A 55,495-nucleotide genomic window follows, 5' to 3' on the forward strand; every position below is an offset into this window, starting at 1 on the left:
TTTTGCAAGCCAGATAAAGGAGTTCTCCGGGTCGAGGCTGATCGCTGAGTTGAGTGTTTCGAGTGCCTCGGGATACTTCTGGATTTCCATACACGAGCGCCCGCGGTAATACAGGATGGCCGAAGTGGCCGGGCCATGGGCAAGTGCCTGGTCGAAGAAGACGATAGCATCGGTAAACTGTCCCAGCATGAAGAGGGAAAGGGCCTTCCTGAATGCATAGTCCTGCACATCCGGCCTGATCTCCAGCGCCCGCTCAAAGCATGGCAGGGCATCGCCATAGTGTTCCTGATCAAAGAGCACGAGCCCTTTCTGGTACCATGCTACGGCGCACAGTTCGTCTGCGGCAAGTGCCTGGTCGAACGATTCCAGCGCTTCGCCGTGCAGGCCCATGCGGGTATAGGCAAGCCCCTTGTAATACCAGGCTGCGGCATTTTTACTGTCGAGTCCGATCAGCTTGTCGAATGCCGCGATCCCCTCTTCCCAGGCCTCGTTGTGCAGGAGGGACTTGCCCCGGTAGAGGAGGGTGAACGGGTCTTTTCCCTGGCGTTTCTGGGCCTTGCCGAAAGACTCCGCAGCCTCCTTAAAACGGCCGAGCCGGTAGAGGGCATATCCTTTGCAGGCAAAACTTTTCCCGTTGTTGCCGTCGAATTCGAGAGCCCGGTCGAGGGCTATGATAGCGTCTTCGAACCGGGAGAGTTTCGTTAAGGCAGAACCTCTCGTGAAATGCGCAACCGCATTCTCCGGATCGAGCGCGGTCACCCGGTCGAAGAGTTCGACAGCCTCGTCGTACTTCCCGAGCTCGTACAGTGCCTGGCCTTTTTTCACGAGCGCGCCGGTATGGCTGCTGTCGATCCCCACGGCACTGTCAAGGGCAGCTATTGCCTCTTCGAACTTCCCTAAGGCAAAGAACGCACATCCCTTCTCATAGTAAATCCGTGCAGTGGCCCTGCCTTTGGCTATGCACTGGTCGAAGATCCCGAGGGCCTCGTCGTATTTCCCCAGCCGGGCAAGGGCAAAACCCGCCTGTTCCAGGGCATCGGTATTTTCGGGAGCGAGTTTTACGGTCTTTGCAAATGCGCCGAGGGCTTTTTCGTCTTTGTTCAGTTCGACATAGGCAAGACCGAGCTCGTAGAAGTTATCCGCTGCCTTGGGATCCGCCTTGCAGGCAGCTTCGAATGCCGCTGCAGCTTCCTTGAACCGCTTCAGTGCGGCAAGTGCCCGGGCCCGTGCTGAAAGTGCCGCGATATCGTTTGGCGTGATTGCCAGTGCCTGGTCGAATGTCGCGACCGCTTCCTCGTTCTTCCCCATCAGGGCGAGTGCCCGCCCTTTGTTGAAGTACGCGGGCGGGTAATCGGCAAGCTGGGAGAGGACATGGTCGAACGATTCAACAGCGTCCTCGTAGTGTGCGAGTTCGATCTGGCCAAACCCGCGGTCGAAATATGCATGGGCATTGGTGGGATCCAGTTCGAGCGACCGGGTAAATGCAGGTACCGCCTCGGCGAACCGGCCCAGTGCCGAGAGCGATATTCCCTTGTAGTACCATGCTTCGGCAAACTCGGGCCGGATCTCAAGAGCCTTCTCGGCTGCTTTTACCGCCTCGTCGTCCTGCCCGAGACTGTGCAGCGAGATTGCTTTATTCAGGGCCGACTCTGCACTCTTCGGGTCGCACTCCAGGGCACGCTCGTAGGCGTCGATGGAATCCTGGTACAGGCCCTGTGCAGCGAGAGCCACTCCCTTGAGGTGGTGGGCCGGGGCATATTTGGGGGTTAAGGCCAGCGCCTGGTCAAAGGAGAGGATCGCCTCGCGGTACCGCTCCAGTTTCAGAAGGGCGGCGCCACGGTGGTACAGCGCTCCGTCGAGGTGCGGGTCCCCTTTGAGCGCCTGATCGAACGAGGCGATCGCTTCTTCGAACCGGCCCAGCTCGTAGAGAGCAAGCCCTTTATGGGAATGGGCCTCGGGGTACGCCGAATCGATGTCCAGCGCATGGTCGTAAGATTCGATGGCATCGGCATAGCTGCCCAGGTCAAAGAGCGCCCTGCCCTTCTGATACCAGGCATGGAAGTTGTGGGAGTTTTCAGAGAGGGTCCGGTTGAAATCCTTGAGGGCTTCGCTGAACTTGCCCATATTGTAGAGCGAGATGCCCTTACGCATCCGGGCCTCGCTGTATTTCGGTTTCAAGGAGAGCGTCTTTTCAAAGGCGGTCACGGCCTCCTGATAGCGGTTGAGCCCGTCGAACGCCCGGCCTTTCTGGAAATAGACAAGGGCATTCTCCGGATCATAAACCAGCGCCCGGTCGAAGGCTTCGAGCGCATCCTGATACCGCCCGAGTTTTGAGAGTGCTATCCCTTTGAAATAATAACCCGGGGAGTTGCTCGTATCTTTTTCCAGGTTCTTTTCGAACGCCTCGATTGCTTCCTGGTACCTGCCGATCTTCTGGAGGGCAAAACCCTTGTAGTAGAATACCTCGGTGTACCCGGGTTCCAGTTCGAGCGCCTTGTCAAATGCCACAAGAGCGTCCTGGTACTTACTGAGATCGAGGAGCATCTTTCCCTTGTTGTACCAGGCAGGTGCGTAATTTTCCCGGATCCGGATTGCAGCCTCAAAGGAAGCGAGGGCCTCTTTTTGCCGGCCGGAGTTTGCCAGGACAAGGCCCATGTGGTACTGGCCCTCGCTGTTATTCGCATCGATCTCAAGGAGAACCTCGAAGACCTGGATGGCTTCCTCCACGCGGCTGAGTTTTTCCAGGGAAAGCCCCTTGTACAGGAACGCCTCCGTGCTGCGCTGGTTGATGGTAATGGCATTGTCGAATGCCTCGATCGCGTCCTCGTACCGTCCGAGATCGAAGAGCGTCCTGCCTTCCTTGATCCAGCCGGTCTCCTGTTCGGGGTTCAGTTTGAGCGACTGGGCATAGGCATGGGCGGCCTCTTCGCTCCTTCCTAACGTGTTGAGGGCGTCCCCTTTTCGCATCCAGATATTCCCGAGGGCTGGGTTGATCTCGAGGGCCTTGTTGAACGCTGCGACCGCGTCGGCGATCTTCCCGAGATCAGTCTGGATAACCCCTTTCTTGATCCAGGCCTCGGGATTCTCCGGGTTGATCTCGAGCACTTTTGTGTACGCGGCAAGGGCATCCTGTTTCTTTGACAGTTTGTCCAGCGCCATCCCTTTCTGCATCCAGGTATCCACAAGGTTCGGGTTGAGCGAGAGGATCCGGTCGAAGGTCTCTGCCGCCTCCGCGTAGCGCTGGAGGATCATAAGGGAAGAGCCGCGGCAGACAAGGGCCTCCATCTGCGAGGGGTTGGCGGCCAGGCTGCGGTTGAGCGCTGCCACTGCCTCCTCGTGCCGCTTGAGCCGTGCAAGGGCAATCCCTTGGTAGGTGTAGGCCTCGGTAAGCGCCGCGTTCATCGAGACCGCGGTGGCAAGGACTGCTAAAGCATCCTCGTATTTCCCGGCATGGACATAGGAGACCCCGAGGTAGTAATACGTAGCAGCATTGGATTTGTCGCGTTCGAGAGCACCAAGGAACGCCCTGATTGCATCGTCGTACCGCTCGCGCTGGAGCAGGGAGATCCCCAGGTAATGGAGGGTGAGGGGGTTTGCGAGGTCGAGTTCGAGTGAGTGTTCGAATACGCGGACGGCATCCTCGTATCGTTCCTTTCCTGCATAGGCGATACCGAGATAATAGAGCGCCTGCGCATTATCGGGTTCGAATATGAGCATCCGTTCGAAGGTCTTGATCGCATCGTCGTACCGCTCGCGCTGGGCAAGAGCGATACCCTTCTGGTACAGGGCCTTCGGGTTGTCGGGCTCGATCTCCAGCGCCTGGTCGTACGAGATGACCGCTTCGAGCTGTTTTCCAAGACGGGAAAGGGCATTGCCTTTCTCGTAGAATGCCCGGGCGCACCGGCGGTTGAGTTCGAGAACCTTCTCAAACGACCTGACCGCTTCCTCGAACCGCGAGAGCTCGGAGAGCGAGACCCCCTTATAGAACCATGCCCAGACATCCTTCGGGGCATCTTCGAGCGCCCGGTTAAATGCGGCAATGGCATCCTCGTACCTCCCGAGCGACACGAGCGCCATTCCTTTCCTTACGAGCGCCTCGGTACTCTTGGGATTGATGCCCAGCACTTTGTCAAACGATGCGACTGCCTCTTCGAAATTCCCGATCCGGGTGTAGCAGATGCCGTTATACAGCCAGGCATCGGCAAACCCGGGGTTCTGCGTTACGGCCTCGCCGAATGCAGCAGTGGCCTCCTTGAACCGCCCGAGCCGGGAGAGCGAGATCCCTTTCTCAAAAAGGGCCGAGGTGTTCTGGGGCGAAAGTGCAAGCGCCGCATCGTAAGCAGCGACCGCATCGGCATACTGTTCCTGTTTGTACAGGACAAAACCCCGGTGGTACAGGGCGAGCGCGTGGGAGGGGTCGAGAGCAACGGCCTGTTCGAAAGCATGGAGCGCACTGTTGAGTTCCCCGGTCTTTTCAAGCGCAATGCCCTTGCTGTAATAGGCGGCAACGTAATCCGGGTAGATCCCGATAGCCTGTTCGAACGCCTCGATTGCCGGCTGGTACCGGTCTTCCTTTAACAGCACGGATCCCTTGTCGTAATACACCTGCGCGTTGTCGGGCTTGAGCGCGATACTCTTGCTGAACGCTTCGAGCGCCTCGTCGTAGCGGGATACCTTTGCAAGGAGCTGGCCTTTCTGGTGGTAGGCCTGTGCGTTCCCCGGGTTCTCGCTGAGCGTCCGGTCGAATTCCTGGATCGCATCCTCGTTCTTTCCCAGTTTTGCCAGGGCAAAACCCTTCTGGTACACGGCATCGGCATAGTCCGGCCGGATATGGAGCGCCCGGTCGAATGCGGACACGGCATCGTTGAACCTGCCGAGGCTCGCACAGGAAAGCCCGATCTGGTATGCAGCCGAAGCACAGCCGGGGTCGATCTCCAGCGTCTGTAAAAATGCCTCGATCGCCTCTTCCTGCCGCCCGAGCCGGGACAATGCAATACCTTTGTAATACGTGGCTCCTGCGTGGCTGTCATCCCCGGCAAGGATCCGGTCGAAGGCTTCGAGCGCGTCTTCGTACCGGCTTAAGGATATACTGGAGACTGCACGCCCGTACAGCGCATCGGTATTTTCCGGTTCGGCTGCGATCACCCGGTTGAAATCCGCTGCCGCTTCCCGGAACCGTTCCTGGTGCTGGTAGGCTTTTCCCCGGATAAAATAGACCCGGATATTCGAGGGGTCGATCTCGGCAGCCTTGTCAAGGGCATATGCCGCATCTTCGTACCGTTCCAGCTCGAAGAGCGAGAATCCCTTGTACTGCCATGCGTCTGCCGCAAGGGGGTTTAAGGCAATGGCCCGGTCGAGCGAGGTTACGGCATCGGCAAAGTTCCCGTCCCGGTACTGGGCGATGCCTTTTATGACCCAGATATCGGCATGGTCCGGCTCTGCGTCGAGGAAATGCTGTGCGGCATCGGCGGCTTCGGGATATCGCTCAAGTTTTGCCAAAATAAAGGTCCGGTAATACCAGATCCATGCATCCGAGGGGTCGAGGGAATATGCCTTTTCAAATGCGCCGAGGGCATCGTCGTACCTGCCGAGCTCGTAGAGGGAGATCCCCATGTTATAGTAGGCTTTCGAATAATCGGGGACAAGCTCGACTGCCGTATCATAGGCCCGGATGGCATCCTCGTGGCGGCCGAGGTCCGCAAAGGCGATTCCCTTGTTATAGTAGACCTTTGCATGGGAGGGATCGATGGCGAGCGCATGATCGTAAGCCGAGATGGCGTCCTGGAACCTCCCCAGTTCGTAGAAGGATATCCCCTTGAGGATCCAGGCTTCGGCATTGTCGTACTTGAGCGCAATCAGCCGGTCGCAGGTCTCAAGGGCTTCCTTGTTCTTTCCCATCTGGGCGAGGGTTGCGGCCTTGTTGTACCATGCATTGATATCGGTGGGGTCGAGCGCCAGGGCATTGTCGTAGGACTCAACGGCAGCCTCGTACTTGCCGAGATCGTACTGGGCGATACCCTTGAAGTAATGCGCTTTGGGCAGTCTCGGGAAAAGGGTGAGTGCCCGGTCGAACATGACCACGGCTTCCTGGTACCTGCCGAGATCGTAGAGTTCGATGCCCTGCCGCATCAGCGCTTCAGCATCACTCCTGCTCATGGATAGTTATCGCTCCCTCGTTATCATGAATTTTCATCCGGCCCCTGACGACAATGTATATGCGTTTTGAAAACGCGGCATATACTCTTTCCGGTATATATATGTACACCACTATTTATGAATGCTATTTTTATGGACCGGTAGTTTGGCAGTAGATCGAAAATATATGTGTCGGATTATCCTGCAGTTTGCGGAGTTCTTTTCTTTTGCCTGCCCGTTTTCCGGGCCTTCAGGTTTTCTGCCCGGTAGGGTCACGGCCCGGTCCGCCCGGCTTTTTGATCGGATCCTGCGAAAACCGGTTGTCAGTTGTACATCTGATAATCAGATGTACATTTGATAATCAATTGTTCATCTGACAAAAGTTCACCAGCTCACGCCGGACGATCTCAGGGGAGGGGGTGGGGGTACCCCCGTAAAAAAAAGCCGGCCCACCAGTTTTTTTTCATGGGGGGAGGGTGCCCCCCACCCCCCCAGCTCGTTTTTCTTGTGCGGGTCCAGGTGCACCGGAACCTGCGGGTTATGCCCGGTTCGCATTGCTGCGGGCCGGCTTATTTTTTGATCCAGCCCAGTTTTTCCATAATGTACCGGGTCTCCTCCTGCGCCTCGCACCCGGGCAGGCGCGGCTGGATTACAATGGTCACGGCGTCCTTAAGGGCGATACCCGGCCTGCCTTTCCGGCCCTTGCACAGGATATAATCGCCATTGAAACGGCCAAGCGCCTTGACAAAGGCATTGACAATCTTCTCCCGGTTACGGAGATCGCTTTTTTTCAGTTTCATAAGGTGTTCAAAGAGCGAGAGATCGATGAGTGTCGAGGCCATCCACCCGATCTCGCAGGTGTACCCGAAGATCCACGCAATCCGGGAATTTTTGGTAGTTGAGATGAAATCCCCGATATTATTCCCGATGCTGCACGAGCCGATGACCACCCCTTCGATATTGGAGTAGTTTGCCGCGGTCCGCACGGCCTTGAACATCGCGGGGATCTTCATGCCGGTCTTTGCCTTGAGCCCGCCGATCCGTTTGCCGGTCCCGTGCGCGGCGACATAGAGGAACAGCCGATCCTCGCGGGTGTTGGTGAGGTCGTCGGAGAGCGCCCGCTTAAAGCCGTTCTTTTCATAGAAGTTCGTATAGTAGATATTGAAGTCGCCCCGGTAACTCTCAAGCCCTTCCAGAAACGAGAGTACCGAGGGGCGCTTGGGTTTCTGTTCGGGTGTCCACCACAATCCTTCAATTACCAGCAATGCGGTACTGCTCAACGCTATCTCCTCCACGGTTTGTCAGGATTTCCGGTGCTGTCCCGGCAACCTGCATCTTGTATGATTGCGGGGATATTGTCTTGAACATACTTCAAGCCTGCCATAAGTCCATTCCCGTAAACCCCTGCCACGCCGTTGTTCGTTAACGACAGGAGCAGCATTTTATTATCCAAAAAACGAGGCTTTATGGGAACACAACCGTGGGGGACAATCGCTATGGCAGAAGATAATTTGCCGCCGGATGCCGGTGCGTCACCGGATTCGTTGTGCAATCCTGCGGAAGAACCGCCAATCCGCCCGGGAGAATCAGGGAGTACCTGCACAGAACCCGATCCTTTCAGGCTGACCCTGGAGCAGGTCGTAGAGATGACCGGAGAGTTCGAGCATCTCAACGAGCTGGTGCTCCTCCGGCTGGAACGATCCGGCGGTTTTACCGGTACAGAGGCCTATTTTAAGACCGTACACCCGCTCCTCGATATGCTGGAGATCGAGATCCGGGTAAAATGCACCTGTGACACGACCGCCGGACAGATGAAGGGTATCGTCAGGGAATGGATCGATCGTGAAATTTCCGAACTAAAATAACGAATCAGGCCCGTAGTGTGCAAAAATTCCGATCCGGCAGAGTTTCACCTTTTCGCCGGATAGGAAAAAAGGCTTTTTTGGTTATATCAGGCCGGTTGCCCAGACCCACATGTTGTGGACACCGGTCGAGATTACAACCACCGGGTCGATATGGAGCAGCGGGAAGACGAAGATGAAGTACAGGACCGTCCCGAGCAGGCTCCCGAGGTTGGCAAGGGCTGCCACGAGTACCACCTTGAAGAGCGGGATGCGTGCCATCTCGCCGATCGATTCTGCTTCGTAGATCTTCCGGAAATCCGAGACCGGCGGTTTTCTTACCCGGGCTTCCACATATGCCGCTATCCAGCCTGCATGGAGCATGGGGTTTAACGCGGTCATCCATGAGACCCCGAAACAGGTCAGGGCCGAGTACGGGTGGCCTCCCGCGATCAACGTAACCGTTGCGGAAAGCACCCCGTGGATCAGGATCCAGAAGAGGAGGGCATAGAGGAGCACGGTCCAGCCGACACCAGAGAATGCTATTGCTGCAAACAGGAATGCAAAGAGCCCGGTGACCGCAAACCCGAAGACCTTCCCCCACGGGAACGATTTTGGCTCGCGGTTGAGGGTGTCGAACGGCGGGAGAGTTGTCGGGTTCTCCACATATCCGGTAATTCCCTGGCGGTGACCCGCGCCGACAACCGCAAGGATCCGGCTCTCGGGGCGCTGGACTTTTAAGAGAATGAGCTGGTGGGCGATAAAAGCGTCCCGCTCGTCGATTAAGGCCCGTGCGCCGTTAGGGGAGAACTTGCGGAACTCTTCCATAACCGCATCGATCACGTTCTGTTCCTTGAGGGACTCGATGTCGAGCTCTTCGCCTTTGCTCACCTCTGCAATGGAAAAGACGAGGGCAAAGACCATCTTGATCTTCTCGATGATGCCCATCGCTTTCCAGAACCGCAGGAGCGTAAGCCGGATGTCGCGGTCAACGAGGGCTATGGGGATGTTGCGGCTCTCGGCTTCGGCAATCGCCGCTTTCATCTCTGCGCCGGGTTCGACACCCACATCGATGCCGATCTTGCGCTGGAGATAGGAAAGGAGCCACTGGACAAGAAGCGAGTTGAAGTTCTTTACTTCAAGCACATCGTCGACGGTCGGGTCGCGGCCCTGTTTTTTTAACGCGGAAAACCGCCCGGGATCGAGTTCTATGGCAACGACATCGGGTTTGAACTCCTCGATTGCCGCTTTGACCTCATCGACACTCTTCTGGGAGACGTGCGCAGTACCGACGATCTTTAGCTCAGCCATCTGTCACCGTGTTTCATCAGTACTGGGTTCTTATCCTGTTTAATGGGTATGGTGGCCGGATACGGGGATCTTTCCTTAAAAAAAAAGGACCGGGCTGGCCGATTTTAGTTCTGTCCTTTCCCTGACTCTTCCGGTACAAGACCCGAAAATCCCGGCTCGCTGCACTGGTGGGTCCAGCCTTCGACCGGCAGCTCCTTTTTGAACCGGGGCCAGAACCGTGCGGCAAGGGCGGTGAGGATGAAGAGCCCGATGGTAACCAGGACGATTGCTCCCCCGGAGGCAATGTTGTACGAGAACGAGAGCTGGAGTCCCACGATAACCGAGACCACGGCAAAGGCAAGCGCGGCAAGGATGGTCTTTTTAAATGGCAGCCTGAGCTGGAGTGCGGCAATCGCGGGGATCACCATGAGGCTGGAGACGAGAAGCACTCCCACAAGCCGTGTCGCCACAACTACCGTGAGGCCGACAAGGACGGTAAAGAGAATCTCGAGGGCAGTGACCGGCATCCCGGCAACGCGGGCAAAATCCGGATCGAGCGTGATCCCGATCCACTCCTTCCAGAGCAGGACGAGGATTGCAAGGACAAGGATGCCCAGGCCCGCGGCAAGGTAGACATCGGTATCGGTGATCCCGAGGATCGTCCCGAACAGGTAGGAGAGCAGGTCGGCCGGGGCTGACTGCGCCATGCTGATGAGGACGACCCCGATGGCAAGCCCTGCGGAGAAGAGGACGGCAATTGCAGCATCCGATGCCACCCGGAGCCGTTCGAGGATATGGATCCCAAACGATCCGGCAATAACCGATGCGACCGCAGTATACAGGGGGTAAATCCCGGTCCAGAACCCGAGCGCGATGCCGCCGAAGGCAACGTGGCCGAGGCCGTCCGAGATGAGCGAGAGCCGGCGCAGTACGATAAAGACGCCGAGGCTCGCGCAGGTAACGGCAACGATAAGTCCTCCGATAAATGCCCTCATGCCGAATTTGAACATCAGGAATTCCAATACCATGATCTCACTCCTTCCCGGCCTGTACCATCAGGTCCCAGAGCCCCTGTGCACCCAGTGCCCGCGCCGGCCCGTCGTACAGGATCCGGTGGTGCAAAAAGACGATCCTTTCCATCATCTGCGAGAGCTCGGTGAGATCGTGGAGGATGACGAGGATCGTGATCCGGTGGGTCGAATGGAGGTGGGAAAGCAGGGCATAGAACTCCTGTTTGCTCTTTGCATCGACACCGTTTGTGGGTTCGTCAAGGGCAAGGATGTGGGGGTTTCCCACCAGGGCCCGGGCAATGAGTACCCGCTGCTGCTGGCCTCCTGAGAGATCGGAGAAAAGTTCCCCGGCGATTTTTGTGAGGCCGGCCTCCACGATTGCCTTTTCCACGGCGTTATGTTCTTTCTGGCCCGGCCAGGAAAAAATGCCGTTCTGGCCATAGGTTCCCATTTCAATGACCTCGCGAACCGTGACCGGGAACTGCTGCTGACGGAGCACTGGCTGCTGCGGGACATACCCGATGCACGGCCGGCAGGGCGATCTTCCCTGGCATTCCCCCATATGGCAGGAGAACCGCACGCTTCCTGTTGCCGGGGGAAGCAGGCCCACGAGGATCTTCAAAAGCGTGGTCTTGCCGGAGCCGTTTGGCCCGGCTATCCCGACGAACTCTTCCTGGCGGATATCGAGCGAGATATCCTCAAGGACGGGATCCGCACCGTATGAGAAACCGACCTTTTTTACGGTCAGGCACACCGGCCGGTCGTTTTGGGTAGCTACTTGCATTGAAGGGTCTGCCTCATCTGCTGGAGGTTGTTTTCCATTATGGCTACATAATCGTTGTCGTTATCGGAGAGCTGTCCCTGAGGCAGCACTTCCAGAGTGGTATAGGGGTAGAGGGGGAGGTTAAGTTCCGATGCAACGGACTGGCTCAGCGCCTCGACTTCATCGGTCTCGGCAATGACACCTTTTACGTTATCCGCCTTTGCCGTGCCAAGGATAGCTGCCATCTGCTGGACCGAGGGTTCGGCATCGGGGCTTAAGCCGGTGATGGAGAGGGCGGTCAGGTTATAGGCGGCTGCCTGGTAGTTGAGGAAGGCATGCGATGTGAGGAACGTCCGTGTCGTACAGTCCGAAAGCCCGGTCTTGTAATCGGAGTCCAGTTTTTTCAGGCGCTCCTCATAGGCTGCCGCATTTGCCCGGTACGCGGATGCGTTTGCCGGGTCTGCTGCCGAGAGTTTGTCTGCGATATCCTCCACGTAATATTTGGCGAGCTGCGGGGAGAGCCAGATGTGCGGATCCTGTTCCGGATCCGGGAATGACGGGTTATTGGCTTTCATCTGCGCAAACACCGAAGAGGGGACAGCATCGAAAAACGATGCCCGGACGATCCCCGGGTTTGCTGCCGTGGCAAGGCGGTCCGCCCACGGCTCCATAAAGGGCCCGTCGTAGAAGAGGATCTTTGCATTCTGGAGGGCGATTGCATCGTTTGGGGTTGGTTCGTATTCGTGGGGTTCGGCGCCCGCAGGAAGGATCTGGGTCACGACTGCATGGTCTCCGGCAACCGGTCTGACCAGGAGCGTGATGGGACGAAACGAGGTGACGACCTGAAGCCTGCCATCGTTGTTTCCGGATGCCGATGAGGATCCGGCGGGATGGCTGAGTGCAACATAAGCGATCGCGGCAATGACGATCACGACAAGAACCGCAATGGCAAAAATGGCAATGTTTCGTTTATTGTGCGTTTTTTCAGGAATTTGATCGGGAGATGGCTGCATTGTTTTTCCTCAGGTTTTCTCGGGAGGGATTTCTTTAATTAAATCCGCGATGCAGTATCGCAGGGGAATCCTATAAGGATTATTGAAAAGTTGGGCATACTCCAAAAACCGATTTTGCGATCTTCATAAAAACAGGTTTTTTCCCGGTATTCCTCTCTTAAAGAAAATACGGGATGCCAGGAAGATACCGCTCAATTATAAAAAACGATCAAACGGCCGGCTCCTGGTCAAGACACCCGTCGTCATGTGTTATCTCGCCGCATACGCCGATACCCGGGTGTCCCATGGCAGCGCAGATCCGGTCCACGGCTTCTTTTGACACATAACTTTCGAACCGTTTTGCCTCTTCGCATGCCTGTTCGTGGGAGAAACCGTAATGCGTGAGCATGAGGCTGAGGATCCGGTGCCTTTTTACCAGGTATCTTGCATACCGCTGGCCTTCCCCGGTCAGGCAGATGCCATGGTACGGCTCATGGGAGAGGAGCCCGGTCTTTGCGAGTTCCGCAACCGTTTTTGTGATCGTTGACGGATCAACGCCGAGCTCCCTGGCAAGATCCGTTGTCCTTACCCGGCCCCCTTTTTCCGCTATGTATTTGAGATACCTGACCTTCTGTGCCGATAGTTCCCGGCCGTCATTAATCTCCATGATCGTATTCTTGTCCTGATCGGAAAATAAGGTTTGGTATGATGCCAAATTTTTCCTTCTGCGTTTCCACCAACATTTCCCGGTCATAACCAACCCTGTTGGTATTACCGTCGAATGAATACAGATTGGCCTTTGAACAAAAGTAAGTTATATTTACTTTAAACAAGTAAATTTGTGTGACAAATCATGCATATTATGGAAGGATTCCTGCCATGGCAATGGTGCCTCGTATGGTGGATTATCGCCATCCCGTTCATTGTCATGGGTATACTCGAATTAAGGAAACTGCTAAAACAGGACCGGGAATATCTCCCACTGCTCGGGGTCTGCGGTGCGTTTATCTTTATTCTCTCTGCGCTCAAGCTGCCCTCGGTCACCGGCAGCTGTTCCCACCCGACCGGTACCGGTCTCTCGGTGATGTGTTTTAAGCCATATATCACTGCGGTGATAGGATTTGTCGTCCTGCTTTTCCAGGCGCTCCTCCTAGCGCATGGCGGCCTGTCAACCCTCGGGGCAAACATGGTCTCGATGGCGATTGGCGGCCCCATTGTCGGTTACCTGGTATACAAACTGCTTAAGAACACGTCGGTCAATATATTTGTCACGGTCTTCTGCGTTGCAGCCGTGGCGGATATTGTAACCTATGTCATCACCTCGTTCGAGCTGGCAGTCGCTTACCCGGCGGCAGTCGGAGGCATTGCAGCATCGTTTGCCGCGTTCTTTGCAATCTTTGCAATCACCCAGGTGCCGCTGTCCATTCTTGAAGGCCTTGTCCTTGCGCTGGTCTTCAAGTACATCCTCGAACTCAAACCGGAGCTCTTGGAGAAACTGGGTGTGTTTTCAAAGGAACAGGTAGAAAAGGCGCTCGGTACATCCGATGGAGCCCCGGAAAAGGTGTGAATTATGTTCGAACACAGGAAACTGGAGATACTCACGCTCATTGGCGTGATCGTATTCGTCGTCCTTTTCATGTACGTCAGCAGCCAGTCGGGACACGAGTTTTCCGGATCGGACGATGTCGGATCCGAGAAGATTGCAGAACTGACCGGTAAGCCGGTCGATTCGTTTACACCCTTGATCCCGCAGTACGAACCGCCAAGCGGCGAGATAGAATCCACCCTCTTTGCCCTCCAGGCAACCTTCGGGGGAGTTATTGTCGGGCTCGTGATCGGGTACTGGCTGGGCCAGAAAAAACGTCCGGAGCGTGCCTGAAACCCGATGTTTGAAACACTGCTGGACGATGCCGCACAGAACAATGCGTTCCGGCACATCCACCCGGGAACCAAGATCCTCCTCGGACTTGGTTCCCTTTGTATTTGTCTGGTATCTCCGACACCGGTTGTCCCGGTGCTGTCGGGTCTCATACTCAGTATTGTCCTTTTACTCCCTGCCCGCATCCCTGCGAGAATTTATGGAGAGCTTCTCCTTGCACCGGTCGTATTTTCCGTTTTCAGCATCGTTGTCCTGTTATTCATGCTCGGCGGCGGGGACGTGGTATGGGAGTTTTCACCGGTGTCGTGGATACACTTGACGATAACAACGAATGCAGTACACCAGTCCGTACTGATCCTTTCCCGGGTCTTCGGGTGCATGGTATCCCTGTTCTTTATCGCACTGACAACTCCCTTGACTGATCTCTTCAACATGATGAAACGCTGCCGGGTCCCGGTCGAACTCATCGACTTAATGATGATCATGTACCGGTATATCTTCATCTTCTATGATCAGGCAAAGGAGATCTGGCAGGCGCAGGTGATGCGGCTGGGATACCAGCGGCCAAAGGAATCTATCCATTCGTTTTCCATGCTCTGCGGGATGCTCTTTATCTCCAGCTGGATTGTGGGGGAGGATCTGGTCCGCGCGATGGACTGCCGGTGTTATAACGGGATCATGCCCTCGCTTGACCCGATGGAGCCGGTACGGATGCAGTCTTTTATTCCGGTTGTCCTGTACCTTTCCGGGCTGGGCGGGATTATGGTGGCAATACTAACAGGGATCGTGGTTTTTTCATGAAGATCATACTGGAAGCACGGGATGTGAGTTACCATTACCCGGGAGACCGCGAGGCCATCAAGGGCATCAGTTTCCATGTAAAAAAAGGCGAAAAAGTAGCCCTCGTTGGCCCGAACGGCGCCGGGAAATCCACGCTGCTGCAGATGTTTAACGGAATGATCCGGCCGGGGAAAGGTACGATCCTCTTCGACACCGAGCCGATCCGGTACGATGCATCCTCCCTGCGCCAGCTCAGGAAACGGGTGGGCTATGTGATGCAGAACGCAGACCGCCAGATCATCGCCCCTACCGTTTACCAGGATGTTGCGTTCGGGCCGGCAAACCTCGGGTACGATGAAAATGCCATCCGCGAAGCAGTTGCACTGGCACTTCGCCAGGTCGGCATGGCCGGGTTCGAACGGCGCCCGCCCCATCATCTCTCGGGCGGCGAAAAGAAGAAGGTGGCCATTGCAGGTGTTCTCGCAATGGACCCGGATATTCTCGTATTCGACGAACCGACAAGCGGGCTGGACCCTTCTGGTTCTGAAGAGCTCATGGAGCTGCTCGACGAGCTCAACCATGAGGGGAAGACCATCTTTATCTCGACCCACGATGTCGAGCTTGCGTACCCGTGGGCGGATCGGGTTATCCTCCTTCTTGACGGGAAGATCCTTGAAGAGAATGTCCCGGCCGTAGCATTCGGGGATCCCGAGCTTGTCCTCAAGGCCCACCTGTCTGTGCCGATCCTTCTCGAACTGTCGCAGGAACTCGGGCGCCGCGGGTTTGCCCAGCCGGAACAAAAGCCCCGCAGCGTTCTGGACATGATCCATGTTATCGAGAACCTGCTCCACGGGACCTGTTGTCACGCAACTCCGGGAGCGATTCATGTGTATAATATGGATACCGGGGATATTGCATCCGTTTTGGCATTGATTAGAGACCGGCCCGACCTCTGTGTCGGGGCGATGGGTACCCGGGCAAAGATGTGCGCAGCAAAAGAGAGCATCTCCCTGTCTTTCACCTACGGGGTGATCGACAAATGCATCCTCCGTTCCCTGCGGGGGCAGGACTCTTTGATCCTGACAACGAATGCCATGGTAGGCCGCGTGGGAACCCGGGTGGACGCGTACTGCACAGAGAGCGGAACAATAATCCGTGTCATTCCCGTTGCAACGGGGGGCGGGACCGGCTCTCCGGCATAGAGCCGGCCGTTGCCGTTCCCTGTAGTTTGCGTAGATCCGTAAGGATGGTCAGATACTATTCCGTCTGAAGAGACTTCTTTTTATAAATAAATGTTTTAAACTTATTTAAAAATAAATGGGTTCATACCCGGTTTTCGGTTTTACATAAAATACGTGCAAATCACGGATATTTTTCCATAAATCCCAAGAATTTTGGGTATTTTTTGGAACAAACATTTTATACTATCCTTGAAAGTATCAACTATGCAACCATCAGGGACGGTCCGGGCGGGAGCCAGAAATCTCCCGGCACATAGGGGGTATGGTGAACTGACCCTGTTGCAGGTCCTCATCTTTACCTGCGTCCTTGCATTCCTCTTCCTGCTGGATATCACCACAACAGAGGCCATCCTTGGTATGGGTGGGGTTGAACTCAATCCACTTATGGCGGGTGTGGTTACCGTTCCGCTCCTTCATGCAATAATAAAATGCGGGATTTTACTGCTGGTGATTCCCATAGCGCTGATAGCAGAATCGAAAGTCCGGGGATCCGGCGTGGCACTCTATGCAATCCTGATCGTTATGTATGCCGCGGTCACGCTCAACAATGTCACCGTACTGCTTCCTCATATTATGAGGGCGTTTACCGGATAATCGCATAATAGTCTTTTTTTAGCAGGAATATTGTGCCATGGAAACCGGGAACCGGAGTCCTGGCGGTCGTGAGGGTAATGACAAACTCCCTGCCACAAAGTGGCGGACTTCGGGTTAACCGTGCAGGAAAGAAAAAAGAGAATGATCAGGCTTTCTTTTCAGCCAGCTCGACCTCGATACCACCGATTTTGCTGGCAAAGATGTTGTACAGGAATGCCATGATGGCCCCGCAGATGAATGCCATGATCCCAAAGATGATCGGGAAGACGATGATTGAAAGCAGGCCAAGGGTTGTCGCGCCCGGCATATTATAGGCTGCGCCGATGGCAGAACCGAGAATGGCAAACAGTATGCCGTAGACAAGACCGAAGATGATCCCAAACAATGCATGGATCTTTGCCCATGACATGATTTCAATGTTCTTGATTTCCATCATGTAACTTACACCTTGTGAACTGGTGGGCGGGTATGGGTAAAAAGTCTTTTGAAGTTTCATCAGAACAATTTTGGAGGATAGGGGATACCGGGGCATGACAATCGCCAAAACCTGTTACGTATTTATTCCCATTTTTTCAATATATACTATCAAAAGCAGGTAAAAGCCCGTGATCTCATGGCAGGGAAAACAACAACTCTTCGACAGGAAACAGCATCGGTCTTACCACAGGAATATGCATTCGCCCAAAGGATGCAGAAGACACCCAAGTCATTTATCCGTGAGATCCTAAAAGTAACGGAAAATCCCGATATTATCTCATTTGCCGGGGGACTGCCCAACCCCGAACTGATCGATGTCGACGGTATTGCCCGGGCGGCAAAAGAGGTGTTTGAAAAAGACGGCCGCGTGGCGCTCCAGTACTCGACAACCGAAGGCTACCTGCCCCTGCGCCGGTTTATTGCAGATCGGTACAAAAAACGCCTCGGAATGGATATCTCTCCCGACGAGATCCTGATCACGAACGGATCCCAGCAGTGTCTCGATCTTATCGGGAAGATTCTCATCAATCCCGGTGACCGGGTTGCCATAGAGCGTCCCGGATACCTTGGTGCCATTCAGGTCTTCTCCCTGTACGAGCCGGTCTTTGTCCCGATCGATCTCAAGGAAGACGGCCCGGATCCGGAGGCATTTAAGGCTGCAATCTGTCAGGAGTCTCCCAGATTATTCTATTGCATTCCCAACTCACAGAACCCCTCGGGGATCACCTACTCCATAAAACAACGGCAGGCATGTGCAGAGATCTTAAAAGAACGCCGGACCTTGGTTGTTGAAGACGATGCCTATGGGGAACTCCAGTTCTCGGGAACGGCAAACCCCCCGTTCAAAAAACTGCTGCCGGATCAGACGATCCTCACCGGCTCGTTCTCCAAAATCTTCTCTCCCGGGATGCGTATGGGCTGGGTCTGTGCCCCAAAAAAGATCATGGAGCAGCTGGTGATCGCCAAGCAGGCATCGGATCTCCATTCGAATTATCTTTCGCAGCGGATAGCCTCGCAGTATCTGGAGAATAACGATATCGATGCGCATATCCGAAAGATCCGGGATGCGTACAGCAGCCAGCGTGACTGTATGGTCGATGCACTAAAGGAAGAGATGCCCGCGGGCATTACGTGGACTTGTCCGGAAGGCGGGATGTTTGTCTGGGTCACGCTCCCTGCCGGGTTATCAGCCATGGATGTTTTTTCTGCCGCATTAAAGGAACAGGTTGCCGTACTCCCGGGCATCCCGTTCTATGTCGATGGAGGCGGGACCGATACGCTCCGGCTTAACTTTTCCAATTCGAATCCGGAGCGCATCCGTGAAGGAGTCCGGCGGCTTGGAAAGGTGATCCGGTCGTTCCGGTAATCTTTCCGGATCTCACTGCCGTTCTTTGAGCCGCGCAGTACATCCCTGTGCGGCGCAATAACCGGTAGAAAACGCTGCCTGGAGGTTGTATCCCCCGGTATCGCCATCGATATCGAGTACTTCACCGGCAAAGAACAGTCCCGGGACGATGCGCGATTCCATGGTCTTTGAGTGTACCTCTTTGAGGGCAACCCCGCCCCGTGTCACCATGGCAACAGAGAAGTTCCCGAGCGCTTTCACGGTGAGCGGGCACCCTGCCAGCAGGTCTGACAATTTTTTCCGCAATGCTGCAGGGAGATGTGCACCTGTACAGTCCATGGGAACACCGGCAAGATGGACCAGGGATTCTGCAAGGCGCTCGGGGACTCCTGTATGAGTGACAAGGGTTTTTACCAGCCGTGTCGGGTTCGTCTGCACCAGATCGAGGAATGTTCTTTCGACCGTTTCCCGCTGTGCCTTCCCGGCAAATGCGAGCCGGATCACGTCCCCCGCCCGGATATCCCGGGAACAGTCAAGGATTCCGGGTCCCGAGAGGCCGGCATGCGTCAGCAGTACGTCGCCATTTCGATCGAAGATCTTGCGTGAATCCCGCCAGACAGAAAATGGCAGGCCGGGAAATGAAATCCCGGCAAGGGATGAAAACGGGTAATCGTCGATGATCAGCGGGGTTAATGCCGGCCCGGGTTCGGTTATCGTGTGGCCGAGTGCGCCGGCGAACCGGTACCCGTCCCCGGTTGATCCCGTTTTCGGGTACGACATGCCCCCGGTGGCGATAACCAGCATCTTTGCGGAGTAATCCCTGTCATTTGCAGAGATGGAAAAACTGTGGGCAGCCCTCTGTATTCCGGTTATCGGTTCACCGCATTTCAGATCGACACCCCTTGTACGGCACTCTTCGGTAAGAATTCGTAAGATGGCAGGAGCGCTGCGGTTTGCCGGGAATACTTTCCCCCCGTCGGTCACTTCCATGGCGATCCCCCGATCCCCGAAAAACCGTATAAGATCCTCGTTTGTGTGTCCCAGAAGGGCCGGCCTGAGGAACTTCCCGTTTGCGCCATACCGTAAAAAAAAGTCACGGATATCGCCGCTGTGGGTGATATTGCACTGGCCCGTGCCCGAGATACAGAGTTTCTCCCCGGGTTCCGGGTTTTTTTCGAATATGATAACCGTTGCCCCGGATGCCGCAGCGTGGATGGCACAGAAGAGACCGGCCGGGCCAGCCCCGGTTATTGCGATATCATACGCTGGTGTGTGCGCCTGCATGCCCTGCTCCCGGACTGCCGGCTACATCATGAAGATAGTCGACAGAGAGTAGTTCCGGTCTACTTTGCACGATAAAGGTAAATATCCGGTATATCCCGCCCTGTCGGTTAACGGCATCTGGTCCGGAACCATTCTGCGTAATGATGGCGCAGTTCTTCGGATTCCTCCGGGGAAAAATCCTTCTTTTTATGCGCAAAGAGGTGTTTTTCCATCTGTTTTATGATATGCTCCGCATCCCGGTAATCTTCTACCTCCAGATATGCCGGGACTTTTGCTACTTCGTAGGCATGTCCGCATACCGGGCAGAGTTTCCATTTCTGAAAACGGTCTACATACGTAAACGTTCTGCACCCCGGGCACCGGAGGATGTGGTACATAAACAAGTGGTGATGCGTGTATCCATTATAAAAATATATGTATGTATCGTGAAATCCGGGATTTCCCCCGGTAAATACAGGGATCGCCAAACGAAATCCCTATATCGGGCGATTGCCTCATAGAACCGGTACTATGGAAAATATTATTGTTACCGGCATACGGGGCCTGCCGCTTATAAAAAAGGGAGACGACATTGCTGCGATGATCTGCGATAAGGTAAGTGTTGAAGACGGCGATATCCTCTCCCTTGCATCAACGGTATATTCTAAAGCGCAGGGGCACACCCGGGCCCTTTCTGAGATCAAACCCGCGGAACGAGCGATACGGCTCGGGAAACTCAATGGGGAAGATCCCCGGTTTGTCCAGGCCGTGCTCGATGCATCAAAGGAGATTATTCTGGAGCACCCGTTTATCATGTCCGAACTTCCCTGGGGCCATATCGGGGTCCGGGCCGGTGTTGACCAGAGCAATATCGATGACGGCATGGTTATCTTCCTTCCTCCGGACCCCATGAAGGCGGCAGAAGAGGTGCGGAACAGGATAGAGAAGATCACCGGGAAAAAGATCGGCGTAATTATTACTGACACCTGCGGGAGGTCGTTTAGGCGCGGGCAGACCGGCCACGCCATTGGGTGGAGCGGATTTACTGCGATCAGGGACTTCAGAGGGGATACCGATCTCTTCGGTCATGAACTCAAGATCACTGAAGAAGCGGTGGTTGACGAGCTTGCCGGGTTTGCAAATTTTGTGATGGGCGAGAGTAACAATGGCGTCCCGGCAGTGCTTTTCAGGAACTGCCCGGTATGGACCGGTCATAATAACCTGTACTTCTCACCTGCCGAAGATATCACCCGGCGTCTGCTCAAAGAGCAGCACCCGAAGTAGATAAAAAAAAAGATGTTGATTTATCTTACGCATGAACAGAATAGAGAATGTTGAAGACGAGGGTAATGATGCCGATGATTGCGGCAATTGCCATGACCGTGATGGGGCTGATATGAACTGCACGCCGGTCTTCGCTCTCGTAATAGTTGACGAGACCCGCTGAGGAAAGTAATCTTCCACCTTGTTTCTTTGCCATGCAAATATATTTCATTTTTCGATATATAAAGGAGAGTCACAACCGGTCATGAAAGCCCCGCTGATTATATCAGGACATGCCCTGCTGGGCGAGGATCTCGAAGCGCAGCCGGTCGATATCGTGATCGAACAGGGCCGGATAACGGCAATCGAGGATAATCCCCGCGCCCCCAATATCTGGATATGCCCCGCGTTTTTCAATGCCCATACCCATCTTGCGGATACCCTAGCCATGGACTGCGGGAGCACGGGGGATCTTGCAAGCCTTGTGACTCCCCCGAACGGCCTCAAGCACCGGCTTCTGGCGCAGGCATCTCATCAGGATCTTATCCGTGCCATGCGCAGATCCATGGAGGGTATGATACATGCAGGCACTGCAGGCTGTGCGGATTTCCGCGAGGGGGGAGAGCCGGGTGTCAGGGCACTTAATGAGGCCTCGGAAGGGCTGAAGTTTGACCCGGTGATCCTTGGCCGTGATGGGGGAGATGCGGTTGCCAATGGCTTGGGCATCAGCAGTACCCGGGATATTCCGAATGTGGAAGAGCAGGTTGCTGCGGCAAAACGTGCAGGACGGCTCGTTGCATTCCATGCCGGGGAACAGGACAGCGAGGATGTGGATGCCGCCCTTGCATTCGATCCCGACCTGATCGTCCACATGACCCATGCAACCACAAAACAGATCCGGGAATGTGCCGACCGGCAGATTCCCATTGCGGTCTGCCCCCGTTCTAACTGGATCCTTGGCGTCACAGCATCTTCCCGCCAGCCCCCGGTTTCCCGAATGCTCCGGCTCGGGTGCAGGGTGCTGCTTGGTACGGACAACGTGATGTTCGTTCCCCCGGATCTGTTCTCTGAAATGGCCTTTACCGCGACCGTGTACCGTCTCGATCCCCTCACCGTGCTCCGGTCTGCCATTGCGGGCTCAGCATTCACCGGGAATAGTTTTTTCATCCGTAAAGGTGGGCGCGCAACCCTTTTTACGCTCGATCCATCGCAATCTGCGCTTGATTTCAGCCGCGATCCGGTAGCGTCCATTGTAAAACGGGCGCCGGTCGGCCAAATCAGGAACAACGTTTTTAATTTGTAAATTCAATAAAATTGGCATGTTTGTTTTGGGTGATGGCAGTGTTTACTAACATTCTTGTTGCTATCGATGGTTCAGAAGCAAGCGATCTGGCGCTGAAGCGGGCTGTCGACGAGGCAAAGGTGTGGAATGCAAAGCTCCATGCCATTTATGTGGTAGAGACCGGCCTTTTCACATCTCTCCCGGCGGACAACACGGTCGAAATCATGTACCGTGTGCTCGAAACCGAGGGAAATGCAGTCCTTGAGAAGGCAAAGAAAGCTGCTGCAACCAGCGGGGTCGCACTTATCACCCATATGAAGCAGGGCCACGCAGGAACGGAAATAATTGGTCTTGCAGAACTGGAGAAGGCAGACCTGATCGTTGCCGGTTCCCATGGGAAAAGCCAGACCGACAAGCTGTTGATCGGAAGTGTCAGTACATACGTCACCGCCCACAGCCCGGTGACGACCATGGTGGTGAGATCATAACCGACATGCTTGTTAAGGATTACATGACCGTGGACGTTGTCCACGTCGATATCCCCGGTAACCGCGATGATGTCCTCAAGATCCTCAAGAGGACGGGCATTTCGGGAGTACCCGTACTGAAAAACAAGAAGCTTGTCGGTATTATTACCCGGAAAGACCTTTTGAGGAAACCCGAAGAGACCCAGCTGGGCCTCCTGATGACCTCAAAACCTGTCACGATCGGGCCCGATGAGGATATCCGGACCGCGGCAAAGCTTCTGGTCTCCCATCATATCCGGAGGCTGCCGGTTGTCGAAGATGGCAAGCTTATCGGCCTGCTCTCTGTTGCCGACCTCATCCATGCGATTGCCCAGCTGAAGATCAAGGAAGAGATCAAGGATGTCTATACCAGCAATACCTTTGCTCTCTGGGAAGAGACCCCCCTCCCGCTGGTGGGACGCGTCATGGAGATCTCCGGTGTGGATGCCATTCCTATCCTGAACGCAGACAGCGTCCTTCTGGGTATCATCTCTGAACGCGACCTGATCCGGAATTCGAGTATCGAGGATTCCGTCGGGGTAAGCGATTTCTCGAACGGTACCGATGACGACGAGTGGACCTGGGAGAGCATCCGGGACAACCACACGATCAGCTTCGGGATCTCCCGGGTCCAGCTGCCCAACCGGCAGGTAAAACTCGCCATGGTCAAAAACGTAGTTGCCGTTCCGAAAAATGCCGAAGTCAGCGAATGTGCATTAAAGATGCGCAGATCCCGTGTTGATCAACTGCCAGTGGTAAACGGCGACAAGCGCCTGGTCGCAATGCTGTACGACCGGGAACTCATTCGTGTTCTTTGCAAAGAAGACACCGAATGATAACCTTTAAATTTCCTGATATCCCCTAATACCATAAACGCTTTTAACATAATTTTTGGCGTTCATTTGTTTTTGAGGTGTAATATGCCTGAACAATACCCGGAGTCCATGAAAGGGACGACCACAGTTGGCCTGGTTTTTGCCGACGGGGTAATCCTCGCGACAGAAAAACGTGCAACCATGGGATACCTGATTGCAAGCAAGCGTGCAAAAAAGGTATACCAGATCGCCGACCGCATTGGCATGACCATTGCGGGAGGTGTGGGTGATGCCCAGCAGCTGGCCCGGATCATCACGGTCGAATGCAACCTGTACCAGATCCGCAGGTCCCGTGCGATCACCGTAGGTGCATCGTCTACCCTGCTCTCGAATTACCTAAACCAGAACCGGTATATGCCCTATTACGTCCAGCTCCTGGTGGGCGGAGTCGACGAGCACGGGCCGAGTGTCTATTCCGTCGATGCCCTTGGCGGGGCAACAAAAGAGAGCGATATTGTTTCCACGGGTTCAGGCTCCCCCATGGCATATGGTGTCCTTGAAGACCGGTACCATGCGGACATGACCGAGGACGAAGCAATCGAACTGGCGATCCGGGCTCTCAAGTCCGCCATGAAACGGGATGCAGGATCCGGCGAAGGCGTACATGTCGTCGTTATAACAAAAGACAAGTTCCAGGAACTTGGCGAGGACGACCTTAAAAAATATCTCCCAAAAATTTCTGCATAATCTTTTTTTAGGACGTTTGGAACATGTTAATCGAAGACCGGCTAAAAGAGCTTAAGGACAAGATCAACGAGAAGGTGCCCGCAGGCATTACCGTACAGCAGGTGGAATTCGAAGGCCCGGAACTGGTTATCTACACCGATGACCCAAAGAAGTTTGCCGATGAAGCAGACCTGATCCGGGTTCTTGCGCGTGACCTGAGGAAAAGGATCGTTGTCCGCCCGACCATTCTCGAAGATCCCGAAAAGGCTGCCGTTGAGATACGGGCGGTTGTTCCTGAATCTTCCGGTATTACCGATATCTTTTTCGATGCAGATACCGGGGAAGTCCTCATTGAAGCGGAGAAACCCGGTGTTGTTATTGGCAAGAACGGTACTACGCTTCGCGATATCACCCGCCATATCGGCTGGACACCCAAGGTCGTCCGTACTCCCCCCATAGAGAGCAGCACGGTCAAGCAGGTCCGGCAGTACCTTCGTTCAGTCAACGAGGACCGCAAGCAGTTCCTGCGTACCATCGGCAGGAGGATCCACCGCGATATCGTTGCGCGTGACGAGACCGGCAATGCCCTCAAGAAGGATCAGTGGGTTCGTGTCACTACGCTCGGCTGCTGCCGGGAAGTAGGGCGTGCAGCATTTCTCCTTACCACCCCGGACAGCCGGGTCCTCATCGATTGCGGGGAGAAACCGGACAATGCCGGGGGAACCCCCTACCTGTACGTACCGGAGATTCACCCCCTTGCCCAGCTCGATGCTGTTGTCCTTACCCATGCCCACCTCGACCACTGTGCCCTCATCCCGCTCCTTTACAAGTACGGGTACGAAGGCCCGGTCTATTCCACCCCGCCCACCCGGGACCTTTCCGCAATGCTCCAGCTGGACTATCTCGATGTCATCAACAAAGAAGGCCGGAAGATCCCCTACAGCTCAAACGAGGTCAAGACCTATATCCGGCATTCCATAACCCTCAATTACGGCAGCGTAACCGATATTGCCCCGGATATCAAGCTCACCTTCCATAATGCCGGCCATATCCTCGGCTCTGCCATTGCCCATTTCCATGTTGGCGACGGCCTGTACAACATCGCCTTTACCGGCGATTTCAACTACAGCAAGAGCCGTCTTTTTAACCCGGCAATCAACCAGTTCCCCCGGCTCGAAACGCTCTTCATGGAGAGCACGTACGGCGGCTCGAACGATTTCCAGCCAGCCCGGTCCGATGCGGAAGAAAAACTCTACGAGACCATCAACGCGGTGCTCTCGCGGGGCGGCAAGGTGATCATTCCGGCATTTGCAGTCGGCCGGTCGCAGGAAGTTATGCTCGCTCTGGAAGAGGGGATGCGCCTTGGCAAGATCCCGCAGGTCAAGATCTACATCGACGGCATGATCCGGGAAGCTACCGCGATCCACACGACCTACCCGGAGTACCTCAATACCGACCTGCGCAACCTCATATTCCGGGAAGGGCACAACCCGTTCCTTGCCGAATGCTTCCAGCAGGTCGATTCGTCCGAAGTCCGGGAAAAAGTAGTCAACGGCGACCCCTGCGTAATCATCTCGACAAGCGGGATGCTCAACGGCGGCCCGATCATGGAATACCTCTTAAGCCTCGCGGAAGACGAGAAGAACGCCCTTGTCTTTGTCGGATACCAGGCAGACGGCACGCTTGGCCGGCGCATCCAGAAAGGATGGCGCGAGGTGCCGATGGGACGCAAAGGTACGATCACCATCAACCTCGAGATCGTGACCGTTGACGGTTTCTCGGGTCACTCGGACCGCCGCCAGCTGATGAATTACATAGGCCAGATCCAGCCGCGGCCGGAAAAAATATTCTGCATCCACGGCGACGAGAACAATACCATCGATCTTGCCAGTTCCATCTACAAGCGGTACCATATCCAGACCCATTCCCCGATGAACCTGGAAACCTACCGCATGTGCTGATCCCATGGCAGAATCACCGGTGCAGATCGCAATCGTGTGCCTTGGCATCTTTGCCACCATGGCGCTCTCGAATGCGATCGTCCCGGTGCTGCCGGCATTTGCCGGTACCTCCGCATGGCAGGGCGCAGTCTATGCTGCATATTTTTTTGGTGCCTTTGTCTCCACGCTTCCGGGAGGTCTTCTCACCGACCGTTACGGGACTCTGCCGGTCATGCGCACGGGACTGGTCCTGACCTTACTCTCCGGTGCGTTTCTTTTTCTTGCCTCTTCTCCGGTCCTTGTTGTTGTCTGCCGGGCAGGTGAAGGAATTGGCACCGGTCTTTTTGTCGCATCTGCCCTTGCCTATGTCAATTCCCGGCCGGATCATGTCCGCATGAGCGGGTACTACATGGCGATGCTCAACCTCGGGCTGGTTCTTGGTCTTCTTCTCTCCGGCTGGCTTGCGGTGTATTTTTCATCACCGGTCGTTGGGATAGGTTTCTTTACCGTATGTACCGCCGTTGCGTTACTGGGGACCGCGGCTGCCGGCAGATCCGGGGATGTGCCGCGAAAAGAGCGGGATGCTGCCAGCGTCTTTTCGTTTATCCGCGGTAATCTCTGGCTCTGGTATTCGGCCGTTGTCCTTGTCGGGATCACCGGTGTTGCATCGTCCCTGTATCCGGACTACTCTAAAATTTCCCCGGACCTTGTTGGATTCTGGATCGCCGCCATGAGCGTCGCCACCATTGTTACGGTCCTTGTGGCATCCCGGATCCGGCGTTTCAGCGGGAGGATTATCCTCGGGTCATCCCTCCTTATGGCAGGTGCGGTTCTGTTTATACCAGTTTCCCCGGTTGCCTTTGTCATCCTCGGTGCCCTTGCCGGCGTTGTTATGATCGCCCAGATGGCATTCCTGGCACAGGTTCCCGGCCGTCAGGGCCTTCTTATGGGCCTGTTCTCTACGGCCAGTTACCTCGGGATGGCCATCCTTCCCTTCCTTGCCGGAATCATCGCAGATTCTGCGGGATTTTTAATGGCATTTGCTTTTGCTGCAATCCTCGGACTGACCGTGGCAGTGGCCACGATCGGCGTGATGTCGTCATCATCCCCCTCGTCGGAATAATCTGACGGGCTAAAAAAACAATACATTCATCTGCGATAAAAGAGAATTTCCGGGTATGCAGAAGAGCGCAAAGGTCGGTTTCCTCCTCATAATTATCCTTATTCTCGTACCTGCGGTAGCAGCAGAAGATCCCCTTGACTGGTATACGAAAGGCACGAATGCTGCCGCAGCGGGAAATTATGCGGATGCAGTTACGTATTACAACCATGCGCTCTCGCTTGACCCCTCCTATGCACTGGCCCTGTCGGGTAAAGCCGTGGCCCTGAATGCGCTGGGACAGTACTCGAATGCACTCGATGCGGCAAACGCTGCCCTCGCAATCCGGACGAGCTCCGATTCCCTCAATGCCCGGGCCTATGCGCTGTACAAACTCGGACGATACAATGAGGCAATTGCAGCGTATCTTAATGTGACCGCTCAGGGAACCCCGAACTCCAAAACCTATTGTATCCTTGCCGATTCGTATGCGAAGACCGGGAGCCCGGATGCAGCGATCAAAGCGTATGCCCAGTGTACAACCATCGACCCCCATAATGCGGATACCTGGAACCAGATTGGCCTCATCTACATGTCGCAGCAGCAGTACAGCAATGCACTCGATGCATTCAACAAAGCTACCAAAGAGACAACTACAAATGCCGAGATCTGGAACAACAAGGGGAAGGCATATGCTGCGCTCGAACAGTACGATGACGCCGCCAATTGTTTCAAAGCGGCACTGTCACTCAGCCCGAATTATGCCGATGCACAGAGCAATCTGAATTCTGTACGAGGGAAAGGGCAGGTCTACCAGTATAATGTTACACCAACCGCTACGGAAGCCCCGTGGGTTCTTGGCGGGGTAAAGACCACGCCCCCGGTCACAATGGTATCTGTGGTCCAGACAACAGCAACGGTCCCGGAAACAACGTCTTCCGGTGCCGCTACCGCCACAGAAACACCGGTTGCAACCGCGACCACGTTTACTCCGCTCTCGCCGTTTTGTGCCCTTGCTGCATTTGTTGTGGCAGGTATTGCCTGTGCCGGTGCAAAGCGCTGGAGAAAATAATTTTTTCACATGCCAACGACATTTTTTATTGTCCGACCCGGGAATATCCCCCCACCCCCTCGGTCCAGGGATGGTTATGAAGTACTGTTTTTCGAACTGTAAGCCTCCAGGATGCCCCGGTAAATCCTGACGGCTTTTTCGAGGGATGTCACGGAGACTCGCTCATCGATCCCGTGCAGGGTCGAGATCTCCCCGGGGCCGTACTCTATGACATTGAACCCGGCCCGCCTCAGGTGGCGTGCATCGCTTGCCGCCCACTGGAGGATGGGAAATACCGCCCCGCCCCATACCTTCTCCACTTCACGGGAAACAATGGCGGTAAAATCTCCCTCCGGATCGGTGAGGGTGGGATCGCTTGTGGTATCGACGTTCACCGTCCCGCTCGGTACATGCCCGTGGATTTCCCTGACAAGTTCCGGGATGCTGCATCCCCAGGGAATCCGCATCTCGAGGCCAAGTGAGCAGTGCCGGGCAATGATGTTGACCTTTTCGCCCCCGGCAATTACCCCGGGATTGAAGGTGATTCGTTCGAGAATCCTGTTTCCGTCCGGTATATGGAACTCATCGGAAAACGCACCCGCGGATGCCGTGATGAGGTTTTGGAGGTTCCCGTCAAGGGGATACCTGCGATCAGAGAGACTTTTTACAAAGGTAAGAAATCCCATCGCTTCCATGATCGCATTGACTCCCACGACCGGGTAGAGCGAACCGTGTCCCGGCGTCCCGGTAAAATCGACCGTAATGCGGCAGAGCCCCTTCTGGCCGATGCAGGGATGGCGTGCCGGCGTGGGTTCGGCAATAAGACAATCGCAGGGGAAAAGCAGGTTCTCCCGGAGCAGGTGCCGGATCCCGTGGTCTCCCCCTGCCTCCTCGTCGCAGACAAACGCGAGATCGGCGGGTAGTTCCCGGCCTTCCTCTACCATGGAATCGCAGGCGGCAAGCATGGCCGCACACCCGCCCTTCATATCGGTCGCTCCCCTGCCCCAGACCGAGCCGTCTTCGATAACGCCCGCATAGGGAGGGTGTGTCCATCCATCCCCGGCCGGCACCACATCGACATGCCCGCAGAAAAGGAGCTTCTTTTTTGGATTTCTGGTGACCAGGTTAGAGCGGCCGCTGCCGGTATCAATGACCAGTGCCGGGATACCCCGGGCGTCTAAAAAGTCCCTGATATACTCGATGACGTCCGCAGTATCCCCCGGGGGGTTCTCGCTTTTTATCGCAACGAGTGCTGCACAGAGCCGGCTGACATCCATGGTACTTCAGGCTTTACAACCGGCAAGGAACGTTGTAAAAAGCCTTGACAGGGATGCGCCCTCGTACAGGCTCTTTAAGAATTCCTGCTCGAAAAATTCGTCAATGATGGCAGTAAGGACGTCCGGTGGGATCTGCTGGCGGCTGTCCGGGTCGAGAACGATCCGGAAACTGCGGTATTCCGCAGGATCCTCAGGGTCATACACCATCTGCCAGAGCGAGGGCAGCCGGGCAAACTTCTCCGGGTGTTTCTCCTTGAGCCAGACGATAAACGCGGGAAACTGCGCACGATCGCCTTTTTTCTCCTCATCAATCCGCCAGCGCATGTATTCGCCCCCGAGGATGTTTTTCGGGGACTGGTAGTTGAACGCATAGATGCTGCAGGTATAATCGATGTGGGCAATGGAATCGAGGAAATAAAAATACAGGGTCTTGTTAAAAAGCGAGGTATCGTGCAGGATCAGGGACTTTTCCCAGAGGTGCCTGAGGGTGGAGAGGTATTCGTTGTCCGTTGTCATACGGTTCTAGTGGATGCCGGAATTGTAAATATATTGTCATGTTCCCCAGAGGGGGTGCGAAAAAAAGGAAACGTGCCTTATTTAAAGAACGGTTCGCGCCGTGCAACGGCTTCCCGGAACAGGGCTTCGAGTTCCGCTCCTTTTTTCCCCCGAATTGCAACATGGTTGTCGGTTCGGAGGAGGCAGGGTTTGAGTTTCCCGTCCGATGTTACCCGGAGCCGGTTGCAGTAGGCACAGAATTCGGTATTGTGCAGCGGCCGTACGATCTCCACCTCGGCACCGTCAAGGCAGTATTTCTTGCGGTGGTGCATACGGCGCGTCAGGATCTGCTCGGAGCGTGCTGCAAGACGGTGCTCCAGGGGATTGAGATCTCCATGATACTCGCAGTCGTTGAAGTGCATCAGTTCGATGAGCTGGAGGACGAGGTTGTGGTTGTTCCGGACATAGGCCAGGAAATCGTCGATCTCGTTGTCGTTGATACCTTCGAGAACCACCATGTTGATCTTGACTGGTGTCAGGCCGACGTTTAAGGCAGCATCGATCCCGGCGAGCACTTCGCCAAGCCGGTCGCTGCCGGTGATCTTTTTGTAGGTTACAGGGTTGAGACTGTCGAGGCTGACGTTTACCCGGCGGAGCCCGGCCGCTTTTAAGTCTGCGGCCATATCGGCAAGAAGGATGCCGTTTGTGGTGATCGATGCCTCGATTCCTTTCGGGACTGCCCGGATGATCTGCAAAATATCCGGCCGGATCAGCGGTTCCCCCCCGGTGAATTTTATATTGCGGATCCCAAACTTTGCGGCAGTCTGCATGATGGCAATGATCTCGTCAGCGCTCATCTCGCTCTCGGGATTCTTTTCTCCTTCGGCGTGGCAGTAGATGCAGGAAAGATTGCAGCGCGAGGTCAGGCTGATCCGCAGGTTCGTTACCGGTCGTCCACAGGGATCCTTGAGCGTCTCTGTCATGGGAAGCGTTCAACCCTTGAAATTCTTTGCAACAATATAAATTTCCGTGCTTCCCTTCCTCGTAGCCTTGGTGTTATAGGTCTTTACGGCAAAGAAATACTCGCGGATCATGCCGAGAAGTTCGGGGAAGTCCTCGCCCTGGAATGATTTTATAATAAAGTTCCCGCCGGGCTTGAGCACATGGCAGGCAAACGTCAGCGCTTCCTCCCCGAGTGCAATGGCCCGGGCCTGGTCGTAGCTCTTGTGGCCCGAGAGTTTGGGGGCTGCATCGCAGACAACAATGCTCACCGTACCGAGCATCTCCTGTGCCTGGCGCTGGATCAGGGGATCTGTCAGATCCCCTTCGATGGTCTCTATTCCTTCAATCGCTGCGATCGGGTTGAGATCGATCCCGAGTACTCGCCCGTCGGTCAGGGTCCGCAGGACCTGGAGCCAGCTGCCCGGGGCTGCCCCGAGATCGATGATGTTATCGTCTCTCCTGATGACCTCGAATTTATTCTGGATCTCGATTAATTTGTACGATGCCCGGGACCGGAATCCCTCGTGTTTTGCCCGTAAATAGACCTTATCCCGCGACCACTGTGACCCCATGAATGTTCTCCCGGATAAAAAAATCCCTGAATCGAACCCAAAACGCTATAATTAAAGTATGACGATATACTGTATAAGACAGTTGTTAAGGGGAACGCGATGTTAAAAGCAACCATTGACGCAGACGTATTCCGGGAGGCCATCGAAGCGATCTCGGCACTTGTTCCTGAGTGCCGGCTGCATACCGCAGAGGACAGCATCTCCACCCGGGCAGTGGATACCGCCAATGTCGCGATGATCGCCCTCACGCTCAAGAAAGAGGCCTTCGACACATTCAAGGCGACAGCGAGCGAACTCGGGGTCGACATCTCAAAGATGAAGAATATTTTTAATATGGGCGGGAAAGGCGATCTCATCAGCCTCGAACTTGCAGACAATGCCCAGAAGATGGCAGTCAGCGTCCACGGCTACCACTATTCCATCACCCTGCTCGACACAAACACCATACGAAAAGATCCCAACTCCCCGACAATCAATCTGCCCGGCAAGATTGTCATATCGGGAGAAGACCTCAACAATGCAATCAAGGCCGCAGCGGTAATCTCCGATAAGATCGCGATGGGGATCAATGCGAAAGACCAGACCTTTTTCATGGTTGCAGAAGGCGACACCGACCATATCCAGCGCGAGTTTGGCAAGGACGAGCTCAAGTCGCTCGTTCCCGCAGACGTGCGGTCGCTCTTCTCCCTTGACTATCTCCGGGACATGGGGAAAGTGATGTCAAAGGCGGCAGAAGTCGAGGTCTGCCTTGGCGTCGACCACCCGGTCCGGTTCTCCTTTGATATTGCGGGCGGCAATGGTCACGTCGAGTACCTGCTCGCCCCCCGGATTGAGGCTGACTGAATGGTCTTTGTGCCCTCCGGCAAGGAACTCTCCCATTTTCCGTTTTTGAAAAAAGCCCAGGAGCCCATCAGGGCCCGGTTTGCATCGCTCGGTTCCCTTCTTTCAACACCAAAAGGACAGGCTCTTGTCGATCTGGCAGTTGCCCGGATTAAGGAAGCCTCGGTCCCGAGGAAAAACCATGTTCCTGCGGTTTGCGATACTCCTGAAGATGAGATCGCGGCCTATGCACTTGCACGGATCGTTGCATCCTGCGTGAACGACCGGCAGCTCATCGACCGTCTCACCCGGTACGAGTCCGAGCGGGCTTATTATTTCCTCGTCGACGAAGAGGAATGGAACAGCGGGTATATGCAGGAAGACGGGGAGTACTCCCGGCTCTGGATGGCTATAGCCGATGAACTGGGCATCAGGATAGAAAAAGACCGGATGCCGGTGCCCGATTATGTGGAGCTTGTCGCTCCGCTGCACGATGACCGGTTCCGGCTCATTAACCGGCGTGTGGAGCAGGGTTTTGTTACGGTGAACAAGAACGAACGGTACGAACTTTTGCGGGAGCGTGTCCGGGTGATGCTGCGCCGTGACCTCCCCCACCGGGTACCAAAAGAGATCTGCGAGCAGCTTGCCCCGCGGGCCGCGGAGATCAAGGCCGCGTACCAGGAACAGATGCTGCGGCAGTTTGGCAAGGTCGAGGAAGGCGCGTTTCCTCCCTGCATACAGGCACTTATCACCGCGCTGGCCGCAGGAGTCAATCTCACGCATCCTGGCCGTTTCTCGCTTACGGCATTCCTCCACAATATCGGGATGGACACGTCCGGCATTGCCGCGCTCTACGCCCGTTCGCCCGATTTCGATATCGAAAAGACCATGTACCAGGTCGAGCACATCACCGGTCGTGGCGGCACCTCGACCGAATATACAACGCCGGCCTGCGCCGCTATGCAGACCACGGGGCTCTGCGTCCACCGCGACCATATCTGCGAGAAGGTCAGTCACCCCTTAAGTTATTACAAAGTAAAAAAGTCCCTTCCCCACAAACCCGCACCGGCAAAACCGCAGGCCCCCAAAAAAGAAGCGGAATGACCGGGTCCCGGCCGGTCTCGCGGTTTTCTTTTTTGTAAATTATCAGAATCGTTCCGGAATGTCAGGACTCCCGGATTTTTCCAGTACTTAACCTTACAGTTCAGCTGTAACTTTACAGATTGTCTGTAAAGTTACAGACAATGTCCGTCGGAAGAGGTGGGAAAATTATGAGAAAAACCGGATCGGTTGGTGGACTTTTTTTTCAAACCGGATCTTCCGCAGGTTTTGCGATCCGGCAGATGTGCGATCCAGCGGGCTGATGTCCAGCTTTTAGGGATCTGATTAAAAAAGACAAAAAGGTATATTTCCCGTTCAGGCAATCTGCTCGTTTACCTTATAGCCTGCAATGGCAAGGAACAGGATAAAGACGACAATTGCGATCAGGTATGCTGCCCCGACAGCTTCCTTCATGACCAGCGGAAGTACTGCCAATAAGACGGTCAGGATAATGAACCCGGCAACGCCGATAATAACATCCAGCAGACGTGCGTCCATCCCGTTCATATTTGCGCTGTTCTCATATATGCATATCTTCGCGACCGTCATACTGATGAGGAAAACCGGCATATAACCCAGTATGGAACGTTCCGCTGCATGTGCCCTCCTCTCCCGGTATGTCCGTGAACCGGGTCTTACCAGACACTGCCTTGCAACCGGTGCCGTCATGAAAGCGCTTGCCGTCCATCTTGGCAGCGATCCGGAAACGTGGGAGACAATCGGCATTCTTCATGATATCGACTTCGAGCTTATCGGAGGCGACATGGAGCAGCATGGGATAAAAGGGGAAATGATCCTTCTTGCGGAAGGGATCGATCCGACGATTGCCTCCGTGGTAAAAAGGCACAACCATCATCTCTTTGCCGGGACCTATACGGAACCTGTCGATATCGCATTGCAGGCCGCAGACAGCGCATCGGGCCTGATTACGGCATGTGCGCTCGTCAAAGGCGGGAGGTTGTCGGACGTGACCGTAAAGACCGTGACAAAAAAGGCAAAAGAGAAGTCGTTTGCCGCGGGGTGCGACCGGACGCGCATCGCCCCCATCGAATCGCTCCTGCCCATTCCGGAGTTCTATGCAACCGCCCTCGGGGGGCTTCTGGAGATCCGCGGCGAGCTGGATCTCTCCTGATTTTTTTTGTGAAAGGACATAAGTACCCTGTGGACAACAGAGGTACCTGACAGTTATGATCAGCCCGGAACAGCAGAGGGCAGACGTGCTCTCCCGGCTCTCGCAGGCAGTAAATCTTCTGGAAGAATCGATGGATTTTCGGCTTGCAGCCGGCGCTCCTGCAAACATCGGCTATGCAATCCGCGGTGCACGCGACAACACCGGCGTTGCATCGGTATCCGGCGGACTTCTTGTACAGGATACCAGGGTGCGTGCCGCAGGATCCTGCGGGTTTAGTGCCGACGGGGAGATGGCGAGAGTGGTCCTCTCCGCAATGAAGTTCGACCCGGAGATGCGCTGTGCGGCAACGATCCGGTATGCGGCCCGGATCCAGGATGTGCTTGAGGATATGTTCCTTGAATGCTGCACGGTGGATCGGAACAGGCAGGCCCCGGGCGTCAGCACCATGGACTGGGGTATTGCATCCTGCTGCAGGGATGGCGTTCCGGAAGCTGTCATCGATCCGGGTGCCGCTCCAGAAAAAGCGGCAATCCACCTGTTTGGGGAAACCCCCGGGGATGTTGCGGGGAATATTATTATGTTGTCGAACCGCATTATACGTATAGAACTTTAGAGGAATATTCCATGGGAATAAAGCCGTCATATATTAAGACCATCGGGACCACCCTCCTTGCCAAGCAGCGGGAGAACTTTTCGAACAGCTTTGACGCAAACAAACAGCAGCTCGGTTCCTCCGCGTCCATCCAGAGCAAACGCGTACGAAATCGTGTCGCCGGGTATATAACAAGAAAAATTAATACAAAGAGACATGCATAACCGTAGGTTATGTTCAATGGTGTCCTACCCGCAATTATAACCCCTTTTAAACGTAATTCCGCGACGGACCTTGACATCCAGGGTCTTGAACGAAATATCCGTTACCTGCTTTCCTGCGGTATCCACGGCATTGTACCGTGCGGTTCGACCGGGGAATCGGCAACGCTCTCCATTAAGGAACACGAGAGGGTTGTCAGTGCCACGATCGATACCGTTAACGGGAAGATTCCGGTTCTCGCAGGAACGGGTTCGAACAACACAGCGGAAGCAGTCATCCTCACCAAGGCGGCCAAGGACACCGGCGCGGATGGCGTGCTCGTCATCAGCCCGTATTACAACAAGCCCAACCGCGCAGGGCTTATCAGGCACTACACAAAACTTGCGGACCTCGATATCCCGCTCGTCATCTACAACGTGCCCGGCCGCACGGGGCAGAATCTCGAACCGGACCTGATCGCAGAGCTCGCGCAGCACCCGAACATTGTCGGGATAAAGGAAGCGAGCGGCAATATCGGCCAGGTGTCAAGAATCATCGAGATGACGCAGGACGAGGACTTTGCCGTGATCTCCGGTGACGACAACCTCACGCTCCCGATCATGGCGCTCGGAGGTACTGGCGTGATCTCGGTTGCGGCAAATGTCGATCCCCGGCGCATGGTCGCGATGTGCGAGGCTGTGGAAAAAGGCGACTGGAAAAAGGCGCTCTCCCTGCACTATGCCCTCTCACCGCTCTTCCGTTCGATGTTCATCGATACGAACCCCATACCGGTCAAAAAGGCCGTGGAGCTGGTGGGCATGGCCGGCGGCCCGGTCAGACTTCCGCTTGCCGACCTTGATGGGAAGAAGACTGCCGAACTCAAAAAAGTGCTCGCCACTATCCCGACAGGAAAGAAAACGGGATCGGCCGGCCCGGTAAAACCCGCAAAAAAGCCGGCAGTAAAGAAGAGCCGGCGGTGACCCGGTCATGGTAAAAGTTGTTGTCTGCGGCGCATCAGGCCGCATGGGCCAGACCATCGGAAGGATGGTCCATGAGTCCAAAGACCTCGAACTGGTCGGGGGTATCGATCTCCGCCCGGGAACCTTTTTCGGGGCGGAGATCGTGGCATCGCAGGATATCGGCGATCTGCTTGCCCGCAAAAAACCCGATGTCCTGATCGACTTTACGATTGCCCAGGCCGCTGTGGGAAACGTTAAGGCCGCGGCAAAGCACAATGTCGCCGTTGTCGTGGGAACGACCGGCTTTACCCCCGAACAGCGCAGGGAGATGGCCGCTGCAATTGAGGGCAATATCCCGGCGGTAATTTCGAGCAATTTCTCGGTAGGGGTCAATATCTTCTGGCAGCTGGTGCGGGAGGCGGGAAAACTGCTCGCTGACTACGATATCGAGGTGATCGAGGCGCACCACCGGAACAAGAAGGATGCACCGAGCGGCACGGCAAAGACGATCCTCCAGATCCTTGACGAGGAAGTGGGGGAACGCAGGAAGCTCTACGGGCGGGAGGGCATGATGGAACGCGGCAACGAGATCGGCGTCCATGTGATCCGGGGCGGCGATATCGTGGGCGATCATTCGGTCATGTTCTCGAAGAACTTCGAGACAATCGAGCTCTCCCACCGGGCGTACGACCGCTCGGTCTTTGCAAGCGGGGCACTACGGGCGGCATGCTGGGTCGCCGGGAAGGAACCGGGCATCTATGGCATGAACGATGTCCTCGGTCTTGTCCCGAAAAATCCGAAAGCCTGATGCCGTTTGTACAAATCGAAACCTATTTTTTGTCTTTGGCCGCATAATAACGATGGAGTGAATAGTTTGGTTGCCGTTATTGATACGACAAAATGTACCGGTTGCGAAACCTGTGTAAGCGAATGCCCGGCCTCTGCGATATCCATGGATAACGAGAAGGCCAAGGTAGACAAGGACATGTGTGTGGACTGCGAGACCTGCGTGGATGCCTGCCCGTCAGAAGCTATCCACATGGAATAATCTTTTCACGTACCGTCCGTTTTACCAGCCTTTTTTCTTGTTGATCCCGCAGAATCTGCGGCAATGTCAATTGTTTTTGGCTCTTACGTGTTTTAGCTTGGCCTTTTTTTGCAAACCGTAATGGTTATTATAGGGATATTTTAGGGAAACCCCGGTTTTATGGAATCCTTATCTGCAATTTATTCAGGGCGTTTTAATAAACGGTACGCATCGGAAAACAATGTTTTTATCATCACAGGTGAAATGGGATTTTACAACCCGCCATTATCTGGAATAACGGGAAAGACAAAACTACACAAAAACAGGACCTGTCACTTATGATCAATGTAGGAGTGCTCGGAGCTACGGGCGCGGTTGGTCAGCGATTTGTCGAACTTCTGGCGGATCACCCATGGTTCAACCTGACAACACTCGCGGCCTCGGAACGCAGTGCGGGAAAACCCTACGGGGACGTGGTAAACTGGCGCCTTGAAACGCCGTTCCCGGAAAAAATTGCCAAGATCAAGATAAAAAATATTACTCCGTCGGCGATGAAGGACGTGGATCTTGTTTTCTCGGCTCTCCCGGCGGAGATAGCCCTGGACGTTGAGAACAAGTTTGCCGATGCGGGCATTGCCGTCTGCAGCAACGCGAGTTCCCACCGTATGGAGCCAACCATCCCCCTCGTAGTGCCTGAAGTCAACCCGGAGCACCTGGGCCTGATCGATGTCCAGCGGGATGCCGGCAGGGACGGTTTTATCGTGACCAATCCGAACTGCTCCACGATCATGATGGTCACCGCTCTTGCACCGCTGCGGAAGTTCAAATTCACCGATATCCGCGTTGCTACAATGCAGGCGATCTCGGGAGCAGGTTTTGCCGGTGTTGCTGCAATGGCGATCTACGATAATGTCATCCCGTACATCAGCAAGGAAGAGGAGAAGATGGAGTCCGAGACCCTCAAGATCATGGGAACCCTGAAAGGGAAAAAAGTGGCAAACGCTCCTTTCCGGGTGAGCGCGAGCTGCCACCGGGTTCCGGTTATCGACGGACACACGATGGCGGTCTGGGTGGATATCAAGGAATCCCTCGATAAAGTTGAGAAAGCCTACCGGGATTACAAACCTCCCATCAAGGGCCTCCCTACCCAGCCAAAGGAGTCCGTCCACCTCTTCGCAGACGAACCGGACCGTCCCCAGCCGCGTCTCGACCGGATGCGGGGCAATGGTATGACGGTCTCTGTCGGACGCCTGCGCCCCGGCCTCCGCTTTATCGCGATGGGCCACAACACGATCCGCGGTGCAGCGGGTGCAAGTGTGCTGAATGCAGAACTCATAACAAAGAAGAAGTACCTGTGATCGTTTATGGAACCGACAGTACAACCGACAAAGGAAAACACCGTGTTTGTGGGGAACAAGCCGGTGATGAACTACGTGCTTGCGGTAGTTACGCAGTTCAATAACGGGGCCAGCGAGGTGGCAATCAAGGCGCGGGGAAAAGCAATCTCCCGCGCTGTGGATACGGCAGAGATCTCCCTGAACCGGTTCCTTGAGGGGGTAACAAAGAAAGATATTGTTATCTCTACCGAGATCATCGATACGGATTCCGGCAAGACCAATGTGTCGAGTATCGAGATCACCCTGGCCTCCCACAAATAATTTTTTTCTTTCTTTTTAAAAAAACCGTAAACCATTTAACTGGTTCCTTCGAACTTATACTGCCATGAGACGATGTGCTGTCGCACTGCTCTGCCTGATCCTTGCAGGTCTTTTTATGGTACCTGTTACTGCGGCAAACGACGAGCGGTACGGGTACATCACGGTTGAGTCGGTGCAGGTGCAGCTCCAGAACGATACGGCACTGGTCGATGTGCACTATTCCGTGGACGAAGGGACGCGGATTATCTTCTTTTTACTGGGAAAGCAGGATCTGAAAAACAAACTGCTCAAGATCCTTAATTACGATGATGCAGAGATCCGCCACCTTGATCTCTCCAGCGCTGAAATGGTAGTCCCGGAAGCATCCTACTCATATGGGAATGGAATCTACTGGTATCCCTCCCACCGGTTCAATGTGGTGATCCCGAAGCTTACGGTTGTATCTCCGCAGGTCGTGAGAAACTATACCAATACCAACGTCTTCCCGGAGGGTGTTGGGTATTTTGAGAACCGGCCTCCTGCCGGGCAGCCGGGTTCTCCTGACTTTCCTGATGGGGACACCGCTCCTGAAAACAGTACCTAAAATAGGTTTCACGCGGATTTTGAATCTCTCGCTATAAGGTAATTATCGGAATTCCCAGGTGCAGGATTGTTTTACCGTACCTTTTGTTCGGTTCTGCCGTTTGTTTCTTGGGAACAAGGTGTCAGTAACAGGTACACCCAGGTTCTGTGACCGTTCGGGCGGGTGCCGGTGCGCACAAAAGACCCTCGCAGGGGAACACCGCGGCAAGATTTGGCGGAGAAAAAAGTGACGAAGGCTGAAGGAAAAATCCTTCAGATTGTCTCGATGATAGCTTCTTTTTCCTGTGCGGCCTGCCGCTTTGCCAGGATATACTGGATGATAACGCCCGCGATCGCGCATCCCAGACCTGCCAGCGTCGAATACGTAATGTACGCCCCGCCAGCCCCGGCTTTAATGGGAAAGTCCGGGACACTGTTCACGGCAAGGATATACGCGCTCGCCCCGTACAGGATGAGCCCGATCGCGGTCACAAAGAAGGGGAAGACAACCACTTTTGGCAGGTTCTCCCGCTCGTTGAAATAGACATCAATGATAACCCCGATGGAAGTCACCAGGCCTGCAACGATCAGCCACATGATCGCACCGTACAGGAAACTCATTACATACAGGAGGACTCCCATACTGTCGTCCGATGCGTAATATTTAAGGACTGTGAGAAAACCGATGGTAAACCCGATGACCACGAGGACAATGGTGGTCGAGTACGTAACAAAGGAAAACTTTCCCCGGGACATCGAGGCACGGAGTGCGTTTATAATCCCGTGGATGAACTCGTCCAGCCCGAACCCTTTGTAGAGCAGGTACATCCCGATGACACCGATAACGATGATGGTTGCCGTGCCCGGGTAGCCGAGGATAAATGCGCTTGCATACAGAAGCATTGCAAGGCCCAGCGGCACAAAGACGACCCGCGAGATTTTGGGATCGTCGAGGAGTTTTTTAAGGATATAATACGTGCCTTCGAGGTTGGGCATCTGGTTGACGATCACGCGCCTGATACTTGCCACGGGTAACCGTGACTGGATGATCGGAACAACATATTCGTCTTCCGCCCCATCGGACACAAGAATACAGCTGGTGGGCTGCGTCTCCTTGACGACATCATCAAGGGTCGCTGCGATCTTCCGGTCGCCTTCTATCATGTGGAGGTGGTTGCCCGCGATCACGGCAACAACGGCGTCCTCTCCTTTTGCGATAAGCTCGTCATAGATTTTTACCGCAGAAAAGATCGCGTTGACATCGGAGTCTTCAGGATCGGCCAAAGCAAGCGTATCTGCAGCATTCAGGCACGCCTGCCTTCCGACGACCGGGCTCTCGATCTTGGCTTTCCACCCGATGTCGTCATCCCGGTCAACACTCAAAACGAGCGTCCGCCCTTCTGTCATTGGTACAATAAAATCGCCGTAAATCTATTAAATAATAACCCGGGCAGGCATTCGAATAGTTTCAGAAACGTGTGCCGCGGTCTGTTTTTTTAAAAATAAAAAAAACGTATTGGGAAAAATCAGATAAGTTTTGAACGCTGGAGTAGCAGGAGATCGTCCGTTGTCAGTTTTTCGCCTGCACGGAAGTTCTTGAAGAGGTTCTCGGCTTCCTGCCGGACCGCCTTCTGCTCCTTGGTTACCTTGACCTTTTTCGTCTTCTTGCGCAGGCCGGAGATGACCTTGTCATAGTCGCGCAGTTCTTTCTGGCAGGCAATAAACGCCTTGTGCTCGGCATCTGCAGATTCCTGTGCCTCGACAAAACTCTTGTGGGCTGCATCTGCCGCTTCGCGCGACTTGTCAGCCTTGCGGTAGGACTCTACCATCAGGTCGTGGTGTTTCTGGGCGAGTTCGGCAAGCTCGGTTACTTTCGCGTGGAGATCGGATGCCTGTTTGCGGAAATCACGGGCTGATGTGATCTTCGTGCGCATCTCCTTGTTCTGCTCCAGCTCGGCTTCCTGCTCCTTGACCTGGCCCTTCATCTGCTTGATCTTTTCGATCAGCTCGCGTTCCTTATCGGTGGTAAAAACCTCTGTCTGCTGGCGGTACTCCATGTACTCGATCTGCTTCTGGAGTTCCTTGATCCCGCGATTTTTGAGGTTCCCGTGTTCTTTCTTGAAGGCCTCGATATCTTCGAACAGGACATTTGCCTGGCTGTTGAGCTCGTTACGCTCTCCCTTGAGGGTGATGACTTCCTGGTTGTATTTGTCCCTCAGGTCCTTGTTTTTCTGGGCCTCTTCCACGAACTCCCGGGTCTGGTTGTTGAGTGAGTTGCGCTCCCTCGCGGACTTGCTTGCCGTTGCGTTGAGCTCGTTTCTCTTATTCTTATGCTGTTCGGAATCGGTGAGAACTTTCTTTCTCTTTTCCATGATGTCATTCAACATGCGTTACCACTCCTCCATCGAATTTCCTGTAAGGGATCTGCATGGGCCCGTTATTCTGCCGGTGGCAGGAACGGACGTGTGCACGGTAAAGTGCACTACGGGTATATGCCCTCTCTGCATGCAGGATGCAGGATGAAAAACATCAGAAAAGGATCGTTGCGTGGAAGGATTGCAAGACTTCGCATCGAAGTCCTTGTTCGACACACGGTTCATGATGTTCAACTCCCTATACCGGAACCCCGCCATCGCGCCTGGCGGCATTCCCCATTCTCCCTTCAGGCGATCGGTCGAATGTACTATATGTTAAAGGAAGAGTGCACTATTAAGTGTTTCGCCGGAGTTATGATGTAAATCTGAAAAGAGGCGTGTTTTACCAGATGGGAAAAATGTTTTCCGGGATATGGCATGACACGGCCGTATTTCCCGGAAATGTGTATGGGTTTATTGTTTTATTCTGTGTTTAACCGACCCATTCAAGGACGCCGCCGCCGCTGGTCTGGTCCCGGGGGGCAACTTTCCTTGCCTGGGGCATCTCGACCTGCTTGGGGCTGGATCTCTTGGCGTCGATCTCCTGGACCATAGTCTTGTAGGACTGGCGGGTCCCGAGGATCTGGGCGCTCTTGACACCGGTCATGATGGCCAGGACACGGATCTTACCTTCCATGTCGGGCCGGACACGGGCTCCCCAGATGACATCTGCGTGGGGGTCGAGTTCGTACGTGAGCGAGGTGGCGACCTCTTCTGCATCCTGCAGGGTAAGGTCGGTACCGCCGGTGATGTGGATTAAGGACCCGGTTGCGCCGCGATAGTCGATATCGAGCATCGGGTTGCTTAAGCACTCGCGGACAACACTCTCTGCCTTGTTCTGCTGCTTGCTTTCCCCGACGAGCATGGATGCGACACCGCCCTTGGACATGATCGCCCGGACATCGGCATAGTCGATGTTGATGAGCGAGGGCTCGGTGATGGTCTCGGAGATGCCCTTGACCGTCTCACCAATGAGCTGGTCCATGACGGAGAATGCCTGGCCCAGCGGGAGGTTCGGAACGAAGTTCTTGAGTCGGTTGTTATCGAGAACGATAACCGAGTCTGCGGATGCCGCAAGGGCCTCAAGTCCTTCCTCTGCACGGATCAGGCGGGCCTTTTCTACCTGGAATGGGTAGCTGACCATGCCGACCACGATTGCGCCCTGCTCTTTTGCAACCTGGGCAACAACCGGGGCGGAACCGGTACCGGTACCCCCTCCCATACCTGCTGTGATGAATACAAGGTCTGCGGATTCCAGCAGTGCCTCGAGTGTCGGGCGTGCCATCTCGGCAGCGCGCTTACCGACATCGGGGTAACCGCCGGCACCAAGCCCGCGGGTTAAGGATTTCCCGATAAGTACGCGCTTGTCGGCCTGGATCATGTCCAGGTGCTGCTTATCAGTGTTGATGGCAATCGTCTCGGCACCGGATACACCCATATGGTGAATACGGTTGACCGTGTTGTTACCGCCGCCACCGCAGCCGATAATTACAATCCGTGGGTTTCCCAGGAAATCGTCTTCCGGTGCATCGGATCCGGACTTTTTCACTTCCATCTCAAGTTCGGAATTTTTTAGTGCATCGTTGATAATGCTCTGCATTTCTACCCTCTCATACCTTGAATGAAACCTGGTCATTTTCTTTTAAGACACGGCCCGCTCGTTTTTCTACAAGGTCACGGACCGCTGCACGGACAGCTTCTGAAATGTTGGGATACTCGCCAGCGTCCACCATCTGTTGGAGGAGGCTGATCTGCTGTTCGGGTAACCGGAGCGTGATTCGTTGCATCATTGTATCTCCATTTCTGACACTTGTCTGCTTTTTGTCATACATGTGTCAGACAAGGGGAACATTTGTGTCTGACTTAACCAGATAAACCAAAATGAATCGCAAAGGTATATAAATTTTCTTATTTGATTTTCAATGCCGTCTCCAAACGCATTTAAGACCGCCCGGCAAAGTATTTTGAAAAATACGGACGTTCCGATGGTTGTTGATGATCCCCGACCCGTTGTGCATGGCGGAACCGGTAAGAAAAAACGGGAAAAAACCGGCAAATCCCTGCTGGATTTCAGCGCGAGCCTCAATCCCCTCCTCCCTGAAGTCACGTGGGAGTGTCCGGCAGAGAACCTTGCCTCTTACCCGGATAACGATTATACGCTGCTTAAGGAGTGTATCGCGAAAACATTCCGTCGGGATACCGACGAGATTTGCGTGGGGAACGGCTCCATCGAACTGATCCGTGTCTTCTGTGCAGTTACACTGTCCAAAGGGTCGAAATACCATACGGAAATGCCTACCTTCGGCGAGTATGCGCTCTCCGCCCGACTTGCCGGAGCATCCGCCACACCGTCGGTGTCCGGCGCAGCGGTCTCGTTTATCTGTAACCCCAACAACCCGACCGGCATCCTCCGTACCCGCGCTGAAATGATCGCCCGTCTTGAGGAAGTATCTTCTTCGAGGAACCTCCTATTCGTCGATGAGGCATTTATCGATCTGGCCGATCCGGGTGCGAGCCTTTATACCGAACGTGACCCATTCCTCTTTGTCCTTGGATCCCTCACGAAGAGTTTTGCCGTACCCGGCCTCCGGTTCGGGTATGGTTTCGGGGACCCGGATCTCATTGCCCGGATCGAGACCGCACGCCCCCCCTGGAGCGTGAATGCCTATGCCGAGGCTTTTGCCCTTGCTGCCTTCCCCCATATCGGTGAGCTGGAAGCATCCCGTGCCTATATTGAAAAGGAGCGGAAATACCTGGAGCAGGAATTCAAAGAGATCGGCCTGTGGTACCATCCCTCGGCTGCAAACTACCTGCTTGCCGACTGTGCCTGCCCGGCCAGGGAACTGGCAGAACTTTTAGAAACCCGACACGGGATCCTGGTACGGGACTGCACCTCGTTTGGCCTCCCCACGAGTATCCGGGTCGCAGTGCGGACCCATGACGAGAACAAACTGCTGGTAGAGGCTTTATCTGCATGTATGCCCTGATCATGGCCGGGGGCACCGGCAGTCGCCTGAATCGCGGGGAAAAACCCCTTGTTTTAATCAACAACCGTCCCCTGCTCTCGTATATAACGGACGCTTTTTCTGGTGCCGGTTGTAATCTCCTCGTTGCAACATCCCGGAAAACGCCGATGACCCGGAACTGGTGCCGGGCGCAGGGTATCGAATCATGCCAGACCTGCGGGGTCGATTATATCCATGACATGATAGAAGCCGTAGAGGTACTGGGTGAAAGACACCCGTTGTTTGTATGTGTTTCCGACATCCCCTGCATCGACCCGGAGATTATTACTGCTGTCCGGGAGGCTTATGTCTCCTCCTGCCGCGAGGCCTGCTCGGTCTGGGTACCTTCTGAAGTAGTCCGGTCCTGTCGCGGCGGCCTGAACTACCGGGAGACAATCGATACCGTCGAAGCCTGCCCGACCGGGCTCAATATCCTTCTCGGAAGCCGGATTGCAGAGACCCAGGACGAATTCCGGCTCGTGCTTGCCGATCCCCGGGTTGGTATCAACGTGAATACGGAAGCGGACCTCCATGCGGCAGAACAGTTCCTTTTATCCAAAGCCCGGATCTCATCATAAAACCCATTAATTGCATATCCCCTGTTGAATCGTGCAGGTTTTACGAACGGGCAACTGGGCTCAAATCATGCCTGTATGACAAAATAACGGCTCCAGCGTTCGAATTTAATACGAATGCATATTAAGGTTCCAAGACTAAGTGTATTATATTATGGTGGAGTCGCAGGAGATCGAGCTGCAGGGTCATATCATCGACTCTGGCATCATGACCCAGCTTTTTGACCGGGTCATGGACATGGGCGGGAATTTCGAGATCCTTGTCTTTGACGTGGGCAAAAAGAAGACCGATCCGAGTTACGCCCGCTTAAAGATCGTAGCGCAGGACAAGGAAAAACTGCGCTCGATCCTGTCAGAACTCCACCGCCTCGGGGCCCGGCTCCCCCCGGTCAAATCCGTCCATTACGTACCTGCGGTCGGGGACAAGAATGCCCCCAAGGACTTCTACACCACCACCAACCACCCGACCCAGGTACGGCTTGAGGACGAGTGGGTTACCGTCGATGGGATCGAGATGGACTTTTTAATCGTCGTGGATCCCTCAAAGAAGAAGGCACGATGCATGCCCCTCGGGAAGATCAAAAAAGGCGATCTGGTGGTTGTCGGGGAAGAAGGAGTCCTCGTAAACTACCCTGCCCGGCCCCGCACGAGCAGTACGTTCGAGTTCATGCACGGCACGGTTTCATCGGAACGCCCCAGCGAGACCCTGATCGCCCAGATTGCAAAAGAGATCATCGAGGTCCATAAATCGGGCGGTAAGATCATCCTTGTCGGCGGCCCTGCGATCATCCATACCGGGGCAGATAAAGCCGTAGCGGGTCTCATTAAAAAAGGCTATATCAATGTCCTGTTTGCCGGGAACGCACTCGCCACCCACGATGTCGAGTGCAACCTCTACGGGACATCGCTCGGCATGGATATCAAGACGGGAAAACCCGTTATGGGCGGCCACCGCCACCATCTCTATGCCATCAGCGAGATCATGCGGGCCGGGTCGTTACAGAACGCGGTGGATAAGGGAGTCCTCAACGGGGGAATTATGTACGAATGCATAAAGAATAATGTCCCCTTCGTCCTTGCCGGCTCGATCCGGGACGACGGCCCTCTTCCCGATGTGATCCAGGACACGATGGAAGCGCAGGACGCAATGCGCTGTCATATCCCCGGCTGCAAGATGGTCCTGATGGTAGCAACCCTCCTGCACTCCATTGCGGTCGGCAACTGTTTGCCTTCGAGCGTGAAGACCGTCTGTGTCGATATCAACCCTGCATCGGTCACCAAGCTCATGGACCGGGGCACGACCCAGGCCATCGGGATAGTCTCCGATGCCGGCACCTTCTTCCCGCTCCTTGCCGAACAGATTGAAAAGCAGAGTGCCGGGAAAAAATAAGGTTTCTTTCCGGCTCCTCACGACTCTAAAAATACGAATCCTTTTTAGTATCTTTACCGGGTGAGTGGCATGCAGTACGGCCGCTCGTTTTCAAGCACGTACTCCCATTCGTTCTTGCAGGAGCAGTCCATGTCAAGAAGCGCCCCGACAAGGTCGCGGTCGGCGGAGAGGGAATAGTCCCGGATGCCTTTTGTGATCTCGTAATCGCAGGTACCGCAGTTATGCGGCCCCCGGTTCTGGCCGCCTCCCAGGGGATCGCAGGTCATGTGGAACGGGGCATCTTTTAAAAGCGTGAGCACGCTCCAGAGGTACGGCGGGCGGTATGCCCCCTGTTTCCAATAGAGTTCGAGTTCGGTCCTCCTCTGGACCGTGCAGGGGTTCATCGAGACCAGGTCCGCAAGACCGGAGAGCCCGTCAAACGATGTTTTCATATCCGCTATTGCCTCGGCTTCGGTAAGGAAAAGCGGTTTAAAGAGGAGGTATGCCTTCATCCCCGCACCTGCCTGCCGGGCACGGGACGCGGCCTCCTTATAATCCGCAAACAAGAAACCCTTGTTGATGCTTTTTTCGCGGATGGCATCGCTCGTGGTCTCAAGGCCCACCGCACAGTAGAGTGGGGTTTTGTAGGTACCGTCATCGAGACTTGTAATAAATCCCTCCAGGTTCTCTGCGGTGATATACTCCGGCCGGCTCTCCGCGATAACGATCTTTCCCCGGAATGTCTTTGCCACCTCGTCGCGGAAGTCCGGTGGGACCTCCGTGGGATCGAAGAAACTTCCCGAAGTAAAGAGTTTTACCATGGTAAATTTGGTAAGATCGTACTCGTTTTTCACCCAGGCAAGCTGGGCACGGAGGTGGGCAGCAAGCTCGCTGCATGACGCAGCTTTGTACCGCTCGTGCCGGTAGCTGCACATGCGGCACCGGGCCCACGAACACCCCCCGGATTCAAGGATGATCGTGAGGCACTCGACCGGGTTTCCCGCGTACCGCTCTTTCCCCCCCCAGCTGGCAAGTGGTTTTCTGGTAATTTCAGAAATCATTAACAGCCTCATAGTTGATCTTATAGATAGATGAAGAAGATCGTCCTGCTGGCCCTTGGGCTCTGTCTCCTTGTCTCCGGAGTCCCGGCATATCAGGTCTTTATCTCCGCGCCCGAGACCCTGACCATCGGCATGCCTCTTGTGGTCAACGGCACGACTACCTTTGGGATAGGGACGCCCATCGATGTAGTGCTCTACCAGCAGGTGACGACCAGTACCGAGGTCAAGCGCAAGATCGCGTATGTCCAGGCGGATAATACGTTCCGGGTGATCTTCGATACCACGTACCTGCCCACAGGTACCTACAAAGTTGAAGTCCCGACGGTCGGAACCGGCGATTCGGTCAATATGCGGCAGGTCCGGCTTATCGACCGGTCCGATGAGATCCTCCTGTCCTCCCAGACAACCCAGGTCCTTTCCCGCAAACTGTCCGTTACCGGGAAGATAACCGGCGATATCAATAGTGGCGTTCAGGTAACGGTCATCGGGCCGGATAACGGGGTGATCTTCGGTCCGTCATATGTAACTACAGATAATCTCGGGGGCTTTTCGGTCGAGGTCCCGGTCAGCCAGACCGGTGATTATGAAATGACCTTCACGGATTCTCACGGGTATATCGGCTCACGGGTCATCACGATCATCAGCGGAAAAGATACGCTTGTCCCGGTGACTTCCGTAACGGGATCTGCCATCATGTCAGCCCGGACAAAGGCATCCCGGGATAACCCGGCTTATTTTATCGTCCGGCCGCTCAATAACGGCACGGTCACGGTGACAACTTCGTCTTCGGTGGACTGGGTTGTCGAATATGCGGATGCGAACGGGGTTCTCCACACGGTGAACGATCAGGGGGAGGTCAATGCGGAGGAGATTACGATCGACAGTCCACAGGGCCCCCTTTACTTCAAGATATATCCCTATAAGTATTCAGTGAGCACAATGGTCTCTCTCAATGCAGCCAATGTTGAATCGGTAGCACTCAGTCCCACTGTCCCCGAGGTATTCCGGCCGGTTCCTGAAGAGAATGTGCCTGGCACGGGGCCGGCAGAGCCCCCGGAAAAGACGCCCCCGCAAAAATCACCGCTCGGACCGATCGTTGCAGTCTGCGCTGCCGGGTCTGCCATGGCGGTCTTCTGCCTGCGCCGCTCCTGATACAACGTCTTGCAGGTGCGTTTTTTTAAGAAGCGTCAGGAGATCCCGTACGGTAAAGAAGGATTTTTTATAGTTCGCTGTCAAAAGAGTAAAAACACATTAGGGCCGGGGTAGTCTAGTCCGGTAAGGCGGTGGCCTTGAAAGCCACTGGTGCCCTGCACCTCAAGAGTTCAAATCTCTTCCCCGGCGTTTTAGGAACAGTTTTTTGTTTTTTTTAAGAAATTTTGCAGAACTATTATTCTGGTTTTTTGTTTTCAGTGAGCCCTTCATCGGAACTGCCTGCCCTGCATCCGTCATGGATCTTTTTTTAAGGTATTTTTCGGCAGGTCCGGGACATGGGAACCTGCTCCTCCCGGCATTGTAATGTATCCTTCTCTGTGAACCTATGTCGTGACCCGGCTCTGCCGGCCACGTGCGATATCATTGTTTTTAAGTGGATGAAACGCCTAGATCTCTGTTACCTGATACGAGTGTGAATTATCGATGTGCGTTGCAGTTCCGGCGGAAGTCCTTGAGATCAAAGAGGGAAATATCGGGGTTGTGGACTATGGCGACCTCAAACAGGAGGTCCGGCTCGATCTCGTGGATGTCAAGGTAGGGGAGTTTGTCCTCGTGCATGTAGGCTTTGCCATCCAGCGGCTCTCCCGTGAGGAGGGGCTCGAGACCCGCGAGATCTTCAAACAGGTCTACGCTGCACTGGAGGAGTGATGCACGAGTACAGCATTGCGTACGACCTGTATGCAACGGCGAGAAAAGCTGCACTTGACAACCAGGCGACAAAGGTAAAGAAAATCCGCGTTGATATCGGGAAGATGGCGATGGTCAATCCCGATCAGGTGATCTTTTTGTTTGATACGATAAAGGAGGACGATCCGCTGTTTGCCACGGCAGAACTGGCCTGTACCGAGATCGAGCCTGAGACCCGGTGCCCGTGCGGGTATGCCGGAAACGAGATCTATGTCTGTCCGAAATGCGGGGCGCTCCCCGAAGTGGTCCGGGGCCGGGAGATTGTCGTAACCAACGTGGAGATCGAGGTGGCAGATTAACATGAAAGTCAACATGATGCATGGTGCCGGCGGGGAAGTGATGGGCGAACTGTTACAGACGCTCACAAAGTTTACCCACAACAATGCCGGAGGTATCGGTCTTGAATCCCTTGACGACGGGGCAGTGATCCCGATCAACGGGACAAATATCGTCTTTACTACAGACTCCCACGTGGTGCGCCCTCTCTTTTTCCCGGGCGGGGATATCGGGAGGATCTCAGTGAGCGGGACTGCAAACGATCTTACCATGATGGGCGGAAAACCGATCGCACTCTCCTGCGGTATGATCATCGAGGAGGGTTTCGATGTCGCGGATCTTGAAAAGATCGTCCGTTCGATGGACGAAGCCCTCGGAGAGGCAGGGGCGTGTATGGTCACAGGGGACACAAAGGTCGTCGAGAAAGGCTCCCTTGACGGGATCGCGATCAATACGGCAGGGATCGGCGTTGCAAAGAAGGTTGTGCGGGATAATGGCCTCAAAGACGGCGATGTGATCATTGTCTCGGGAACGCTTGGCGACCACGGGATTGCGATTATGGCCCACCGCGAGGGGTTCGATCTCGGGGAGCAGATCCATTCGGATGTGGCACCGCTCTGGGGTATGATGGAAAAAGTACTCGATGCGGGGACCATCCATGCGATGAAGGACCCGACCCGGGGAGGCTTTGCAAGTGCCATCAACGAGATGGCCAAAAAGAGTCATGTTCAGGTCAGGATTGGGGAGGAGCTCATCCCGGTACGAAAGAGCGTGAAGAGTGCGGCCGGGATGCTCGGTATCGACCCGCTCGAAGTGGCAAACGAGGGAAAAGTGGTCATGGGCGTGCCAAAAGAGGATGCAGAGGCGATCCTTGCGGCCCTGCATGCGCATAAGTACGGGAAGGATGCTGCGATCATCGGGAAGGTCGTGAAGGGCACCCACGTGATCATGGAGACGGCGATTGGCGGCGAGCGGTTCATCGAGCCGCCGATGGGCGACCCGGTGCCCCGGGTCTGCTAGAGCTTTTTTTTATCTTTTTTTGCTATCGGCCGGTCCGGCCGTTCATCCCGGCAGAGGGGGGTTGGGGGTCACAGGCCGGTTTTTTTTAGAAATCTTCAGCACGCAAATCGAACTTTTTTCTAAAACATCAGCGATCGATCCGCTCTTTTTTTACGATCGACAGCTCGCGATGTGATCATTTTTTGAAAACCTCAGCAACAGGATCGAACATTTTTTGTAATCTTCACCAACCGATCCGCTCTTTTTTTGAAAACCTCAGCCCGGGACCTGAACTTTTTTTGTAAAGCTCAGCACCCTCGCCGGACTTTTTTGGTGGATGGATGCCTGATCCGGCACAGTCCCGTCGGAGGATTTGATGATTATTCGTGGGTTGGACCTTATTGGGGGAGGGGGTGGTGCCGGTCTTTTCTGAGAACTATCAGCAAACGATCCGACCTTTTTTTGTAATTGCCAGATCCCGCCCCGCCCTTTTTTTAAAAACCTCACCAACCGATCTGAAGATTTTTTGAAAACCTCAGCTCGGGATCTGAACTTTTTTTAAAAAGCTCAGCAACCGATCCGCTGTTTTTTTGAAAAGTGCAGCATCGCGTTCGATCTTTTTTTTAAAACCTGCCGGCTCGTGACCGGACTTTTTCAGGAAACGTGCGGCTGGCTGTATCGTCCGGATCCCGTACGGGAGCATGAAAACGCGGGCTTTGCCCTCGTATCTCCATGAACGGGCAACGCCGCCGCCACCTATGGGGCGTCCCCGCTTTGGGTCCGATAAACCCTAGGCAAGAACTCCAAAATACCCAGACTGATAATTACTGACTGGATTCGTATAACTCAAATTGTTATAAAAAACCCAAAAGAAAAGTGCGAGGGATGGGATTCGAACCCAAGAACTCCTACGAGACTAGGCCCTCAACCTAGCGCCTTTGACCTGGCTTGGCTACCCTCGCCCGATACTATTGTGCCCATCTGCAACGCCGGACATTCCTGTCAGGCCCTGCGTCTGTGCCATAACAAAGAGGTTGTCTATCTAAAAGAATGTTATGGCATGATACGGGATTATCACGTCAGAGATCCTGTGGCATGGATGACATGGGCGCGGAAGGTTGTCGCGGTTCCGGTATGTCGGGTATCCGGATACTCCCGGGGGTCCGCAGTATCCCTGAAATGGGGTATTTACCGGAATTTTACGACGAAAGATCCGGTCTTTCCGGCCTGCACTCCCCGACCGTGTATGGTACCCTGATGGCAGGCAACAGGCATACATGTATATTTTCATACGTTTTACCCGGAGCATATATGTGGGCTGATATCATCCGCGAATTTGCCGATTCGCCGTCACAGAGCCGGGTAGTCAGGTTCCTGCTGGAAAACGGCTTCGGGGTAAATAACGAGGCGCGGATCTGCTGCAACGGTATCGAGATCCCCGCGACCGCAGTGGCAAAAGCGATCGGGTCCGACCGCCGCGTCGTGGACGCCACGGCAAAACGCATCCTCGAACGCCCCGCCCTGCGCGACATCTTCCTCAACATGCGGGCAACCCCGGACCTCAGCCGCGTTGCAGAGCCCCTGGGTCTTGCGGTCATCACCGTCCTCCCCCGGGATGCAAACGAGAAGGATATCATCGGGGCCGCGGTCAGCGTACTCTCAAAGCACTCGCTTTCGATCCGCCAGATCTTTGTCACCGACCCCCAGCTCTCGGAAGACCCGAAACTGGTCATCATCGTGCAAAGCCCGCTTCCCGCAGAGGTGGTAAGCGAGATCCGCGCCCTCCCGCAGGTGCGCCAGGTCATCATTTAAAAAAAGATCCCTTTTTTACTGCGCGAGCAGTTCCACTTCGTTTGCGAGCCGGTAGATCCGGTGCCGTGTCTTCCGGTTAAGGTGGATGGCCCACGCAATGCTCTCGTCAATGGTTTCCCGGGTTGTCCCGGCAAGCAGGTTATCCGCGTGGGTAACGATCTTCTCCTCGACTGTCTGCGGCATGCAGTCCCGGGGGAGCAGCCCAAGGAGCGTGCATTCATCAGCGGTAAGGCCCGCTCCCGTATGGCATTCCACGATCCGCACGAGCCGCTCGGGAAAACCCTTCTCCCGCAGGAGATCGGCACCGGCCTGTGCATGCCCGATCAAATGCGTCCGGCTCCTCCCGATATCGTGGAGGAGCGCACCCTGCATCACGAGATCAGGGTCTGCAAGGCTGCACCGTGCCACATATTCTTCTGCGCAGGCACAGACCGCCTTACAGTGGGCAATAACGTTCTTTGCGCACGCTGCCTCTTCGAGCAGCGCAAAACAGGCGTCGCGGCCGGGAGGTTCAGGCACGGCCGAGCGATTTCTTGATGGCATCGATACGCTCGCGGAGCGATTTTACCAGGAGATCGTTATCGAAGTGGCCCAGCGGCTCCTCGCAGTTCGGGCACTTGAAGTCCCCGCCTACGGCCAGGTTAAAGGTAAAGAGGTCGTGGCAGTTCTTGCAGATGTAAAAGTCGTTCTCTTCCTCGAACCGCGCACGGCGTTCGAGCTTGTCGAGCACCGTCTCCATGTCCTCGCGGATCGCATCGGGAACCCGGTCGATCCGGAGCTGCCAGAGGTAGGTAAGCCACCCGGTCTCGTTGTTCTTGATCCGGTGGTATTCGGCCAGGCGCTTCTCGTATAACGTATAGAGCGTGTGGCGCACCGAGTTGAGGTTGATTCCCGTGCTTGCCGCAAGGTCTTCGTCGCTGTGCTCGCCGTCTTTGGGGAACTTCTCCAAAAGGTCGAGACCTTCGTCACCGATCAGGCGGTGGATATAGGCACGCATTGCCGGGTCGTTAAGCACGTCTTCCACTGGATCCATCAGCCCATATATTGTCGGACAGTGCTAATATTCTTATCCAGCGCGCAGAGCGCTGCTTTCCGGGTTGCCCCGGTTCCTGCAATGCTCACCAGGGCCTGCCCTTCTTCAAAGAATGCGCCCGGCCAGGGGATGTCGGAGACAACCGGCGCGAGTTTTTTGAGGTCGGCACCGATCGTTATGTCCCGGTCGGCAAAGAGGATCCTGCGTGCCGCGTACTCGCCCGGTGCCGGGACGTCCGGAAGCCTTCCTGCACAGGCATCGACATGGTACTGGAAGAGGCTGCACCCGTATGCCATCTCCACGGTGTCGACCGTTCCCTGGAACCGGGGGTTGACCTCGATGACAGACGGCGTTTCGGATCCGGCAACGAAATCGATCCCGAGCGTTCCCACGCACCCGCTCGCTGCCGCGATCTTCTCCGCGATCGCCCGCATCTCCCCGGCCAGCGGGTGGTCGAAGGGAGTGACCGAACCCGAGAACCCGAACGCCGACTCGCCGCTTCCCCGGAGGATCTGCTCGTTTACGGCAATGGCCCGTGCGGCATGGCCGTCGGCAATGCAGCAGACACTCGCGGGGGTACCTTCTGCGATCTCCTGGCGGATGTAGGGGATCTCCGGGTACAGCGAGGCCCAGTCCTGCTCCTCTTTGGCGGAACGGAGGATGGCGTTCCTCCAGCCCCCGGCACCTTTGCGGGGTTTTCCCATCACGGGATAAGCGCCATCCTCTGCAATGCGGGGAACGGGAACGCCGATCTCCTCAAAGAACCGTTCCGTCTCAAGCTTGTCGAGGAACCGGGCCGCAGTCTCCCGGGGCGTGCCGCACTGGCGGACCGGGAACGCGATCTCTTCGGCTCCCGAGGTTGCAACCGCAAAATCGAACCGGTGCAGGCGGCACATACGGTCGATGGCCTCGGGGAGTTCTTCGAGTTCCTCGAACTTTAGCCGGTCCTCTGTACACCAGAACAGGTCCTGGTCGCAGAAATGGTCGACAGCACAGACCTCGTAACCGGCCCGGGCTGCTGACTGTGCCACATGGCGCGTGGCAAACCCTGCGACAAGGACCCTCCCCCTCACAACTCCTCCGTATGCTTGCCGGCCTTTGAGGGGACGATGCGGATCTTTGCCCCGGGGAATTCCCGCTTGAACTCATCACCTTCCGCAAGGTGGTCCAAAAAGAGCGCGAGACTTGAGATCTCAGAGTGGGGCTGGCCGGTCACTGCCACGTTAAAGTCCGCAAGGCCGTACATCTCGCCTGGCACTTTCTCTGCCCCGACCACGACAAGGAGCTTTTCGCACGGCCGGATCTCGCCGATAATGTCGGGCAGGTTAATCCCGTACATCGTAAGGTGGACGACCTTTCCCCCG

The 55,495-nt window shown here is 55.1% G+C and carries 58 protein-coding genes and 2 tRNA genes (2 of these 60 only partly in view); 35 read left to right on the forward strand and 25 right to left on the reverse strand.

What is annotated here, in order from left to right; genetic code table 11:
* Both BP758_RS01050 and BP758_RS01055 read right to left on the reverse strand, forming a co-directional pair.
* A protein-coding gene (locus tag BP758_RS01050; protein ID WP_292367851.1) for a tetratricopeptide repeat protein crosses the window boundary here: on the reverse strand, nt 1–6,156 show its 5' portion. It extends 5,268 nt beyond the left edge of the window; 6,156 of the gene's 11,424 nt are visible here — the first part of the coding sequence; its start codon is at nt 6,154–6,156; its stop codon lies off the left edge, out of view.
* 548 nt (nt 6,157–6,704) lie between these two features.
* On the reverse strand, nt 6,705–7,415 hold the full coding sequence (locus BP758_RS01055) for a hypothetical protein (protein ID WP_292367853.1): 711 nt from the start codon (nt 7,413–7,415) through the stop codon (nt 6,705–6,707).
* A 216-nt stretch (nt 7,416–7,631) separates the two neighbouring features.
* On the opposite strand from BP758_RS01055, the gene BP758_RS01060 reads away from it, so the two are divergent.
* Nucleotides 7,632–8,000 carry a hypothetical protein gene (locus tag BP758_RS01060; protein ID WP_292367855.1) on the forward strand — a complete coding sequence of 123 codons (369 nt, stop codon included), beginning with the start codon at nt 7,632–7,634 and terminating at the stop codon, nt 7,998–8,000.
* 81 nt (nt 8,001–8,081) lie between these two features.
* Here the strand turns inward: BP758_RS01060 and BP758_RS01065 are convergent, their stop codons facing one another.
* The 5 genes from BP758_RS01065 to BP758_RS01085 form a co-directional block, all read right to left on the reverse strand.
* Nucleotides 8,082–9,287 (reverse strand): TraB/GumN family protein, encoded by a 1,206-nt coding sequence (locus BP758_RS01065; RefSeq protein WP_292367857.1) that lies wholly within the window; start codon nt 9,285–9,287, stop codon nt 8,082–8,084.
* A gap of 104 nt (nt 9,288–9,391) precedes the next feature.
* Entirely contained in the window at nt 9,392–10,294 is a 903-nt protein-coding gene (locus BP758_RS01070) for a metal ABC transporter permease (protein WP_292367859.1), read from the reverse strand.
* 4 nt (nt 10,295–10,298) lie between these two features.
* Nucleotides 10,299–11,060 carry a metal ABC transporter ATP-binding protein gene (locus BP758_RS01075; RefSeq protein ID WP_292367861.1) on the reverse strand — a complete coding sequence of 254 codons (762 nt, stop codon included), beginning with the start codon at nt 11,058–11,060 and terminating at the stop codon, nt 10,299–10,301.
* On the reverse strand, nt 11,051–12,052 hold the full coding sequence (locus BP758_RS01080) for a metal ABC transporter solute-binding protein, Zn/Mn family (RefSeq protein ID WP_292367863.1): 1,002 nt from the start codon (nt 12,050–12,052) through the stop codon (nt 11,051–11,053). Before BP758_RS01080 ends, BP758_RS01075 begins: the two co-directional genes overlap by 10 nt.
* Nucleotides 12,053–12,260: 208 nt before the next feature.
* Nucleotides 12,261–12,746, reverse strand: coding sequence for a metal-dependent transcriptional regulator (locus BP758_RS01085; RefSeq protein ID WP_292367865.1), 486 nt, complete (start codon nt 12,744–12,746; stop codon nt 12,261–12,263).
* A gap of 138 nt (nt 12,747–12,884) precedes the next feature.
* Between BP758_RS01085 and BP758_RS01090 the strand changes: the two genes are divergently transcribed.
* The 5 genes from BP758_RS01090 (at nt 12,885) to BP758_RS01110 (ending at nt 16,525) form a co-directional block, all read left to right on the forward strand.
* The gene (locus tag BP758_RS01090) at nt 12,885–13,598 is read left to right on the forward strand and encodes an energy-coupling factor ABC transporter permease (protein ID WP_292367867.1); all 714 of its coding nucleotides are present in this window, start codon (nt 12,885–12,887) and stop codon (nt 13,596–13,598) included.
* Between the two features lie 3 nt (nt 13,599–13,601).
* Nucleotides 13,602–13,910, forward strand: a complete 309-nt coding sequence (locus BP758_RS01095; RefSeq protein WP_292367869.1) for an energy-coupling factor ABC transporter substrate-binding protein — start codon at nt 13,602–13,604, stop codon at nt 13,908–13,910.
* Between the two features lie 6 nt (nt 13,911–13,916).
* A complete protein-coding gene (gene cbiQ, locus BP758_RS01100) occupies nt 13,917–14,711 on the forward strand; it encodes a cobalt ECF transporter T component CbiQ (RefSeq protein ID WP_292367871.1) in 795 nt (264 codons plus the stop codon).
* Nucleotides 14,708–15,892, forward strand: coding sequence for an energy-coupling factor ABC transporter ATP-binding protein (locus BP758_RS01105; protein WP_292367873.1), 1,185 nt, complete (start codon nt 14,708–14,710; stop codon nt 15,890–15,892). The genes cbiQ and BP758_RS01105 overlap by 4 nt, the downstream gene beginning before the upstream one ends.
* A 243-nt stretch (nt 15,893–16,135) precedes the next feature.
* Nucleotides 16,136–16,525, forward strand: coding sequence for a DUF5658 family protein (locus BP758_RS01110; protein ID WP_292367875.1), 390 nt, complete (start codon nt 16,136–16,138; stop codon nt 16,523–16,525).
* Nucleotides 16,526–16,670: 145 nt separating this feature from the next.
* Here the strand turns inward: BP758_RS01110 and BP758_RS01115 are convergent, their stop codons facing one another.
* Nucleotides 16,671–16,961, reverse strand: coding sequence for a DUF3566 domain-containing protein (locus tag BP758_RS01115; RefSeq protein ID WP_292367877.1), 291 nt, complete (start codon nt 16,959–16,961; stop codon nt 16,671–16,673).
* 252 nt (nt 16,962–17,213) lie between these two features.
* Between BP758_RS01115 and BP758_RS01120 the strand changes: the two genes are divergently transcribed.
* Nucleotides 17,214–18,368, forward strand: a complete 1,155-nt coding sequence (locus BP758_RS01120) for a PLP-dependent aminotransferase family protein (RefSeq protein ID WP_292367879.1) — start codon at nt 17,214–17,216, stop codon at nt 18,366–18,368.
* Between the two features lie 12 nt (nt 18,369–18,380).
* Here the strand turns inward: BP758_RS01120 and BP758_RS01125 are convergent, their stop codons facing one another.
* Nucleotides 18,381–19,631 carry an NAD(P)/FAD-dependent oxidoreductase gene (locus tag BP758_RS01125; protein ID WP_292367880.1) on the reverse strand — a complete coding sequence of 417 codons (1,251 nt, stop codon included), beginning with the start codon at nt 19,629–19,631 and terminating at the stop codon, nt 18,381–18,383.
* 510 nt (nt 19,632–20,141) lie between these two features.
* Between BP758_RS01125 and BP758_RS01135 the strand changes: the two genes are divergently transcribed.
* Nucleotides 20,142–20,894 carry a coenzyme F420-0:L-glutamate ligase gene (locus tag BP758_RS01135; protein WP_292367883.1) on the forward strand — a complete coding sequence of 251 codons (753 nt, stop codon included), beginning with the start codon at nt 20,142–20,144 and terminating at the stop codon, nt 20,892–20,894.
* A 25-nt stretch (nt 20,895–20,919) separates the two neighbouring features.
* On the opposite strand, the gene BP758_RS01140 is transcribed toward BP758_RS01135, so the two are convergent.
* Entirely contained in the window at nt 20,920–21,090 is a 171-nt protein-coding gene (locus tag BP758_RS01140; RefSeq protein WP_292367885.1) for a preprotein translocase subunit Sec61beta, read from the reverse strand.
* A gap of 48 nt (nt 21,091–21,138) precedes the next feature.
* Here BP758_RS01140 and BP758_RS01145 point away from each other — a divergent pair, with 48 nt between their 5' ends.
* From BP758_RS01145 to BP758_RS01175, 7 genes are all read left to right on the forward strand, one after another.
* Nucleotides 21,139–22,176: an amidohydrolase family protein gene (locus BP758_RS01145; RefSeq protein ID WP_292367888.1), complete on the forward strand. Its 1,038-nt coding sequence runs from the start codon at nt 21,139–21,141 to the stop codon at nt 22,174–22,176.
* A 38-nt stretch (nt 22,177–22,214) separates the two neighbouring features.
* Complete coding sequence (locus BP758_RS01150; RefSeq protein ID WP_292369941.1) at nt 22,215–22,643, forward strand: universal stress protein; 429 nt, start codon at nt 22,215–22,217, stop codon at nt 22,641–22,643.
* A gap of 5 nt (nt 22,644–22,648) precedes the next feature.
* The gene (locus BP758_RS01155) at nt 22,649–23,497 is read left to right on the forward strand and encodes a CBS domain-containing protein (RefSeq protein WP_292367890.1); all 849 of its coding nucleotides are present in this window, start codon (nt 22,649–22,651) and stop codon (nt 23,495–23,497) included.
* 84 nt (nt 23,498–23,581) lie between these two features.
* Nucleotides 23,582–24,223 (forward strand): archaeal proteasome endopeptidase complex subunit beta, encoded by a 642-nt coding sequence (psmB, locus tag BP758_RS01160; RefSeq protein ID WP_292367892.1) that lies wholly within the window; start codon nt 23,582–23,584, stop codon nt 24,221–24,223.
* A gap of 23 nt (nt 24,224–24,246) precedes the next feature.
* The gene (locus BP758_RS01165) at nt 24,247–26,163 is read left to right on the forward strand and encodes a beta-CASP ribonuclease aCPSF1 (RefSeq protein WP_292367894.1); all 1,917 of its coding nucleotides are present in this window, start codon (nt 24,247–24,249) and stop codon (nt 26,161–26,163) included.
* Nucleotides 26,164–26,167: 4 nt separating this feature from the next.
* Nucleotides 26,168–27,265: an MFS transporter gene (locus BP758_RS01170; RefSeq protein WP_292367897.1), complete on the forward strand. Its 1,098-nt coding sequence runs from the start codon at nt 26,168–26,170 to the stop codon at nt 27,263–27,265.
* A 55-nt stretch (nt 27,266–27,320) separates the two neighbouring features.
* Entirely contained in the window at nt 27,321–28,313 is a 993-nt protein-coding gene (locus BP758_RS01175; RefSeq protein WP_292367899.1) for a tetratricopeptide repeat protein, read from the forward strand.
* 74 nt (nt 28,314–28,387) lie between these two features.
* Here the strand turns inward: BP758_RS01175 and BP758_RS01180 are convergent, their stop codons facing one another.
* The 4 genes from BP758_RS01180 to BP758_RS01195 all read right to left on the reverse strand — a co-directional run bounded on the left by BP758_RS01180 (nt 28,388) and on the right by BP758_RS01195 (nt 31,638).
* The gene (locus BP758_RS01180; RefSeq protein ID WP_292367901.1) at nt 28,388–29,569 is read right to left on the reverse strand and encodes a M20 family metallopeptidase; all 1,182 of its coding nucleotides are present in this window, start codon (nt 29,567–29,569) and stop codon (nt 28,388–28,390) included.
* 6 nt (nt 29,570–29,575) lie between these two features.
* On the reverse strand, nt 29,576–30,085 hold the full coding sequence (locus tag BP758_RS01185) for a hypothetical protein (protein WP_292367903.1): 510 nt from the start codon (nt 30,083–30,085) through the stop codon (nt 29,576–29,578).
* 77 nt (nt 30,086–30,162) lie between these two features.
* A complete protein-coding gene (gene moaA / locus BP758_RS01190) occupies nt 30,163–31,047 on the reverse strand; it encodes a GTP 3',8-cyclase MoaA (RefSeq protein ID WP_292367905.1) in 885 nt (294 codons plus the stop codon).
* Between the two features lie 9 nt (nt 31,048–31,056).
* Nucleotides 31,057–31,638 carry an RlmE family RNA methyltransferase gene (locus BP758_RS01195; RefSeq protein ID WP_292367907.1) on the reverse strand — a complete coding sequence of 194 codons (582 nt, stop codon included), beginning with the start codon at nt 31,636–31,638 and terminating at the stop codon, nt 31,057–31,059.
* A 99-nt stretch (nt 31,639–31,737) separates the two neighbouring features.
* Here BP758_RS01195 and BP758_RS01200 point away from each other — a divergent pair, with 99 nt between their 5' ends.
* Together BP758_RS01200 and priL are read left to right on the forward strand one after the other, a co-directional pair.
* Nucleotides 31,738–32,481: a DNA polymerase sliding clamp gene (locus BP758_RS01200; protein WP_292367909.1), complete on the forward strand. Its 744-nt coding sequence runs from the start codon at nt 31,738–31,740 to the stop codon at nt 32,479–32,481.
* A complete protein-coding gene (gene priL, locus BP758_RS01205; RefSeq protein WP_292367911.1) occupies nt 32,482–33,561 on the forward strand; it encodes a DNA primase regulatory subunit PriL in 1,080 nt (359 codons plus the stop codon).
* 312 nt (nt 33,562–33,873) lie between these two features.
* On the opposite strand, the gene BP758_RS01210 is transcribed toward priL, so the two are convergent.
* Complete coding sequence (locus BP758_RS01210) at nt 33,874–34,056, reverse strand: hypothetical protein (RefSeq protein WP_292367913.1); 183 nt, start codon at nt 34,054–34,056, stop codon at nt 33,874–33,876.
* A gap of 82 nt (nt 34,057–34,138) precedes the next feature.
* Here BP758_RS01210 and BP758_RS01215 point away from each other — a divergent pair, with 82 nt between their 5' ends.
* The 9 genes from BP758_RS01215 (at nt 34,139) to BP758_RS01255 (ending at nt 39,710) form a co-directional block, all read left to right on the forward strand.
* A complete protein-coding gene (locus tag BP758_RS01215) occupies nt 34,139–34,690 on the forward strand; it encodes an HDIG domain-containing metalloprotein (RefSeq protein ID WP_292367915.1) in 552 nt (183 codons plus the stop codon).
* 55 nt (nt 34,691–34,745) lie between these two features.
* Nucleotides 34,746–35,303, forward strand: a complete 558-nt coding sequence (locus tag BP758_RS01220) for a thiamine-phosphate synthase family protein (protein ID WP_292367917.1) — start codon at nt 34,746–34,748, stop codon at nt 35,301–35,303.
* 11 nt (nt 35,304–35,314) lie between these two features.
* The gene (locus tag BP758_RS01225) at nt 35,315–35,506 is read left to right on the forward strand and encodes a 30S ribosomal protein S17e (protein ID WP_292367919.1); all 192 of its coding nucleotides are present in this window, start codon (nt 35,315–35,317) and stop codon (nt 35,504–35,506) included.
* Nucleotides 35,507–35,515: 9 nt separating this feature from the next.
* Nucleotides 35,516–36,463, forward strand: coding sequence for a 4-hydroxy-tetrahydrodipicolinate synthase (gene dapA, locus BP758_RS01230; RefSeq protein WP_292367921.1), 948 nt, complete (start codon nt 35,516–35,518; stop codon nt 36,461–36,463).
* A 7-nt stretch (nt 36,464–36,470) separates the two neighbouring features.
* Entirely contained in the window at nt 36,471–37,250 is a 780-nt protein-coding gene (gene dapB / locus BP758_RS01235) for a 4-hydroxy-tetrahydrodipicolinate reductase (protein WP_292367923.1), read from the forward strand.
* Nucleotides 37,251–37,316: 66 nt separating this feature from the next.
* On the forward strand, nt 37,317–37,490 hold the full coding sequence (locus BP758_RS01240) for a 4Fe-4S binding protein (RefSeq protein WP_292367925.1): 174 nt from the start codon (nt 37,317–37,319) through the stop codon (nt 37,488–37,490).
* 317 nt (nt 37,491–37,807) lie between these two features.
* The gene (asd, locus tag BP758_RS01245; RefSeq protein WP_292367926.1) at nt 37,808–38,827 is read left to right on the forward strand and encodes an aspartate-semialdehyde dehydrogenase; all 1,020 of its coding nucleotides are present in this window, start codon (nt 37,808–37,810) and stop codon (nt 38,825–38,827) included.
* Between the two features lie 6 nt (nt 38,828–38,833).
* A complete protein-coding gene (albA, locus tag BP758_RS01250; protein ID WP_292367928.1) occupies nt 38,834–39,127 on the forward strand; it encodes a DNA-binding protein Alba in 294 nt (97 codons plus the stop codon).
* A 64-nt stretch (nt 39,128–39,191) separates the two neighbouring features.
* Complete coding sequence (locus tag BP758_RS01255) at nt 39,192–39,710, forward strand: hypothetical protein (RefSeq protein WP_292367930.1); 519 nt, start codon at nt 39,192–39,194, stop codon at nt 39,708–39,710.
* Between the two features lie 251 nt (nt 39,711–39,961).
* Here BP758_RS01255 and BP758_RS01260 read toward each other — a convergent pair whose 3' ends face one another.
* The 4 genes from BP758_RS01260 to BP758_RS01275 all read right to left on the reverse strand — a co-directional run bounded on the left by BP758_RS01260 (nt 39,962) and on the right by BP758_RS01275 (nt 43,892).
* A complete protein-coding gene (locus BP758_RS01260) occupies nt 39,962–41,095 on the reverse strand; it encodes a DUF373 family protein (RefSeq protein WP_292367932.1) in 1,134 nt (377 codons plus the stop codon).
* A 119-nt stretch (nt 41,096–41,214) separates the two neighbouring features.
* Nucleotides 41,215–42,075 carry a coiled-coil protein gene (locus tag BP758_RS01265; protein WP_292367934.1) on the reverse strand — a complete coding sequence of 287 codons (861 nt, stop codon included), beginning with the start codon at nt 42,073–42,075 and terminating at the stop codon, nt 41,215–41,217.
* A gap of 460 nt (nt 42,076–42,535) precedes the next feature.
* Complete coding sequence (ftsZ, locus tag BP758_RS01270; protein ID WP_292367936.1) at nt 42,536–43,702, reverse strand: cell division protein FtsZ; 1,167 nt, start codon at nt 43,700–43,702, stop codon at nt 42,536–42,538.
* A 10-nt stretch (nt 43,703–43,712) separates the two neighbouring features.
* Entirely contained in the window at nt 43,713–43,892 is a 180-nt protein-coding gene (locus BP758_RS01275) for a ribbon-helix-helix domain-containing protein (RefSeq protein WP_292367938.1), read from the reverse strand.
* A gap of 195 nt (nt 43,893–44,087) precedes the next feature.
* On the opposite strand from BP758_RS01275, the gene BP758_RS01280 reads away from it, so the two are divergent.
* The 3 genes from BP758_RS01280 to BP758_RS01290 all read left to right on the forward strand — a co-directional run bounded on the left by BP758_RS01280 (nt 44,088) and on the right by BP758_RS01290 (nt 47,072).
* Entirely contained in the window at nt 44,088–45,089 is a 1,002-nt protein-coding gene (locus BP758_RS01280; protein ID WP_292367939.1) for a pyridoxal phosphate-dependent aminotransferase, read from the forward strand.
* Nucleotides 45,077–45,685 (forward strand): NTP transferase domain-containing protein, encoded by a 609-nt coding sequence (locus BP758_RS01285; protein WP_292367941.1) that lies wholly within the window; start codon nt 45,077–45,079, stop codon nt 45,683–45,685. Before BP758_RS01280 ends, BP758_RS01285 begins: the two co-directional genes overlap by 13 nt.
* Before the next feature lie 151 nt (nt 45,686–45,836).
* On the forward strand, nt 45,837–47,072 hold the full coding sequence (locus BP758_RS01290; RefSeq protein WP_292367943.1) for a TIGR00300 family protein: 1,236 nt from the start codon (nt 45,837–45,839) through the stop codon (nt 47,070–47,072).
* A gap of 53 nt (nt 47,073–47,125) precedes the next feature.
* Here BP758_RS01290 and BP758_RS01295 read toward each other — a convergent pair whose 3' ends face one another.
* Nucleotides 47,126–48,112, reverse strand: coding sequence for an archaeosine biosynthesis radical SAM protein RaSEA (locus BP758_RS01295; RefSeq protein ID WP_292367945.1), 987 nt, complete (start codon nt 48,110–48,112; stop codon nt 47,126–47,128).
* Between the two features lie 30 nt (nt 48,113–48,142).
* Between BP758_RS01295 and BP758_RS01300 the strand changes: the two genes are divergently transcribed.
* The 5 genes from BP758_RS01300 to hypE all read left to right on the forward strand — a co-directional run bounded on the left by BP758_RS01300 (nt 48,143) and on the right by hypE (nt 51,307).
* Nucleotides 48,143–49,264 (forward strand): hypothetical protein, encoded by a 1,122-nt coding sequence (locus tag BP758_RS01300; protein WP_292367947.1) that lies wholly within the window; start codon nt 48,143–48,145, stop codon nt 49,262–49,264.
* Nucleotides 49,265–49,368: 104 nt separating this feature from the next.
* A tRNA-Ser gene (locus tag BP758_RS01305) sits at nt 49,369–49,453 on the forward strand.
* Between the two features lie 294 nt (nt 49,454–49,747).
* A complete protein-coding gene (locus BP758_RS01310; protein WP_292367948.1) occupies nt 49,748–49,972 on the forward strand; it encodes a HypC/HybG/HupF family hydrogenase formation chaperone in 225 nt (74 codons plus the stop codon).
* Nucleotides 49,972–50,310, forward strand: a complete 339-nt coding sequence (locus tag BP758_RS01315; protein ID WP_292367950.1) for a hydrogenase maturation nickel metallochaperone HypA — start codon at nt 49,972–49,974, stop codon at nt 50,308–50,310. The genes BP758_RS01310 and BP758_RS01315 overlap by 1 nt, the downstream gene beginning before the upstream one ends.
* A 1-nt stretch (nt 50,311) precedes the next feature.
* A complete protein-coding gene (gene hypE / locus BP758_RS01320; protein ID WP_292367952.1) occupies nt 50,312–51,307 on the forward strand; it encodes a hydrogenase expression/formation protein HypE in 996 nt (331 codons plus the stop codon).
* 856 nt (nt 51,308–52,163) lie between these two features.
* Here hypE and BP758_RS01325 read toward each other — a convergent pair.
* Nucleotides 52,164–52,248 (reverse strand) — tRNA-Leu (locus tag BP758_RS01325).
* Between the two features lie 349 nt (nt 52,249–52,597).
* On the opposite strand from BP758_RS01325, the gene BP758_RS01330 reads away from it, so the two are divergent.
* Nucleotides 52,598–53,098 (forward strand): regulator of amino acid metabolism, contains ACT domain protein, encoded by a 501-nt coding sequence (locus BP758_RS01330; protein WP_292367954.1) that lies wholly within the window; start codon nt 52,598–52,600, stop codon nt 53,096–53,098.
* A 15-nt stretch (nt 53,099–53,113) separates the two neighbouring features.
* Here BP758_RS01330 and BP758_RS01335 read toward each other — a convergent pair whose 3' ends face one another.
* The 4 genes in view from BP758_RS01335 to BP758_RS01350 are tightly spaced (each overlapping or abutting the next) and all read right to left on the reverse strand, a layout consistent with a single transcriptional unit that may run on beyond the window.
* On the reverse strand, nt 53,114–53,617 hold the full coding sequence (locus tag BP758_RS01335) for an HDIG domain-containing metalloprotein (protein WP_292367956.1): 504 nt from the start codon (nt 53,615–53,617) through the stop codon (nt 53,114–53,116).
* A complete protein-coding gene (locus BP758_RS01340) occupies nt 53,610–54,131 on the reverse strand; it encodes a transcription factor (RefSeq protein ID WP_292367957.1) in 522 nt (173 codons plus the stop codon). Before BP758_RS01340 ends, BP758_RS01335 begins: the two co-directional genes overlap by 8 nt.
* On the reverse strand, nt 54,131–55,204 hold the full coding sequence (locus tag BP758_RS01345; RefSeq protein ID WP_292367959.1) for an ATP-grasp domain-containing protein: 1,074 nt from the start codon (nt 55,202–55,204) through the stop codon (nt 54,131–54,133). Before BP758_RS01345 ends, BP758_RS01340 begins: the two co-directional genes overlap by 1 nt.
* Nucleotides 55,201–55,495 carry the 3' portion of a tRNA (cytidine(56)-2'-O)-methyltransferase gene (locus BP758_RS01350; protein WP_292367961.1) on the reverse strand. 236 nt of this gene lie beyond the right edge of the window, so the window shows 295 of its 531 coding nt (coding positions 237–531); its start codon lies off the right edge, out of view — the gene reads right to left on this strand; the stop codon is at nt 55,201–55,203. Before BP758_RS01350 ends, BP758_RS01345 begins: the two co-directional genes overlap by 4 nt.

Source organism: Methanoregula sp. UBA64, assembly GCF_002502735.1.
In the GTDB taxonomy this organism is placed as follows: Archaea; Halobacteriota; Methanomicrobia; order Methanomicrobiales; family Methanospirillaceae; genus Methanoregula.

Excerpts from the sequence above, each read along its gene's own strand:
- BP758_RS01115 (WP_292367877.1), bottom strand. The coding sequence starts at position 16,961 with ATGATGGAAATCAAGAACATTGAAATCATGTCATGGGCAAAGATCCAT.
- asd (WP_292367926.1), top strand. The coding sequence starts at position 37,808 with ATGATCAATGTAGGAGTGCTCGGAGCTACGGGCGCGGTTGGTCAGCGA.
- BP758_RS01195 (WP_292367907.1), bottom strand. The coding sequence starts at position 31,638 with ATGGGGTCACAGTGGTCGCGGGATAAGGTCTATTTACGGGCAAAACAC.
- BP758_RS01295 (WP_292367945.1), bottom strand. The coding sequence starts at position 48,112 with ATGATTTCTGAAATTACCAGAAAACCACTTGCCAGCTGGGGGGGGAAA.
- BP758_RS01145 (WP_292367888.1), top strand. The coding sequence starts at position 21,139 with ATGAAAGCCCCGCTGATTATATCAGGACATGCCCTGCTGGGCGAGGAT.
- BP758_RS01075 (WP_292367861.1), bottom strand. The coding sequence starts at position 11,060 with ATGCAAGTAGCTACCCAAAACGACCGGCCGGTGTGCCTGACCGTAAAA.
- BP758_RS01185 (WP_292367903.1), bottom strand. The coding sequence starts at position 30,085 with ATGACAACGGACAACGAATACCTCTCCACCCTCAGGCACCTCTGGGAA.
- BP758_RS01135 (WP_292367883.1), top strand. The coding sequence starts at position 20,142 with ATGGAAAATATTATTGTTACCGGCATACGGGGCCTGCCGCTTATAAAA.
- moaA (WP_292367905.1), bottom strand. The coding sequence starts at position 31,047 with ATGACAGAGACGCTCAAGGATCCCTGTGGACGACCGGTAACGAACCTG.
- BP758_RS01275 (WP_292367938.1), bottom strand. The coding sequence starts at position 43,892 with ATGATGCAACGAATCACGCTCCGGTTACCCGAACAGCAGATCAGCCTC.
- BP758_RS01090 (WP_292367867.1), top strand. The coding sequence starts at position 12,885 with ATGCATATTATGGAAGGATTCCTGCCATGGCAATGGTGCCTCGTATGG.
- BP758_RS01180 (WP_292367901.1), bottom strand. The coding sequence starts at position 29,569 with ATGGATGTCAGCCGGCTCTGTGCAGCACTCGTTGCGATAAAAAGCGAG.
- BP758_RS01200 (WP_292367909.1), top strand. The coding sequence starts at position 31,738 with ATGTTAAAAGCAACCATTGACGCAGACGTATTCCGGGAGGCCATCGAA.
- BP758_RS01265 (WP_292367934.1), bottom strand. The coding sequence starts at position 42,075 with ATGTTGAATGACATCATGGAAAAGAGAAAGAAAGTTCTCACCGATTCC.
- cbiQ (WP_292367871.1), top strand. The coding sequence starts at position 13,917 with ATGTTTGAAACACTGCTGGACGATGCCGCACAGAACAATGCGTTCCGG.
- BP758_RS01110 (WP_292367875.1), top strand. The coding sequence starts at position 16,136 with ATGCAACCATCAGGGACGGTCCGGGCGGGAGCCAGAAATCTCCCGGCA.
- BP758_RS01070 (WP_292367859.1), bottom strand. The coding sequence starts at position 10,294 with ATGGTATTGGAATTCCTGATGTTCAAATTCGGCATGAGGGCATTTATC.
- BP758_RS01155 (WP_292367890.1), top strand. The coding sequence starts at position 22,649 with ATGCTTGTTAAGGATTACATGACCGTGGACGTTGTCCACGTCGATATC.
- BP758_RS01290 (WP_292367943.1), top strand. The coding sequence starts at position 45,837 with ATGGTGGAGTCGCAGGAGATCGAGCTGCAGGGTCATATCATCGACTCT.
- BP758_RS01315 (WP_292367950.1), top strand. The coding sequence starts at position 49,972 with ATGCACGAGTACAGCATTGCGTACGACCTGTATGCAACGGCGAGAAAA.
- ftsZ (WP_292367936.1), bottom strand. The coding sequence starts at position 43,702 with ATGCAGAGCATTATCAACGATGCACTAAAAAATTCCGAACTTGAGATG.
- BP758_RS01280 (WP_292367939.1), top strand. The coding sequence starts at position 44,088 with ATGGTTGTTGATGATCCCCGACCCGTTGTGCATGGCGGAACCGGTAAG.
- BP758_RS01125 (WP_292367880.1), bottom strand. The coding sequence starts at position 19,631 with ATGCAGGCGCACACACCAGCGTATGATATCGCAATAACCGGGGCTGGC.
- BP758_RS01170 (WP_292367897.1), top strand. The coding sequence starts at position 26,168 with ATGGCAGAATCACCGGTGCAGATCGCAATCGTGTGCCTTGGCATCTTT.
- BP758_RS01340 (WP_292367957.1), bottom strand. The coding sequence starts at position 54,131 with ATGGATCCAGTGGAAGACGTGCTTAACGACCCGGCAATGCGTGCCTAT.
- BP758_RS01225 (WP_292367919.1), top strand. The coding sequence starts at position 35,315 with ATGGGAATAAAGCCGTCATATATTAAGACCATCGGGACCACCCTCCTT.
- BP758_RS01165 (WP_292367894.1), top strand. The coding sequence starts at position 24,247 with ATGTTAATCGAAGACCGGCTAAAAGAGCTTAAGGACAAGATCAACGAG.
- hypE (WP_292367952.1), top strand. The coding sequence starts at position 50,312 with ATGAAAGTCAACATGATGCATGGTGCCGGCGGGGAAGTGATGGGCGAA.
- BP758_RS01210 (WP_292367913.1), bottom strand. The coding sequence starts at position 34,056 with ATGGACGCACGTCTGCTGGATGTTATTATCGGCGTTGCCGGGTTCATT.
- BP758_RS01330 (WP_292367954.1), top strand. The coding sequence starts at position 52,598 with ATGTGGGCTGATATCATCCGCGAATTTGCCGATTCGCCGTCACAGAGC.
- priL (WP_292367911.1), top strand. The coding sequence starts at position 32,482 with ATGGTCTTTGTGCCCTCCGGCAAGGAACTCTCCCATTTTCCGTTTTTG.
- BP758_RS01060 (WP_292367855.1), top strand. The coding sequence starts at position 7,632 with ATGGCAGAAGATAATTTGCCGCCGGATGCCGGTGCGTCACCGGATTCG.
- BP758_RS01260 (WP_292367932.1), bottom strand. The coding sequence starts at position 41,095 with ATGACAGAAGGGCGGACGCTCGTTTTGAGTGTTGACCGGGATGACGAC.
- BP758_RS01310 (WP_292367948.1), top strand. The coding sequence starts at position 49,748 with ATGTGCGTTGCAGTTCCGGCGGAAGTCCTTGAGATCAAAGAGGGAAAT.
- BP758_RS01095 (WP_292367869.1), top strand. The coding sequence starts at position 13,602 with ATGTTCGAACACAGGAAACTGGAGATACTCACGCTCATTGGCGTGATC.
- albA (WP_292367928.1), top strand. The coding sequence starts at position 38,834 with ATGGAACCGACAGTACAACCGACAAAGGAAAACACCGTGTTTGTGGGG.
- dapA (WP_292367921.1), top strand. The coding sequence starts at position 35,516 with ATGTTCAATGGTGTCCTACCCGCAATTATAACCCCTTTTAAACGTAAT.
- BP758_RS01220 (WP_292367917.1), top strand. The coding sequence starts at position 34,746 with ATGATCAGCCCGGAACAGCAGAGGGCAGACGTGCTCTCCCGGCTCTCG.
- BP758_RS01105 (WP_292367873.1), top strand. The coding sequence starts at position 14,708 with ATGAAGATCATACTGGAAGCACGGGATGTGAGTTACCATTACCCGGGA.
- BP758_RS01285 (WP_292367941.1), top strand. The coding sequence starts at position 45,077 with ATGTATGCCCTGATCATGGCCGGGGGCACCGGCAGTCGCCTGAATCGC.
- BP758_RS01215 (WP_292367915.1), top strand. The coding sequence starts at position 34,139 with ATGGAACGTTCCGCTGCATGTGCCCTCCTCTCCCGGTATGTCCGTGAA.
- BP758_RS01140 (WP_292367885.1), bottom strand. The coding sequence starts at position 21,090 with ATGGCAAAGAAACAAGGTGGAAGATTACTTTCCTCAGCGGGTCTCGTC.
- BP758_RS01065 (WP_292367857.1), bottom strand. The coding sequence starts at position 9,287 with ATGGCTGAGCTAAAGATCGTCGGTACTGCGCACGTCTCCCAGAAGAGT.
- BP758_RS01175 (WP_292367899.1), top strand. The coding sequence starts at position 27,321 with ATGCAGAAGAGCGCAAAGGTCGGTTTCCTCCTCATAATTATCCTTATT.
- BP758_RS01120 (WP_292367879.1), top strand. The coding sequence starts at position 17,214 with ATGCAGAAGACACCCAAGTCATTTATCCGTGAGATCCTAAAAGTAACG.
- BP758_RS01080 (WP_292367863.1), bottom strand. The coding sequence starts at position 12,052 with ATGCAGCCATCTCCCGATCAAATTCCTGAAAAAACGCACAATAAACGA.
- BP758_RS01300 (WP_292367947.1), top strand. The coding sequence starts at position 48,143 with ATGAAGAAGATCGTCCTGCTGGCCCTTGGGCTCTGTCTCCTTGTCTCC.
- BP758_RS01255 (WP_292367930.1), top strand. The coding sequence starts at position 39,192 with ATGAGACGATGTGCTGTCGCACTGCTCTGCCTGATCCTTGCAGGTCTT.
- dapB (WP_292367923.1), top strand. The coding sequence starts at position 36,471 with ATGGTAAAAGTTGTTGTCTGCGGCGCATCAGGCCGCATGGGCCAGACC.
- psmB (WP_292367892.1), top strand. The coding sequence starts at position 23,582 with ATGCCTGAACAATACCCGGAGTCCATGAAAGGGACGACCACAGTTGGC.